A 57,671-nucleotide genomic window follows, 5' to 3' on the forward strand; every position below is an offset into this window, starting at 1 on the left:
GCACAAGCCCGTCCTTTCGACAAGCTCAAGGACCGGTGGGGGCAAGCTCAAGGACCGGTGGGGACAAGCTCAAGGACCGGTGGGGGCAGGCTCAAGCATCCGGCGGGGGCGGGCTCTACGAGCGGTCGCGGCCGGCATCCCCCGTGGACAATGCGGCGACGAAGGCCTCCTGGGGCACCTCGACCCGGCCGACGACCTTCATCCGCTTCTTGCCCTCTTTCTGCTTCTCCAGCAGCTTCCGCTTGCGTGTGATGTCGCCGCCGTAACACTTGGCGAGGACATCCTTGCGGAGGGCACGGACGGTCTCGCGGGCGATGACCCGCGATCCGATGGCGGCCTGGATGGGGATCTCGAACTGCTGCCGCGGGATGAGTTCCTTCAGCTTGGCGGCCATCGCCAGCCCGTAGCTGTAGGCCTTGTCCTTGTGGACGATCGCGCTGAACGCGTCCACGGGGTCGCCGTGGAGCAGGATGTCGACCTTCACCAGCTCGCCGGGCTGCTCCTCGAACGGTTCGTAGTCGAGGCTCGCGTACCCCTTGGTGCGGGACTTCAACTGGTCGAAGAAGTCGAACACGATCTCGGCGAGCGGCAGGATGTAGCGGATCTCGACCCGGTCCTCCGAGAGATAGTCGAGACCCTGCTGGGTGCCGCGACGCGCCTGGCACAGTTCGAGGATCGTCCCGATGTACTCGGCGGGGCTGAGGATCGTCGCCTTCACCACCGGTTCGTAGACCGTGGCCACCTTGCCGTCGGGAAACTCCGACGGATTGGTGACCTGGACCTCGGTGCCGTCTTCCATGATGACGCGGTAGACGACGTTCGGCGCGGTGGAGATGAGGTCGAGGCCGAACTCGCGCTCCAGCCGCTCGCGGACGATCTCCATGTGCAGCAGACCGAGGAACCCGACGCGAAAGCCGAAGCCGAGGGCCCCGGATGTCTCGGGCTCGTAGACCAGCGCGGCGTCGTTGAGCTGCAGCTTGTCCAGGGCCTCGCGAAGCTCGGGGAAGTCGGCGCCGTCGATCGGGTACAGGCCGGCGAAGACCATCGGGTTCGGGTGCCGGTAGCCGCCGAGCGGTTCGGTCGCCGGGCGCGACACCGCGGTGACGGTGTCGCCGACCCGGGACTGGCGGACATCCTTCACGCCGGTGATGAGGTAGCCGACCTCTCCTGCACCCAGGCCGCCGGACTTCAGGGGTTCGGGGGAGATGACGCCGACCTCCAGCGTCTCGTGCGTCGCCTTCGTGGACATCATCAGCACGCGTTCGCGGTGCGACAGCTCGCCGTCCACGACCCGCACGTAGGTGACGACCCCGCGGTAGGTGTCGTACACGGAGTCGAAGATGAGGGCGCGAGCCGGGCCTGCGGGATCGCCGGCCGGGGCCGGCACCTGCGCGACGATCGCGTCGAGCAGGTCGGCCACGCCCTCTCCGGTCTTGGCGGACACCTGGAACACCTCGCTGGGGTCGCACCCGACGAGGTGGGAGATCTCGGCCGCGAACTTCTCGGGCTGCGCGCTCGGCAGGTCGATCTTGTTGAGCACCGGAATGATGTGCAGGTCGGCGTCGAGTGCCAGGTACAGGTTCGCCAGTGTCTGCGCCTCGATGCCCTGCGCGGCGTCCACGAGCAGCAGCGCGCCCTCGCACGCCGCCAGCGACCGGGACACCTCGTAGGTGAAGTCCACGTGGCCGGGGGTGTCGATCATGTTGAGGACGTAGGTCGTGCCGTCGACCCGCCACGGCATCCGGACGGCCTGGGACTTGATCGTGATGCCCCGCTCGCGTTCGATGTCCATGCGGTCGAGGTATTGCGCACGCATGGAACGCTCGTCGACGACGCCGGTCAACTGGAGCATCCGGTCAGCCAGGGTCGACTTCCCGTGGTCGATGTGCGCGATGATCGAGAAGTTCCTGATCACGGCCTGATCGGTGCGGCCCGGTTGCGGTGTTCCCATTACTCCCACTTGTCGCGCTGTGCTGGACGGCCTATCTTCTCACGGCGGGCGCGACGCTCCGCATCCGGCACAACGCCGTCCGCCACGGGTTTGGCTCGGCGCCGACGCCGATGGTAACGTGGCACACCGCGTCCAGCGTGGCGCGTCAAACCCTTGAGCTCGAACCGAAGGTAGCCGTGGCGAACATCAAGTCCCAGATGAAGCGGATCAAGACGAACGAGAAGGCCCGCCTGCGCAACAAGGCCGTCAAGTCCGCCCTGCGCACCGACGTGCGCAAGTTCCGCGAGGCCGCCGAGGCCGGCGACGCCGAGAAGGCGCAGGAGCTGGCTCGCGTCGCGTGCCGCCAGCTCGACAAGGCCGTCTCGAAGGGCGTCATCCACGCCAACCAGGCCGCGAACCGCAAGTCCGCGATCGCTTCGGCAGCCGCCCAGCTCTGATCGCACGCGCCGCCCTCGCGGGCGGCCGTCGAGGACTGTGAACGCCGCTCCGCCCGGGGCGGCGTTTTGGCGTGCCCGGAGCACGACCGGTCCATCCCGGCGTCCGGCAGGGTTCGCGGCCCCTGTCAGGCGGACCGCTGCGCGATCACGGTGAGCACGAGCTGTTCGAGCGCATAGTCGGGGTCGCTCTCGGCCCCCTTGATCGCCGCGTCGGCGACGGCGACGGCCCGGATGGACGCGGCCACCCCTTCGGGGGTCCATGCGCGCGACTGCTTCGCGAGATCCTTGATCTTCCAGGGCGGCACGCCGATCTCTCGGGCGAGGTCGGCGTCGCGGCCGCCACCGCGGGCCCCGAAATACTTGCCCAGACTGCGCAGCCCCGCGGCGAGCGCGCTGCTGACGAGAACCGGGGCGACACCTGTGGCCAGCGCCCACCGGAGCCGTTCCAGCGCCGTGACGGTCTGCCCGGCCATCACGGCATCGGCGACGGCGAACGAGGTCACCTCGGCCCTCCCGGCGAAGTACCGCCGCACGTTGGACTCGCGGATCGTCCCGTCGTCGGCATCGCTCAGCAACTGGGCCACGGCCGAGCTCAGCGCCCGCAGGTCGGAGCCCACGGCGTCCACGACGATCGCGGCGGCCTCGTGATCGATCCGGCCGCCGGCGCGACGCGCCTCGCCGGCGACGAACTGGGGCAGTTCCCACGCCTTCACCGGCGTGCAGTCGACCACCTCGTCGGCAGCCTTGCGGACCTTGTCGACCAGTGAGCGCCCCGCCTGGCCGCCCGTGTGGACGAGGATGAGCGCGGTCTCTCCGGGCGGGTTGCGCACCAGGCTCAGCAGCGGCTCGTGCAGATCGGCCGGCAGGGAGCCGATCCCCCAGACGACGGTCGCCGTGGTCTCGGCGAGGAGCGATCCGCCCGTCAGCTCGACGAGACGACCCGCGTCGGCGATCTCGGCGGCCTCGACGACGTTGGCGTTCAGCGCCGGCGCGGCGGCCGCGAGGTCTTTCACCATTCCGTCGACCGCCCTCGACGCGAGGAACGACTCGGCGCCGTTGACGAAGACGACACGACCGAGAAGGGACTGTGCAGGCACGAGCCCAAGCATGCCATCCACCACCGACGCACCGCCGCCCGCGACGGGAACGGAGCCGTCATCCCGCCGAGGCGACGGTCAGCCGATCGACCGGACCGGACACCGCGACGGTGCCGCCCAGATCGGTGCGGAAGACCCGCATGCCGGCGTTCTCCAAGGTCGCGACGGTGGATCGCGCGGGATGCCCGTACGGGTTGTCCTCCCCCACCGAGATGAGGGCGACCCTGGCGCCGGTCGTCGCGAGGTAGGGCGCGTGCTGGCGCCGCGATCCGTGGTGCGGCACCGCCAGGACATCCACCTTCGGCACGCCTCGGGCCAGCAGCCGCGCCTGCCCGGCGGGCTCCCGGTCGCCCGCGCACAGCATGGCCAGCGTCGTGCCCGTGCCGTCGGTCTGCCGGATGAGCACCGCGAGGCTCGCGTCGTTCTCGTCGGCCGACTCCTCGTCGTCGGAGCCCGACGCCGTGAGCGCCGGCGACGGGGCATCGACGACCTGCACGGTCACCGCGCCCACGCTCAGCACGTCGCCGGTCGCGGCCGTCCGGCGTTCGACGCCGGCGTCGTCGAGGGTCGCCGCGATGGCTCGTCGCGCGGCGCCGCCGGAGCCGACCTCGTTGACGAGGACGATTCCCGCGACCGTGCGGCTCAGGACTCCGTCGAGCCCGCCGATGTGATCGGCGTGGTCGTGGGTGAGCACGAGGACGGGCACCTCCGCGATGCCCAGCGACCGGAGGCAGGCGTCCACGAGCGCGGGCTCCGGGCCCGTGTCGACCATCACCGCGGCCCGGGGCCCTGCCCGGATCAGGAAGGCGTCCCCCTGCCCGACGTCGCAGGCCGCGACCCGCCAGTCCCCCGGCGGCCATCCCGGGTGCACGGGCCCGACGAGGGCGACCACGGCCAGCGCGAGGAGGATCGTGACGGCGCGGCGGCCGGTCGCCAACAGGCGCGGGAGTGCGACGGCCATCCACACGCACGCCAGGGTGAGGACGGCCAGCGAGCCGCCGCCGGCCGGCCACGACATCTGTGCACCGGGGGCAGCGGCCAGGATCCGGGCCACGTGGACGATGCCGAGCGCGCACCAGCCGGCCGCCCAGCCGAACACGGCGGCGAGGGCGGGCATCGGCACCGCGAGCCCGGCGGCCAGGAACCCGAGCACGGTGGCGGGCCCCACCAGCGGACCGGCCACCAGATTCGCCGGCAGCGACACCAGCGACACCTGTCCCGACAGCGCCGCGATCGCGGGCTGCGTGGCGAGCTGCGCGGCCATCGTGATCGTCAGCGCCTCGGCGGCAGGTCGCCACAGCCAGGCCGCGAGCCGGTCGGCCCACCGCCCCGACCACCACACGATGCCGCCGGTGGCGAGCACCGACAGCGCGAATCCCCAGGACCGGCTCATCCACGGATCGGTCACGACGAGCATCGTGACCGCCACGGACAGGGGTCTCATCCCCGCCCTGCCGCGGGCGCGGCCGAGCGACGCGAGCGCGACGAGCCCCATCGCCGCCGCCCGGACGACGCTCGGCTCGCCCCGGCACAGCGCGACGAAGGCCACGATCCCAGCCGCCGACGCGCCGCGCAGCCACCAGCCGCGCAGCCCCACCCACCGCGACGCGACCCCCAGGAACGCCAGGAGGAGCGTGAGGTTCGCACCGGACACGGCCGTCAGATGCGTCAGGCCCGTCGCACGGAACGCGGCCGACAGATCGTCGTCGAGACCACGCGTGTCCCCCACGACCAGCGCCGGGACGAGGGCGCGTGCCTCGGGAGCGAGCTCCGCCACCGACTGTCTGAGGCCGGCCCGGACTCGCTCGATGACGGCCAGCGGCGGGCTGGGGCCGGCGAGGATCTCGGGATCACCCCTCGCCCGCGCCACGGCGACGAGCTCGTCCGACCGTTGAGGCGGGGCGAGTCGGACGGTCACCCGCAGGCGCATTCCGACGACGATGGCCGACCAGCGTTCCCCTCCGCCCGACGAGAGCAGCGCCTCCTGGCCGGTCTTCCACTGCTGCCCCCGGGCCTGCAGCGTCTCCAGCCGGACCCGGGCCGACCAGGTCGTGCCCCACGCGCCGACACGCTCGGCCGGCTCGCCTGTGACGACCCCCTCGACCACGGCGACGGAGCCCGCCTCGGCGAGTCCGGTGACCGGGCTCGCGGCGAGTTGCCAGGCACGCGCGCCGCCGAGCAGGACTCCGCCGAGCACAGCGACACCGACTGCCCCCCACAGCCAGGAGCGCCGGGCCCATCCCGCGACCATCGCCGCCGCGCCCAGCACCGCGCCGGCTCCGGCCGGCCAGCCCCACCCCGTTCCCAGCCAGGCGCCCGCCCATGCGCCCAGCGCCACCGGAACCAGGCGGACGTCGCCCCCTCCGCCCTGCGGAGGCCACCGCGGCGGCTCCTGTGCCGTGCCGCGCATCAGACGCGGACGTGGGGAGCCAGTTGCGCGTAGGTCTTCTCGCCGACGCCGGTGATCTCCTGCAGCTCCTCGACCCGGGAGAACCGTCCGTGGCTCTGCCGCCATTCGAGGATCCGCCCCGCCGTCACAGGCCCGATCCCGGGCAGGTCCTCCAGTTGCGCCTGCGTCGCCGTGTTGAGGTCCACGAGGGACTGTCCTCCGCTCACGCTCGCGGCTGCGCCGTCGCCGGAGCCGGACTTCACCTCGCCGCGCGGCGTGCGTCTCGTGCCGATCACGATCTGCGACCCGTCGGACACGACCGCGGCCAGGTTGAGCTCGGCCGCGTCGGCCTCGGAGGTGAGCCCTCCCGCCGCCGCGATGGCGTCGGCGACGCGCGACCCGGCCGCCAGCCGGACCACCCCGGGCCGGGCAACCGCTCCCAGGACGTGGATCTGGATCTGAGCAGGCGCTTCACCGCCCGATGCCGTCGCCGATCCCGTGACCGACGCCTCCGGCGTGGTGGCGGACGCCCCCGCCGATCCCGTGACGGTCGGGCTCACCCCCACGGCGACCGAGTACGTCCGGTGCTGCGTCAGGACGTAGCCGGTCACCACGATGCCGAGCCCGACCACCGCGAGAACGACGACGAGGTGCGCCCGCACGAAGGCCGGCGCCCGCACAGCGGCCGCGGTGAACCGCCCGCGCATGCCGCTCGGAGGCGAGTCGTCCTCCGTCGGCAGCGCAGCAGGGTCGGGCGGCGGCTCCCCCGGGACGACCCTCGAGTCGGAGGTGCCGGGAAGCAGGGTGTCCAGCCGTGCCCGGACGTACTCGTCCAGAACCGGATCTCGTCTGTGCCCTCGCGGTGACATGTCTCGGTTGTGCGACGCCGATCGACGTGCCTGTCGGCACAGCGGCGAGCCTGTGGAGGACGCGTCGTGTCACGGCGCACTGTGGACGATGTCGACGTCCGCGACGTCCCGCCGCCCGTACACCCAGCACATCAGTTCGCCGGGCTCGCCGATCACGAGGACCCCGGGCCCGCCGGCGGACACCCGGTGCCGGCGACCATCGGGCACGGCGATGACCAGCCCGGGCGGGAGCCGCCTCCGCAGCGTCGTCGCGGCGCGGCAGACGCGCCGCCACAGCGCCTCGGCCAGCGGCGGATCGACCAGACCCTGGACGATCGCGTTGGGCCGCGCGACGTCCTGGGTATGCATCCACAACTCACCCAGCGAGTGCCGGTGGTCCTCCAGCCCGTCGAACGGCATACACCGGAAGCCACCGTGTTCGGCGCGCAGCCGAGCGACGAGATCGAGGTAGGACCAGCGGTCCCGCAGGAGCGACGCCCTGCGCAGGCCGAGGCCCCCGAGGCCCGGGACCATCCCGGCCCAGCTCAGCGGATCGTGGGACAACGCCCACAGGTGCACCGCCAGATCATGCGCATCCCACCCGTCGCACAGCGTCGGAGAGGTCGGGGCCACCGAGGCAAGCACATCGCAGCACCGGGCTCGTTGCCGGTCGCGCAACTCCGCCGTGCGCACGCCGGGCGAGGGTCAGTCGGCGGAACCGTCGCTGACCGTGAACTGGAGCCGGGGCGGGTCGCCCAGTTCGAGCACGCAGTGCCGCCCCTCGAAATCGGGGGTCAGGCGCACGTCGCGGGCGAGCCCGGTGTGCGACGCGTACTCCATGAACGCACCGGCATGCAACGAGCACACGATCGACGGAAACTGACGGGCGCTCTCGACGATGGGGCACCGGCCGATGACGATCTCACGATCGTCGCCGCCGATCGCCACGCAGCCGTGCTGGCCCATCCACGATCGGATCCCCTCCGACACAGCCTCGGGATCGGCCTGGATGAGGCGGGCCCCCCAGGCCCGGCCGGCTTGGAGAGCGACCTGCTCCGGTGCGTCGCAGAGCCCGTCGATGATGCGGGCGAGTTCGTTGGCGAGATCGATGTACGCCCGTTCGCGCGCCCCGCGGGACGGGTTCGCGCGGTACTTGATCGCCGGACGGCCCCGTCCGTTCGGTTTCGCTGACGTCGCCAGAACATAATCGGCGTCGACGAGCGCGTCGAGGTGCTCGCGCACCGTGTTCGGATGCTGCCCGAGCTCGAGTGCGAGCTCCTTCACCGTCCGAGCGCCCCCCAGCTCGCGCAGGGCGCGCAACACGGACGCCCGTGCACTCGAGAGCTCGATTCTGGGTTGCGTTGCAGTGGCCACGACGCCAGTCTAGGTAGCCGCCCGGCACCTCGACGGCGACCAGCACAATTTCTCTGGGTAATGCATATGTATGACCCGTCACTTCTCCGGGACGATACTCACCAGCTTCGGGAGGCGCGCGATGACCTGCCGGACGGCCCGCCCGTCGAGCGCACGGACCACGCCGGGATCCGCGAGGGCGAGGGCCACCGCGTCGTCCTCGGACAGGGTCGTCGGAATCTCGATCTTGGCGCGCACCTTGCCTTGCACCTGGACGACCATCGTCGTCGACTCGGACACCAGCAACGCCGGATCGGCCTCGGGCCAGGTGCTGTTCGCGACCGACGGGGCATGCCCGAGCAACGCCCACATCTCCTCGGCGACGTAGGGAGCGACGACGCTCAGCATCACCGCCAGGGCCTCGACGGCCTCGCGCACGGCGGGATCGGCCGGGCCGCAGCCGGAGTCGATCGCCTTGCGGGTGGCGTTCACCAGTTCCATGTCACGTGCGACCTCGACGTTGAACCGGCCCGACTCCAGCGCCTCGGTGACCCCGTGGATCGTCTTGTGCGTCTGGCGGCGCAGCGCCAGATCGCCGGTCGCCGGGTCCGCACCGAACGCGCTGGTGACCTCGGTCGCGAGCCGGTAGGCACGCTGCAGGAACCGCAGGGTGGAGGCCGGCGAGACATCCGCCCAGTCGATGTCGTCCTCGGGCGGCCCGGCGAACACGACGGTCGTGCGAACGGCGTCCACTCCGAACCGGTCGATCTGCTCCCCGAGGTCCACGCCGTTGTTCAGCGACTTGCTCATCGCCTTGCCCTGGTTGATGACCTGGCCCTGATTCAGCAACCGGGAGAACGGCTCGGTGAAGTCGACCATTCCCAGGTCGTGCAGCACCTTGGTGAAGAAACGCGAATACAGCAGATGGAGGATCGCATGCTCCACGCCGCCCACGTACTGAGCGACGGGCATCCACCGCGCGACGTCGGCCGGGTCGAACGGGCCCTCGGTGTAGCCCGGGGAGCAGTAGCGGAAGAAGTACCACGACGAGTCGACGAAGGTGTCCATCGTGTCGGCGTCCCGTTTCGCCGGGCCGCCGCAGTGCGGGCAGGCCACATTCACCCAGTCCTCGGCTGCCGCGAGCGGGGACACGCCCTTCGGCGCCAGGGCCGCGCCGCGCAGGTCGGGGAGCTCGACGGGCAGTTGCTCGTCGGGCACCGGCACCTCGCCGCACGCCGGGCAATGGATGATCGGGATCGGGCAGCCCCAGAAGCGCTGACGGCTCAGCAGCCAGTCGCGCAGCCGGTAGGTGACCGCGGCGCGGCCGAGGCCGTCGGCCTCGAGCTGCGCGCAGATCGCGGCGATCCCTGCCGACGTGTCGGGCAGTCCGTCCAGGGGGCCGGAGTTGACGTAGGTCCCGTCGCCGGGGGTGGCCGCGCCGCTGCTGCCCGGGTCGGGCAGCCCCGTCTCGATGACCACCCGCACCGGCAGCCCGAACGTCAGCGCGAAATCGAGATCGCGCTGGTCGTGGGCGGGAACCGCCATGATCGCGCCCGTGCCGTACTCGCTGAGCACGTAGTCGGCCGCCCACACCGGCAGCCTCTCCCCGTTCACGGGGTTGGTCGCATACCGCCCGAGGAAGACGCCGGTCTTCTCGCGCTCGGTCGACTGCCGTTCGATCTCGGACGTCTGCTTCACCCGCGCCAGATACGCCTCGAACTCCTCGCGGTGCTCGTCGTCGACGAGTTCGGACGCCAGCTCCGCGTCGGGGGCGACGACGAAGAAGGTCGCTCCGAACAAGGTGTCGGGACGCGTCGTGAACACCGTCACGGGCTCGTCGCGGCCCTCGATCCGGAAGTCGACGTAGGCGCCGTCGGAACGGCCGATCCAGTTGCGCTGCATGGCCAGCACACGATCGGGCCATTTCCCTTCGAGCTGGGACATGTCGTCCAGCAGCCGCTGCGCGTAGTCGGTGATCTTGAAGTACCACTGCGTCAGCTTGCGCTTCGTGACCGTGGCGCCGCAGCGCTCACAGGCGCCTTGCACGACCTGCTCGTTGGCGAGCACCGTCTGATCGACCGGGCACCAGTTGACGTAGGACGCACGGCGGTAGGCGAGTCCCTTCTCGTAGAAGCGCAGGAACAGCCACTGGGTCCACCGGTAGTACTCCGGATCGGAGGTGTGCAGCCGCCGCGTCCAGTCCAGGCTCAGCCCGTAGCGCCGGAACGAACGCGCCTGCGTCTCGATATTGGCGTACGTCCACTCGGCCGGGTGGGCGTTCCGGGCGATCGCCGCGTTCTCCGCGGGCAGGCCGAAGGAATCCCAGCCGATGGGGTGCATGACGTCGTACCCCTTGAGCCGCCAGTAGCGCGCGATGATGTCGCCCATGACGAAAGCCTCGGCGTGGCCCATGTGCAGGTCCCCCGACGGGTAGGGGAACATGTCGAGGACGTAGCGCCGCTCGCGACGACCGTCGTCCCGAGGGGCGAAGGTGTCGTCCTTCGCCCAGAACTCCTGCCACCGCTGCTGCGCGGCCGCAGCGTCGTAGGAGGCCCGGCCCTCTGGTTCGCTCGTCATCTGTCTCCTCGGTCATCAGCAGGCATGAAAAAACCCCTCCGCCCTGGGGCACAAGGGGTCGCCGCGTCCGGTTCGGCGCCGGCGCGGCTAGCGACGAAGCAGGCCTGCAGCGTGCACGCGTGCGAGTCTAGCGCATCGCTTCGGCGGCCCCCGCCCCGCCCAACGCTCCGAAACTGCCGGAATTCGGTCGGAATCCGGCAGCTTCGGAGCGCTCGGCGGGGACGGGTGCCAGGAACGGAGCGTTCGGTCAAGGACCCCAGGACCGGCGGAGCTCCCCGTAGCGATCGGGCGGGACGGCCGCGTCGATCATGAGGTCGAGCAGATCCAGCCCGCAGCCGCCGCCCGGCCGCAGAAGCCGGCCCTTCTCGAGGCAGATCGCCGCCGACGCGCCGTCCCCGGTCAGCCAGGACGCGATGCCGAGCAGCGCGTACACGGGTGGGGCGTCGGCGGGCATCGTGCGCACCAGGACGGCGTGCCACAACTCCTGCCGGGCGGAGGCATCGTCGAGGGTCAGACTCCGCCAGGCGTGGATCCACGGGCGCTCCGTCCCGAGGATGATCCCGGCCCGAACGAGCTCGTCCTCGTCCGCCGACGGCCCACGTCGCGCCAGGTCGTCGAGCGCGGCGTACCGGTTCGCCAGGGAACGACGCCGCAGCATCCGGCGCAGCCGCGCCCGCTCGACCGCGACGATCTCGGCCGTCGCCGGCGGCAGCGGCTCGTAGGACGCGGCCAGTCGCTCGCGCGTGGGGAGGGCCGACATCCCGCGCAGGACAGCCGACGCCGCGATCACCGACGATTCGGCGGGGACGGGGCGTCCGGGGCCGGCCAGGTCGTCCGACGACCACCACAGGCTTTCGTCCGAGGCGATGCCGAACAGCACGTCGTGACCGTAGGCGGACCCGAGGGCGGCCAGCAGGTAGCGCGCCAGCCCGCCGTCGGCCGAGAACACGAGCAGCCCCAGGGACGACCCGTCGAACTGCGCCTGCAGCGCGTTGAGCCGCTGGTGCAGCGACCGCCACTCCTGTTCGCCGGCGGGGAGATCCCATCGCGCCGACACGGCGACGACGCCGCGGACCATGACGAGGGCCACGACCGACTCGTGCGGATGGAATCCGATCAGATACGGGACGACGGACAGCACGTCCTCCAGCCGCGTCACCTTCAGCGGGGGTTCGCAGGTTTCCTTCATGCCGTGGATATGCGCCCGTCGCGCTCGCCCTGCCCCTGCGCTCCCGAGCCTGTGGGCAACGCGGCGCGGGCCCCCGACTGTGGACGACGCCGCGCCGGTATTCTGGGGGCCACCATGTCTCAGCAACCGCCACCGGGTCACCCCAGCGGGTCCCCGCAACAGCCGCAGGGACCGTGGCCGACCGGTGGCCGGCCCGCGTCCGGGCAGCCCCCCTGGGCCGCAGCCCCGCCGCCGGGCAACGCACAGGGCGGGCAATGGGCTGCGGGATCGGCAGGTCCGCAGGGCTATCCCTACGGCCCGCCCCCGGCGTCTCCCCCGGCCCAGCCGGGCCCGTGGAACGTCGATTCGCCCTGGTACCGGCCGCAAGCACCTCAGCCTCAGCCCGGCCCCGCCGGGCCGGCGAACGCCTGGCCCGCGAACGACCCGGCCGCCCCGCTCGGTCGTCAGGCACCGAGCGCGAACAGCATCGCCAACTACCAGCCGCCACGCCGCCGCTGGCCATGGTGGCTGGCGGGCGGCGCCGCCGCGGCCGTCGTCGTCGTCCTGGCGGTGAACGTCGCGGTCCCCGGCGGCCTGCTGCCGGTCCCCACGTCGCCCACGCCCACCATCGCCACGGCGACGACGAGCCCCATGGCGGGGGGAACCGCGTTCGAATCGTCCACCGAGGACGCCACCGGCTACTGGCGCGTCGCACGGACCGAGTGGGGCGCGGGGTACGCCGATGTCCTGATCGAGATCACCTGCCGCTCCGGCTCGATGACCTACAGCTTCTTCGCGTTCGAGAACTCGGCGTCCCAAGGCGTCGACAGCGAGATCAGCGACCGCGCCCCGAGCATCCTGACCGGAGCGCTCGACGAGGGTGAGTCGGTTCAGGGGTGGGTGCGTTTCCCCCTCGCCCAGGAGACATCGACCATCGTCCTCGCGACACGCTCCGGGCGGCAGATCTCGGCGCTGGAGATCAAGCCCTGAGCCGAACCGCCCAGCTCAGACGTGCCGGACGCCCTCGATCGCGTCTTGGTAGAGCGCCAGGAACTTGTCGACCGTCACACCCATCGCATGCTGAGCGACGATCCGCCTGCTGGCCGCGCCCATCCGGTCGCGCAGCCCGGGATCGGCCAGCAGCAGGCCCAGCCGCGAGGCGAGATCGTCGGAATCGCCGGGAGTGAACAGGTACCCGTTGACCTCGGGCTTCACCAGGTGAGGCAGGGCCATCGCATTCGCCGCCACGACGGGCTTGCCCGCGGCCATCGCCTCCATCGTCACGATCGACTGCAACTCGGCCACGCCCGGCATCACGAAGATGTCGGCGCGCCCGAAGGCGTCGACGAGCTCGTCCTCCTCGACGAAGCCGCGGAAGACGACCCGGTCGGCGACATCCAGCGATTCGGCGAGCCGCTCCCACGCCCCGCGCAGCGACCCGTTGCCGACGATCTCGAGCCGCGCCCCGAGGGACGCCGGAAGCTGCGAGAACGCCGTGATGAGCTCGTTGACGCGTTTCTCCTGATCGAGGCGGCCCACGAACAGGATCGTCGGGTCGGACGAGTAGCGTCCGACCCCGAGATGGTGCCGGGCCGCCGCCTCCTCGTACCGTGCGACGTCGATCCCGTTGGAGATGGGGATCGCGCCGCGGAAGGCCGTCGCCCGCTCGAGCAGTTCGACGGCCTTCGGCGTCGGAGAGGTGATCGCCGACGCGCCCGCGAACACGCGGTCGAGCTCGCCCCACACCCACTTCGAGCCGACACCACGCAGCACCTTGGGCACGGGCACGTGGTCGAAGAAGTTCTCGGGCATGAGGTGGTTGGTGGCGACGAACGGCACATCCAGCGCTCGCGCCGCCCGGGTGACCGATGCGCACAGCCAGAAATGGTCCTGCACGTGGATGACATCGGGGCCGACGTCCTCCACGACCGGTCGGCACCGCGCGGCACCGATCGGGCTGAGCCGGAAGTTCTCGTAGAACGGGTACGGCACCGATCGGCGGCGGTGAACGGTCACCCCCTTGGAATCGGTGATCGTCTCTGCGACGCCCGTCGGCGACGGGCAGACCAGATGCACCTCGTGGCTGCGCTCCACCAGAGCGTGCGCGAAGCGCTCGGTGAACATGGCTGCACCGTTGACCGTCGGCGGATAGGTATCAGTCCCTATGAGAACCTTCACCTGTTCATCCTCTCCAAGGTGGTCCGCCCGCAGCATCCCACGCTGGAGGGGGCTAGGGACGACCATAGTCTAGTGAGGGCGACCGGCTCGTCCGATCAGGGTTGCTAGGGTCGTGACTACCGGAGCGGTGATCGAAGTGGAGGGCCGTGGGCCGTGAAGATCCTGTTGGCGAGCGACACCTTCGCCCCCGACGTGAACGGGGCTGCGCGCTTCACCGAACGACTCGGGGCCGCCCTCGCCGCTCGCGGCCATGACGTGCATGCGGTCGTCCCGTCCCCCACGGGCACGGCGTACACCGAGGTGTTCGAGGGCATCGTCGTCCACCGCATCGCATCGCACGAGTACCCGTTCGCCAAGGGCTTCTTCGTGTGCATGCCGTGGACGGTGCGCCGCGCGCTGACACGGCTGTTCGCCGAGTTCCGCCCCGATGTCGTCCACGCGCAGAACCACTACGTGATCGGACGCTACGCGTGCACCCTCGCCCGAAAGCTCGACATCGGGCTGGTCGCGACCAACCACTTCATGCCCGAGAACCTCGTCGAGCACGCGAAGATCCCGCAGGCGCTGCGCGACCTCGTGTGCAACCTCGCCTACAAGGACGTCGGTCGCGTCTTCCGCTCCGCCGGGATCCTCACCGCCCCCACGCCCCGCGCCGTGGAGCTGTACAGCGCGAAGACCGGCGCGACGAACATGGTGGCCGTATCGAACGGCATCGACCCGGCCCCGTACGAGGCGGCCGCCCGGGAGGCCGCGCCGAACGAGGTGCCCGTTATCCTCTTCGCCGGACGCCTCGACCAGGAGAAGCGCGTCAACGAGCTCATCGCCGCGGTCGCGAAACTGCCGGCGAGCATTCCCTACCGCCTCGACGTCATCGGCAACGGATCCCACCGCGAGGTGTGGACCCGGCAGGCGACGGACCTGGGGCTGGTGCCCGACAAGGTGCGCTTCCTCGGGTTCGTCGACGAGTCCGAGCTCATCGCCGCCTACGGGCACTGTGACCTGTTCTGTATTCCGGGCGTCGCCGAACTGCAGTCGCTGGTGACCCTGGAGGCCATGGCGGCCAGCAAGCCGATCGTGGGCGCGCGTGCGATGGCGCTGCCCCATCTCATCCATCCCGGCGAGAACGGCTGGCTCTACGAGCCCGGCGACGTCGACGAGCTGCGGGACCGGCTGGCCGACCTGCTGCGCGACCCCGCGAAGCGACTGCGGTTCGGCGAGCGGAGCCACGAGATCGTCACCACGCAGCACAGTTGGGACGCCACGCTGCGCGCGTTCGAGCGGTTCTACACGACCGTGGCCCACTGATCCGCCGCCCGGACCGTGGGTCCGCGCGGCGCAGGCGGGAGAGGCTCAGGGCTCGATGGAGTGGGTCTTGCCCGCCGGCCCGGCCTCCTGCAACGCCAGGTACTCCCGCTGCGCCACCGCCTCGGGGTGGTCGTGGGACAGCAGGACGACCCCGAGGATCGAGGCAATGCCCAGGGCGGCCATCCCGAGCCCGATGCCGAGCGACAGCCCGACGCTCTCACCCAGCACGAACAGACCGATCATCACGGCCACGAACGGATCGGTCGTCGTCATGGACCCGACGACCGTCTCGGCCGGACCGTTCGCGTAGCCCTGCTGGATCATCCAGCCGCCGCCCGCGTAGCAGGCGAGCAACGCGGCGACGCAGATCCAGAACGCCGGGTTCCCCGACCACTCGTGGCGCGTGATCCACTCGGCCACCACGCGGATGAGCGACGACGCGAGCCCGTAGCACACCGATCCGGCCGACGCCCAGGCCAGGCAGCGCAGCGCCTTCGGGCCGGAGTGACCGGCGAAACCCAGGACCACGGCCGCGGCGGCCACCGCGGCGATCGCGACCAGCAGCGCCGTCTCGTGGAGCTGGACGTCGACGGCCGTGTAGAGCGAGGACAGCCAGGTGAACAGGCCGAGCGACACGAGCGTCACCGCCACCCACAGCCAGACCCGCGGCGGGATCCTGTGCTTGTGGATGCGGGCCGCGAGCAGGATCGACCACGGCACGGCGAGGATCCCGACGGGCTGGACGACCGTCACGGGGCCGAGGATCAGCGCGACCACGTGCAACGCGGCCCCGACGCCGAGGACGCACAGGCCGAGCAGCCAGCGCGGCGTCCGGATGAGGCGCCACATCGCGGCGAGCCCCATCGTCTTCTGGTCGCGCTTGGCGACGGTCTCGCCCACCGCATAGTGCTGGATCGCGGCGCCGCCGGCGAATCCGATGGTGGCGATGAGCGCGAGGACGATCGCGAGCGGGATGTTCTGTTCCATGACCTGCCTTCGTGAGGGCCCAGACAAGTATGCCCCGGCTCCTGCCGCGCGGCGGTACGACCACGGCCTCGTGAGGGTCGGTTCAGGGTCGTCCCCTGAGCCGGTGCCCGGTGGCCGGACGGGCCGCGACCGCGTGCCCGTCCACCCGCGACCCGTCCGACGGGGGCCAGGGGCGGCCGGGCGCGATCAGTGCCCGAGGCTCGTGAGCGACGCCTGCAACGCCTGCGCCGAGCGGCGCAGCATCGTGATCTCGGACGCCTCCATCGGGATGTCCAGAACCCGCTCGATCCCGCGCCCGGACACGACGCTCGGCACCGACAGCGCGATCCCCGAGATGCCGTGGTAGTCGTCCAGCACGCTCGACAGGGGCAGGATGGTCCGCTCGCGTCCGAGCAGCGCCTCCACGAGCCGGGCACCGGTGAGGCCGATCGCGTAGTTGGTCGCGCCCTTTCCCTCGATGATCCGGTACGCGGCGTGCATCGCCTCGTCACCGAGGGCGGCCAGAACCCGCTCGGTGAACACGGGCTCGCCCTCGTGGTCGCGCCACTCGCGGATCGGGATCGTGCCGATCGTCGCCGTGGACCACACGGGGAACTCGGTGTCGCCGTGCTCGCCCATGATCGTGGCGTGCACGTTGCTCTGCGCGATGCTGATCTTGTCGGCGATCATGCGGCGGAGCCGGGAGGTGTCCAGCATCGTTCCGGTGGAGAACACCTGGGACGTCGGCAGGCCGCTGATCTTCTGCGCGACGACGGTGAGGACGTCGCACGGGTTCGTCACGAGGACGTAGATGGCGTTGGGGGCCTGCTCCAGGAGCTTGGGAAGCAGGTTCGACAGGATGTTGACGTTGGTCGCCGCGAGCTCCAGGCGGGTCTGGCCCGGCCTCTGCTTCGCGCCCGCGGTGATGATGACGACCGAGGAGTTCTTCACGATCTCGATATCGGAACTGCCCGCGACCAGGTGCGACGGGGTGTACTGGGTGCCGTGGGAGAGATCGGCCGCCTCGGCGGAGACCTTGCTCTCGTCGATGTCGTACAGGACGACTTCGTGGGCCGAGCCGCGGATCAGCGCCGCATAGGCGAGGGAGGAACCGACCGAACCGGCCCCGATCACGGCCAGTTTGGAATGACTGAGGTCAGGAAGTGAGTCTGTCACGACCACATCCTAGGGGGGCGTCCGGTCGTGTCCCCCGGCGCGTGGCGGACGGCCTCCAGGGGTGGTTCTGCCCGGTGCCGTCGTTCTTCGCGGCACGCCGCGTGATGAACGGCGGGGGTCGATAGGCTCGGCCATATGAGTACCCGCACCGAAACCGACAGCATGGGAGCCGTCGAGGTTCCCGCCGAACGCCATTGGGGCGCGCAGACCCAGCGCAGCATCCAGAACTTCCCGATCGGACGCGACACCTTCGTCTGGGGGCGGTCCATGATCCGCGCCCTCGGCATCCTGAAGAAGGGGGCGGCCCAGGCCAACGCCGAACTGGGCCAGCTCAAGCTGGAGCCCGCGCAGATCGACGCGATGATCCAGGCCGCGTCCGAGGTCGTCGAGGGAAAGCTCGATGAGGACTTCCCGCTCGTCGTGTTCCAGACCGGGTCCGGCACCCAGTCCAACATGAACTCCAACGAGGTGATCTCCAATCGCGCCATCGAGATCCTGGGCGGCGAGATGGGCACGAAGACGCCGATCCACCCCAACGACCACGTGAACCGCGGCCAGTCGAGCAACGACACGTTCCCGACCGCCATGCACATCGCGATCGTCCTCGACCTGCACGAATACCTGTACGACCAGGTCACCAAGCTCCGCGGGACGCTCGCCGCCAAGGCGGCCGAGTTCGCCGACATCGTCAAGGTCGGCCGCACGCACCTGCAGGATGCGACGCCGATCACGCTCGGACAGGAGATCTCGGCCTGGGTGGCGCAGATCGACTTCGCGCTCGACGGCGTCCGGTATGCCGAACTCGGCCTGCAAGACCTTGCCATCGGCGGCACGGCCGTCGGCACCGGCCTCAACGCACACCCCGAGTTCGGAGCCCTCGCGGCGAAGAAGATCAGCGAGATCACCGGCCACGAGTTCCGCCAGGCGCCCAACCTGTTCGCGTCCCTGTCGGCGCACGATGCCCTCGTCGCCGTGTCGAGCTCGCTGCGGACGCTCGCGATGGCGCTCATGAAGATCGCCAACGACGTCCGCTGGCTGGCGTCCGGGCCCCGCAACGGCATCGGCGAGATCACCATTCCCGAGAACGAGCCGGGCTCGTCCATCATGCCGGGCAAGGTGAACCCGACCCAGTGCGAGGCGATGACGATGGTCGCGACGCGTGTGTTCGGCAACGACGCGACGGTCGGTTTCGCGGGCAGCCAGGGCAACTTCCAGCTCAACGTGTACAAGCCGGTCATGTCCCATGCGGTGCTGGAGAGCATCCGGCTCCTCGGCGACTCCTGCTCGGCGTTCAACGACCACTGCGCCGTCGGCATCGCGCCGAACCTGGACCGGATCAACGACAACCTGAGCCGCAATCTCATGCAGGTCACCGCGCTGAACAGGCATATCGGCTACGACAAGGCGGCCAAGATCGCCAAGCTGGCGCACAAGAACGGCACCTCGCTGAAGGAGGCGGCTCTCGAGCTCGGCTTCCTCACCGCCGAGGAGTTCGACCAGTGGGTCGTCCCGCTCGACATGACGCATCCGAGCGCCTGACCGCGCCTGGAGCCGACACGGCCCTCCCCGCCGCGGGGAGGGCCGTGTTCGCGTTCGGGCCGGTCGGGACCGTCGCCGTGGCGGGCCCTTCGCCCACGACGGGACGGGGCTGATCCGCCGGAACCATTGACGCTCGCTGACGGCTGCGAGTTGACTGGGTGGACCACGAAAGGATGGTCGAATGAGTACAGAGTTGTACACACAGGTCGATCCCGAAGAGGTCGGACTCTCCAGCGCCTACCTGGCGAACATCGATCGCCTCGAAGAGAAACACCTCACGGAGAACGCCTACCAGGGGGCCGTCGTCCTCGTCGCGCGGCATGGCAAGGTCTGCTACTTCAAGTCGTTCGGGAAGGCCGACGAGGGCGTCCCGATGCAGACCGACAGCGTCTTCCGCCTCGCCTCGATGTCGAAGGTCATCGCCGCCGTCGCCGTCATGCAGTTGTTCGAGCAGGGCCTCATCGCGCTGCACGAGCCGATCTCGGCGTACCTGCCGGAGTTCGCCAACCCGAAGGTCGCGGTCGTGAAGGACTGGGAGGTCACCCAGTTGGTCACGGCGAAGCGCGAGATCACGATCCACGACCTGCTCACGATGACGGCGGGCATGACGAACTCCTGGTGGTACCGGGTCTTCGAGCCGTCGATCTACGGTGTCGTCCCCAAGCTGTACGCCGATGGCGGGCTGATGGACGACCTCAACGCGCCTCCGATCACGCTGGAGGAGAACGTCAAGATCCTCGCCGAGATGCCGCTCATCGCCCATCCCGGTGAGATGTTCGACTACTCCAACAACTCCGTCGAGGTGCTGTGCAGACTGGTCGAGGTCGTGTCGGGACTCGACTTCAACACGTACCTCAATCAGCGGATCTTCGCGCCGCTCAAGATGAACGAGACCTGGTTCTTCCCGCCCGAGGATCAGCTTCACCGCGTCGCCGCCGTCTACTGGGCCGGCCGTGACGAGAAGCAGACCGAGCCCGGTCAGCTCGGCCTCGGCAACCTCGGCCCGCAGTACACGTTCAGCCCGCACAAGACCTACTTCAGCGGCGCCGGCGGCCTGCACGGGACGACGCTGGACTACTTCCGATTCGCGCAGATGCTGCTGAACATGGGCGAGCTCGATGGCGTCCGCGTGCTCAGTCCCGCGTCGGTGAAGCTGATGACGACGAACCAGATCGGCGACCTCGTCAACTGGCAGCTCACACAGAACAAGTGGGGCTACATGGTCGACATCCAGCAGGGCCCGAACGCCCCGTCCGGATCGATCCACTATCTGGGCGGCGCGGGCGCCTACAGTTGGCAGGGCTTCTTCAGCACCAAGTTCGTCAACAACCCCGCCCTCGACACCGTCATCCTGTCCATGAGCACCCCCGGCTTCGACGGGGCGCTCCCCCACAACCTGCGCGTCATCGCCGCGGCGACCGCCGCCGTGACGGACTGACGAGCACTCCCTTCGCCGGGTGGCACCCGCCTCCGGCAACCACGTGGCCGACGGCTGTCTCCGTCGGCCACGTGGCGCGTCCGGCGACGGCTACTCGCACGTGAGCCTCTGGGCACGCCGTCCGGACCCGGGCACCCGGCCGACGGACGCGTCCTGCCCGGTCGACGCATCAGCCCCGGAACCGCGCCTCGTGCGCCTGAAGGGCACGCTTGACGTCGAGACCGTAGAAGAAGCCGCCGAGGCCGCCGTCGCGACGCACGATGCGGTGGCAGGGCACGACGAGTGCGACGAGGTTGCGGGCGCAGGCGCTCGCTGCGGCACGGACGGCGGCCGGACGTCCCGCTGCAGCGGCCAGGTCCGAGTACGTCACCGGGCGCCCGGGGGCCACCTGGCGCATCGCCGCCCAGGCGGCCTGGAAGAACTCACCGCCCGGCTGGTCGACGGTCAGAGATCCCAAGGCGTCCAGGTCGCCGTCCCCGTACCGCGCCACGGCGTCGCGCAGCGCCGCCGGACCGCGTCCGGTCCGGATGCCGCGGGACGCGTGCTCCGCCGGCAGACGCACGAGGTTGTCCTGCGGATCGAGCCAACCGAAGAGCCGGACGACGCCGTCCTCCGGCGTGACGGCGGCATGGGCCCGTCCGCCGGGCGTGGGCAGCGTCACGAGTGTCAGAGGGGTCGGAGTCCGTGTCGTTGTCATGCGTAAACCTCCTGGGTCCACAGGTGTTGCAGGGCGTAGGAGCGCCACGGGCGCCACGGCTGGGAGAGCCGTTCGGCGTCGGCCGGGCGCAGTCGTCGGGTCTCGACTCCGAACGCCGCCGCGAGCGCACGACGAGCGACGAGGTCACCGGCCATGAACGCGTCGGGGTCGTGCAGCGCGCGCACCGCGATGTAGTCGGCCGTCCACGGGCCGATCCCCGGCAGCGCCAGCAGTGCGTGCCGAGCGGAGGCAGCATCCGTGCCGGGTGCGAGCGTCAGGCCACCGGCAAGCGCCTCGGCGAGAGCATGGACGGCGTGCGCCCGCGCCTGCGTGAGGTTCGCCGCGTCGCGGATCCGCTGCGGACCCGCCTCGGCGAGCGTCTCCGGCCGGGGGAACACGACCCGCTCCACCCCACCGGCGGCGGCCGCCGATCCCAGCGAACGACCGAGGGCCATGGCCAACCGCCCCTGAAGCGTGCGCGCGACCCGCACCGAGACCTGCTGGCCGAGGACTGCGCACACGGCCAACTCGGCGCCGTCCACAGCGCCCGGCACCCGCAGGCCCGGCCGCGCCGCGACGAGCGGCCCGAGGACCCCGTCGACGGCGAGATGCGCCGTCACCTGCTCGGGATCGGCGTCGAGATCGAGCCACCGGCGCAGGGCGACCACGACGGGCATGAGATCCGGCAATCGGGACACCTGCAGCCGCACCGGCAGTGAGGGGTGCGCCGCTCCGGACGCCCTCTCCCCCGCACCGGACAGGTCCAGCCGCGCGACCGCCGGCCCGCCGGGCGCATCCAGGATCCGCTCGTGGACGGGCCCCTCGACGTCCTCCACGCCGGGGATCGCGTGGGCCGCCAGCGTCGCCGCCAGCACCCCCAGCGCCAGAGGCGGCCGGTAGGCGAGGTGCAGCGTGAGCGTCGGCGCCTCGGCCGACGTCCGGCCGTCCGCCTCCTCCGGCCGCGGCCGGTTCGATGGCCGGGGAAACGTCCCCGGAGCCGCGCCGAACTCCTGCCGCATGACGTCGTTGAACTGCCGGATCGACCCGAACCCGGCCGCGAACGCGATGTCCGACAGCGGCAGAGATGTCTGTTCGATGAGGGTTCTGGCCGTGTGCGCCCGCCGCGTGCGGCCCAGTTGCTGCGGGCTCGCACCGACCTCCGTGACCAGGAGCCGGTGAAGCTGGCGAACGCTCACGGCCAGGCGCGCGGCCAGTTCGGCCACCGACCCGTCGTCGAGCGCGCCGTCGGCGATGAGCCGCACCGCGCGTGCCGTGAGGTCGGCTCGCGTGTCCCAGCCGCGCGAGCCGGGCAGGATGTCGGGGCGGCATCGGCGACATGCCCGAAACCCCGCCGCGACCGCCGCGGCGGCGGTCGGGAAGTAGCGGCAGTTCTCGGGACGCGGGGTGCGCGCCGGGCACGAGGGGCGGCAGTAGATGCCGGTCGTGACGACTCCCAGGTAGATCCGCCCGTCCCAGCGCGCGTCACGGCCGGCCACCGCGCGATGGGCCGCGCCGGGATCCAGCGGAAGTCTCATGTCCACCAGTCTGGGGCACCGTCGCGGGACGCACTAGCGGGAATCGGACGTCGCGGTGCTCGGGAGATTCCCGCCGCGGCGGACCTCAGGCGCGTGCCGGCTCCGAGTGCGACCACTGGCTGCGCGCCGACCGCCGCCGGCCTCGCGCGACGTACCTCGACTGCGCCGCAACGCCCAGCACCGCCACCGCCGCGCCCACACCCCACCACAGCAGAGGCGATCCGGTCGTGAGCTCTCCGGTGCCGGTCAGGATCTGACCGGTCGTGAGGTCGCCGGCGACAAGGCGGACGCCCCGCACGACGATGTCGGCGCCTGTGAGAGCGGTCAGCACGACGATGAGTACGGCGGGCAGGTCGGTCGCCAGCGCCAGCACGACGAGCAGCAGCCCCGCCCCGGCGCCGGCGGCGAACACGGCCCACGACTGCGTGACCCCCAGCAGCGCCATGGCCGACGTCGCGAGCGTGAACCCCATGGCACCCATGCCGAGCACGATGGCCACGCGGTAGAACGTGTAGGAGAGCGCCCCGAGAAGGATCGCGCCGACGACCCCCGCCACCCACCCGGCCGGGCCGGAGAGAAGATCCCCGCTCGTCAGGCTCTGCCCGACGGCGGCACCCGCCACGAATCCGACGAAACCACCGAGCAGACTGATGATGAGCCTCATCGTGGGGTACCCGCGGAAGGCGAGCAGCGCGCCGACCAGCACCGCAATCGCTCCGAGCGTGATCTCGTTCACGGTCCGCCTCCTGTGGCTCGAGTGCTCCGTGGCACCCATGATGCCGCGCGCGGCCAACCGCGGACCGCCCGCCACCGCCGGGGCCCTTCCGCTCCGCTACGCGAGAGCCAGCACCCCGCGGGCCAGCTCCTCGTCCACGACGAGGACGTCCGCGAGCCGACCGCGGAGCATCGCGCGGACCGTCTGCGCCTTGTGGGCGCCCGACGCGGCGACGATCTTGCGCGGGATGTCGCGGTATTGATCGAGCGAGATGCCGAGTGTCCGCTCGCTCAGCGACGTGCGGCATTCCTGCCCCGATTCGTCGAAGAAGCGCAGCACCATGTCGCCGTATGCTCCGGCGGCGCGCACCTCGGCCACCTCGGCCTCGGTGAGGAAGTGCGACCGGACGAGCCGCGAATCCGGCTCGGGGTACAGCGAGCCCACGCCGCTGACCGCAATGGTGATGCGGTCGTAGAGAGCGCTGACACGTGCCGTCTCCGGCTCGGCCAGCAGCACGTCCCGCCCGGCCCGGGACTCGGCGAGCCCGGCGTGATCGATCCTGTGACGTCGGCCGCCGAAGGCCATGGCCATCCGCTCCACGAGCGTCGCCGGGTTGAGCTCCGGCCCGCACGACGAGATCGACCCGTGCAAGGTGACGAACCCGGCAGGAACGCGACGGCAAGGGTTGAGGAAGCCGATGAGATGGGACATCGTGCCGCCCCAGGCGATTCCGAGGATGTCGTCGGGGGTCGTCAGGCGCTGCACGAGCCGTGCCGCCTCCAGCGCCACGGCGCGCGTGGTCGCCTCACGGTCGCCGGTGGCGGACGGGGCGACGAGGACGTCGGCAAGCCCGAAGGCCGCCTTCACGCTGTTCTCGAGATCCAGGCAGGCCGCGTACGGCTCGCTGATGGAGAACTGGACGAGTCCCTCGTTGCGGGCGCGGTTGATCAACCGGGACACGGTCGGCACCGAAATGCCCATCTCGTCAGCGATGTTCCGCTGGCTCGAGTGCTCGATGTAGTACAACTGCGCCGCCCTGATCGCGATGCACGTCGACTGGCTGTAGACCTCGCTATCCATCCCTCTCCCCGCTCGGAGACCCGGGCCCACGCGCCCCGGATCCGCCTCGTACCGGTGGACCGGGCGCGATCCGCCCAGTCGGGGTGCTGCTGGTCGGCCACGGTGTCGATCCGTCCCCCAGAATAGGTTTCGCCCGCCCCGGCCGCGCCGGGTTCTGGGGGTTTGCTCATCTGTGCCTCCGCGGAGCGGTCATTCGCACGACCGCGAAGCGAGCGTTTTTCACGGCCACGCCCGCCTCCTGCACGACACCGGAACGCCGCACCAGCTCCGTCATCGCTGGGATCTCCCCTTCCCTCTGGAACAGGGCACGACAAGATATTCCGGATCTCGCGCTCTAAATGGGTGCCTCCCGCAAACGACGGATTGCCGCAGACGCGGCGGACAGGACGCCGCCTATGGAGTCGGTGAATTCGTGGACTTCGGAGAAACCGGTCTCACCTGAGAACCACCCAATCGTTCTTGTAATGTCCGCACCAGGTTCATATCCCGCGGCGGGGGCCGCGGAGGGGAGATGGATGTCCACTCATCGATGCACGGTCGCAAAGCCGTTGAAGAGAATACTGGCGACCGTGGTCGTCATCGGCGTGGGGACATCGCCCATCGCGGTTGCCGACGAGACCGGACAGGAGTCCGTCTCGCCCAGCTCCGGGCCGACGACGAGCAGTACACCGTCGGTGACCAGCGCTCCGGATCCGACCGCCGGGCGCACCGTGACGGAGCCCGCCGCCCCTGTGAGGAGAGCGGCTAGGGCGGCAGCGGCCGCGACGGCGACGGATATCTCCGACCGCTCCGCCGCAGCGCTCGTCGATGCGCTGGCGGGGACGGGTATCACGGTCTCGAACGTCAGCTACACCGGCTCTCCCTACGCCGCCGGCACCTTCTCCGGTATCGACGTCGGTATCGATTCAGGGGTCGTCCTGACCACCGGGAGCGTGGAGACCGAGGGCGGCCGGTACAGCTCCGTCCTCGGGCCGAACGCGAGGTCGAACACATCCTCGCAGTGGGGCACGGGCGGAGACACCGCACTCGACGAGATCGTCGCACCGTCCAGCACTCACGACGCAGCCGTCCTGGAGTTCGACTTCGTCCCGACCGGCGACCAGGTCACGTTCTCCTACGTGTTCGGCTCGGAGGAGTACCCGGAGTACGTCGGCGGCTTCAACGACGTGTTCGCGTTCTGGGTCAACGGCGTGAACCACGCGACGTTCACCGATCAGGCAGGCCAGACCCAGCCGGTCTCCGTCAGCACGATCAACGCGGGCCGTAACGCCGATCTGTACATCGACAACGATGTCACGCACGCCACTCGCGACACCGAACTGGACGGGTTCACCACCGTGATGACCTTCGTGGCGCCAGTGCGGAAAGGCCAGACGAACCACGTCCGGCTCGCCATCGCCGACGCGGGCGACACCCTCTACGACTCCGCCGTCCTGCTGGGCGCCGGCACGTTCGCGGCGAACACGATCCCCGTCGCCCAGGACGTCTCCGGCGTGGGCGTCCGGGCCGGCGGACGTGCCGACATCCCGCTGCGCGGCTCCGACGCCGACGGCGACGCGATCACCTATCGCCTGGCCCAGGCACCCGATCCGAGCACGGGCACGGTCACCGTCGATCCGGATTCGGGTGCGGCGGTCTTCACGGCGGCTCCTGGATTCGCGGGCACGGCCACCTTCACCTACATCGTCAGCGACGGTCTCGCCGACTCCGCTCCCGCGACAGTGACCGTCGAGGTGGCCCGGACCCCGTCGCCGCGTGCAGCCACGGCGTCCCCCTCCACGGCGTCCCCCACCACGGTCTCCCCGACCACCGACTCCCTGGCCGCGACGGGCACGGGCTCAGCCGCTCTCGGCGCGATCGGCGCAGGTCTCGCCCTCGCCGGAGCTGTCCTGGTCGCCGCGTCGCGCCGCTCCGGACGACGAGGATGAGACGGCCTGCGCCACCCGCGCGCCGGGAAGCACCTGGCGCGTAGGCCGCGCGGCGCGGGGGCGACAAGGCGTTCCGTCGTCCAGCCGCCCGGGCCTTCGGGCGAGAGTGACGCGGGTTCCGGGGTCACGGTCGTCCGTCACGCTGCGACCCGGAGACGTGCCGACGGGCCACGGGCTCGACGATGCCGTGAGAGTCATCCGCTGCTGCGAGGAGTAGCGGACCGGGCGAATCATGGGGCAGGCCGCGAGGCCCGTGCCGTTCGTCCTGGCGCATCCGCTCGCCGTCCCGGTCGTATCTTTTCCATGGGCGCGGCGATGAGCCGGTACGGACGGACCCACCCTCCCTCCCGGCAGGCCATGAGATCTGCCCCTGGACAAACGCGGGCCGGGCCCAGCGCGCCCGTAGCGCTGGACCCGGCCTCCGTGGGTGCGTTGTCAGTAAACGTCAGTTGCGGAGGTCGTACACGCCTTCCTTCTTCACGTTCGGCAGGCCCCACGCGTCGACGGCCGCCTGCAGTTCGGGGTAGCCGCTGATGTCGCCGTAGAGGCTGCCGCCACCGAGGACGATGTCGAAGGCCTGGCGGAACGCCTTCGCTCCCGCGGCCGGGCCCATCGGGTGACCGTGGATCGCGCCACCGGCCGCGACCATGACGTCGATGCCGAAGGTCTGGATGAGCTCCTGCACGTGGCCCTGCGTGGTGCCGCCGCCCGGCATCGGCATCATCGGCTTGATGTGGCCCCACGGGGCGAGCATCTGCAGACCGCCCTGCATGAAGACGTCCGACATGACGGGGAACTTGCCGAACGGCGTGAGGGCGATCATCATGTCGAGCCCGCAGAGCCGCGGGATCTTCGCGCCGACGAGCGACATGCTGAGGCCGGACCACGGCGACTCGTAGGCCGCACCGGTGAAGTCGGAGTGGCCCAGGATCGGCACGTTGATGTCGGGATCCTCGGTGACGATACGGGTGGCGTCGAAGCCGAGCGGGAAGTAGTTGAGCATGAGGGCTTCGGCGCCCGCCTCGATGGCCCGCAGGGCGTTCTCACGGATCCGGTCGGGGCGATCGGTGATGTTGTAGACGAACAGGGTCTTCTCACCCTTCTCGTCGTCGGCCCGCTTCACAGCCTCCTGGACCGCCTTGATCCGGTCGATGAGCGGGCAGAAGTCGGGGTTGCCGACCAGTTCGTCGTCCTTGATGATGTCGACGCCGCCGCGGGCTGCCTCGTAGGCGAGCTTCGCCGTCTCCTGCGGGTCGAGGCCGATGCACGGCTTGATCATGTTGTTGAGCAGCGGCCGGTCGTGGACGTTGAGCAGGTCGCGGAGGCCGGGGACGCCGAACTTGGGGCCCTTGAACTGCTTGGTGAAGGACTCGGGGAACTCCAGGTCGAGCAGCTTCAGCTTGCCGGACGACGCGATGTTGCCGATGACGGTCGACAGCATCATCGTGATCTGCGGCCCGAAGTTCTTCCACGGGTAGGCGATGCGGATGATGAAGTGCCGCTCATCGATGTCGGAGGGCACGAAGGCCTGGTAGGCCGGGGCCTCGTAGACGCCGATCACACGGCCGATGGCCCGCTCGCGGACCTCGGGGGTCTCACCGGGAACGGTCAGCCAGGTGCCGGTGGTCTGCTCGACCGCGAGCGCGGCGCCGAACTTCACCATGTTGGTGCCGGGCCTGCCCGCCGCGTAGTACGTGGCGATGATGAACCGCTCGGGATCGAGCGTCTCGGGAAGAGGGGTGGTAATCGGATCGACGAACATGAAGACCGCCTCACTGAGGTCGAAGTGTCAGGAACGATCTCAGGATAGGAATTCGCACGAACCCGAAGAAATATGGAAAGTTCTTTCAATAGCCGTTCTCCTATGGAAAATAGTTTCAATAGGGCATCGGCCTATCAAAAGTATTTTCAATAGCGCATTCGTGCAGGGCTGGGCGCGGCCGGCGGTCGGGCTCCCAGCCGAGCCGACGCGCAGACACGGCAGGCGCGCACAGACACGGCAGGCGCGCGCCCGGACAGTGGCCGCGGGAGACGAATCCGTTCACCCGCGCGTCGGGAAAACCGGGTACGGACGTCACCGTCGCGCCGACGGCGCCTGCGCCCCGCCCGGCGAGACGGCCCGGATGCGTGGATCCCTTCCAGGAAAGGCCGATGTCCAGTGAATTGCTGACAGCCGCATCCTGGCTTCCGCGCCCTCGACAGGCATGGATCGCGGTATCGTCCTATTCGGGTTCCATCCTCTGATGTCGACATCATCCCCCCGATGCCGACCCCGGAGTGGCTCCCGTGCCGTTCCCCCCGGACGGCACGGGAGCCTTACCCCCGGCCGCCGCGGACACCCGACTCAGATCTCTGCTCTGTCCACGCAGGAGCACCTGCGTGAGGAACCGACGCACAATCGATGGCCCCGCCCCGGAGGCCGGCGTCATGTCGGCCACTCGGTCGGTGTGAGTTCCACGATGACGTTGTCGCGGTAGCGGCCGTCGATCACCGGTCCGCCGCAGGTCACGATCACGGCGCGAAGCGGACCGCTGTCGGTGAAGATGTCCTGCGGGAGTTCCGCCTTGGTCGTCAAGCGCACCGCTTCGACCTTCCAGGCGGTGAGCGTGCCGTCGCCGCAGGTCATGAACACCGCCGCGTTGGGCCCGATGTCGCTCAGCGGCCACAGGGCGCCGTAGACGCCCTTGGAGGAGACGTGCCCTGCGACGAGCACCGTGCCCGCGCCGGCGCACACGTCCGCGCCCTCGTCGTAGACGGTGACCCGGCTCGGATCCGCGGGAATGGTCAGCTCCCTCCCGGTGCCGCTGCCGATCACCGCGCCCGGCGTCAACGGCGCCTCCACCCCCAGGGACGGGATCAGCAGTCGACCCGCTCCGAGCTCGGCGGGGCGCGATGTCGTCCCGTCCGGGTCGCTGGTTCCGACGACCGGTCCGGGGTCGGCGGTGAACGGCACGGGCACGGGGGCGTCCTGCGACTCCGGCACGAAGGCCCGGAACGTCAGCCACCCACCGGCCGCGACCAGCACGACGATGATTGCGCCGATGGCGGCGTCGATCAGGCGGCGGCGCCTGCGGCTGCCGCCTCCCGTCCGTGCGGATGCTGTCACGGGGGCCTTTCGATAGTCGTCGAGTGGAGGATCCTGCCTGTCTTCTCTCCGGAACCGCCACGGCAGCGGCACCGCGATGATCGCGATGCCGCTGCCTGGCGTGGCCTCAGCGAGAGGCCGGGTTCAGCCGATCAGTCGTCCGTCGGCGTGGTCCCACCCGGGCTCTGGCTCACCGCCGTACGCATCCCCCATCGCCGGTAGCCGATTCCGCCGGCGGCGAGGAGAAGTGCGATCCCGAGGCCACCGACCCACCACGGAATCGTGGTTCCGGGGATGCCGGTGTCGATCCCGATGCTCGGAGGCGCCGGGTTCTGCGGCTCCGGGGAGGTCCCCGGGGTGCTCGGAGGCTCCGTGCCCGGTGTGCTCGGAGGCACCGGGTCGGTCGTCACGGTCTCGTCATCGGTATCGGTCACCGGCTCACCCGACGGCGGATTCCCCGTCACCGTGGCCGTGTTCAACACCTCACCAGCCGTCACATCAGCATCGGTGATCGTATAGGTCGCCGTCGCCGACACAGACTGCCCCGGCTCCAACACACCATCAGCCCCCGGCCACGACCCATAGGTCAACGCCGACAACCCCGGCAACGGATCCGTGATCGACACACCCGTCAACGTCACATTCCCGGTATTCGTCGCCGTGAACGTATACGTCACCACATCACCAGCAACCAGACCCGACGTCCGATCCGCCGCCTTCACCAAGGAAATCCCCGGCACCGGATCCGGACCCGGATCCGTCGTCGTCACGGTCTCGTCATCGGTATCGGTCACCGGCTCACCCGACGGCGGATTCCCCGTCACCGTGGCCGTGTTCAACACCTCACCAGCCGTCACATCAGCATCGGTGATCGTATAGGTCGCCGTCGCCGACACAGACTGCCCCGGCTCCAACACACCATCAGCCCCCGGCCACGACCCATAGGTCAACGCCGACAACCCCGGCAACGGATCCGTGATCGACACACCCGTCAACGTCACATTCCCGGTATTCGTCGCCGTGAACGTATACGTCACCACATCACCAGCAACCAGACCCGACGTCCGATCCGCCGCCTTCACCAAGGAAATCCCCGGCACCGGATCCTCCGGTGCAGGCTCTGCTGTCGCGGAGGTCGTCGTGACCAGCCGGGTCCCCTCGGCGCGCGCCACGGCGCTGTTCGCCAGGAGATCTCCCTGCTGCAGGCCGTCCGGCGTGTAGTGGATGATCGCGGCGAGCGTGCCGCCGGCGGGCACCGGGCCGATCACGCGGATCGCGGTGGCGTCCGCCGTGAAGGTCGTGGTCCAGCCGACGGTGTTCCCGGTGGTCGTGCCGGCCGCGCCGTTCGACGGGTCGGCCGGGTCGAGATTGATCGATCCCGGGGACGCCGTCGTGTAGTACACGGTGGATCCGGACGCGTTCACGCTGGTGAGCGCGTAGTCCGCGCCCGCGGACAGGGTGGTTCCCCGACCGTCGCCGTTGTAGGGCAGCAGGTCGATGACGTCGACATAGTTCTGGTCCGCCGGGAAGTCGGAGTCAACCGTCAAGGACCAGGACGCCGGCTCGCCATTGACGAGCTCATCCGGACTGGACGTCTTCGTGACGCTCGTCAACCCGCTGAGAACCGTGTACACCATCGCGGTCGCGGGATCGCTCGACACGTCGTTCACGGTTGCCACCGCGGTGTTGGTGAACGTCTCGTTCAGCGGAGCATCCGCGGGCACCTCGGCGGTGTAGCTCAGGGTCTGCGCCGAGTTCACGGGCACATCGTTGAGCGTCCACACGAGCTGCTGGCGACCGTCGCCCAAGGTCGTGATCGCCGGTTCGGACGGAGCAGAGCCCGCCTCGTAGGTGAAGCCCGCCGGCAGGATGTCCGTGAGCGTGTAGGCGGACACCGGCGTGCTGCCGCTGGAGGTCGCCTGGTAGGTCAGCGTGTAGTTCGCCTCGCCTCCCGGGACGACACCCGCACGGTCGACGGACTTCTCAATCTCCGGCTGGACGTCGGAGATGTAGAGAACGTCGCGGTGAACATCGGCGTAGGCATATCGAGCTCCGTCGAGAGCGGTGCCCGCGGCGGAGACGTCACTGGCGACGTTGGTCCGCGACCCCGCGCACCACCGGTTGTTCGTCGCCTCGGTCAGCAGCGGGAACGGCTGCTCCTTCGCGACACCGGTCGCGCACGGAACCCCGAAGAAGAAGTACGAGGGGCTCGGCACACCGGTCGGGTTCGTGCTTCCCCGCCCGAGGTAGGCGCTGACCGCCCAGACGTCCTGGCCGGACGGAGCGTCGTCCTTGATCCGCTGGTCGACCTCAAGCATCAAGAGGTCGTCCTGGTACGGGTTATTCGTCGTGGTGTTGTTCGTGGGAGTCATGTTGAACGTGACCCGCACCGCGCCGATCGTCGACAGGTCGGCAGGCTTCGTGGCCGTCCAGCCCGCCGTCCCCGCGCAGGTGAACGAGTTCGGGTCTGCGACGCTGCCGATGTAGTAGCGAGTCACCGCGCCGCTGGGCGTGAACACGGTGCCCTCACGCGTCATGCGGTGATCGACGTAGGTCGCGTAGGCGGTGTCGATCACCTGGCAGTAGCCCGTATCGCTCCAGTTCCTGGTCTGAGCCGGAAGCTGCCGGTCGAAGTCCCAGCCCACGATGGAGCGGACCTGCTGGCCCGGGGAGACCGTGTACTCGCCCGTCCACGCACCCGCCGTCGACGTGAGCCACTGGCCGTACGCCATTCCTCGTTGCCACATCGTGGTGGAGCTGTTGTTCGTCGGGTCGTCGAACGCCGTCGCGCCGCTCGCTGCGACGTAGGTGGGGGCGTCTGCCTTCAACTGCACCTGGTTTCCGGCCGCCGTGGTCGCGAGCCGGAGCCGGATCTCGCCCGCGGCGATCGCCGCGTAGCCGGAGGGAATCGCTGCACCGGTCGAGTCAAGGGTGACACCAGAGGTGTAGTCGAGCCCGGTGAGTGTGAGCTGGTACTGCCCGCCACCGAGGGAGGTCAGGGTGCAGCCTGGGAAGTCGGTGGTCTGATCTGCCGGGGTCGAGCCGGAGCCGGACCACGGGTGTCCGCTGACCGCGCCACCGCTGTCGAAGGCCACGCACGAGGTCGCGGTGATGCTCGCGTCAAGGCTGTTCGTGGCGTCCAGCGTGTACGTCACGCTGGAGGGGCCCGTCGCCCCGCCGATCAGATGGCGCACGCTCCACTGGAAGCGGACATCGTTGTAGCTGCTTCCCGCAACGACAGTGCCATTGTTCTGGTCGAGCACGAAGTCCATGCCGAAGCCCTGCGTGACCGAGCGCGTCAGCTCCTTGGTCAGGCCGTTGTAGCTGGCCGTGAGCTTCAGGTTGTCGGTCCCGATCGGCGTGGTCGCCTCGACCGGCGTGACCACGGAGATCGCGCTGCCCTGAGCCAGGTCACCGAGGTTGCAGGTGAGCGTGGTGCCGTCGCTGGAGATCGCCGACGCCGGGGTCACATCGGTCCGGCACACGTCCGGGACAGAGGTGAAGACACCGTTCTCGACGGTGAACGTCGCGGTGACGTCCTCGACCGTCCCGTTGCCGGGTGTGGCCGAGTCGTCGTTGATGTTCAGATACCACTCGGCGAGAGCGATGTCCCCCACCGCCACCGACTCCGCGGTTCCCGAGACCCAGTCGCCCTCGAGTTCGTAGACCGGCGCGGCCGCCACCGGCTGGACGGACAGGAGCCCGAGCACCAGCCCGAGCGTCACGACCGCCGAGGTGATGCCCATGGCCTTGCGCTTCGTCGTCGCGCGTCGCGGAGCCGTCAGCCTTGCCGCGAAGCGACCGACCGCCCCGCGAACACCGCTCAGCATGCTCCCCGCCACCCGCCTGGGCGCCTCTGCTGCCTCCGGAGTGCCTCGTGTCGGCACCACCGCGTCACGAACACTCCGCCACCAACGGCGGATACCCCCGGCTGGGCCGGGCCTAGCCCGCGATGCCCCGGACTTCTCCTCGCTGAACATGGACGCACCTTCCTGATCCCGGATATCTCGCGCGGCGGCATCGGAAAGACTCTCGCCCCCATGCCCACGCGATCCCTTCTGCGTCGCGACACGCGACCCAATCGCCGTCATGCTCGCAGTGCCCATGAATCCCGCACAAACCACACATCAACGGCGATCAACGGGGTGCGGTCGGGCTTGACCAGAATCAAGAGGTATGTCCGATGGGCGAAACTACCTGACCGCCCATGACAATTACTTTCACCGCAAAACGAAGCCCGAAGAACCGGTCTCCACAGGGATCAGAGCCGGAGCTCCGCTCTTGCCACTGGCCGGCGGCCAGTTACCGTGGCGGATACCTTTCACCCGCTGGCGCCACCGGGGACACCGTCGAAACCGTTCCGGCACGAACTCCTGCTACAACACCTCGGGTCGCTTCATATCGGGGCCCGGATCAGGCCGCGCCAATTCGAAAGCTCCGCCGGAGAGTCCGGTTTCTCGTCATCATCGACACGGAAGACAAACACGCCCAGGCCTGAGGTCTGCGCGGCGGAGTCTCGCACCGGCACATGGTTGCGAACCAAAATGGGGGAGGTCCAGAGTATCCAGACGACCGAAAATAGGGGAGGTTCGAAGCACCACAGCGAACCAAAACAGGGAGGCGATGCACGCAGTCGTCGCCAGACGCGATACAGGCCGAGCCCGGTCAGCCAGGCCCCGCCGTCGACACCGAGACGCGAAGAAGGGGCGGTCCAGATGGACCGCCCCTCTTCTGTGACAACCTCGTGGGCTTCGTGCCTGGGCCGCCTTTCGGCGGTCCAGGGTTCTACTAAGCCCTCCATGGTGGAGCTAACGGGATTCGAACCCGTGGCCTCTTCCATGCCATGGAAGCGCGCTACCAACTGCGCCATAGCCCCGAACGAACTTGATCGAGTTTAGCGGATCTTCGCGGGCAACGCGAAACGACGAGTTGACTCGTCGTGAATGCCCGCGTGGTTGGGGTCGTTGACTCATCTGAAGGTGCCCGCGTGGGTCAGGCTGCGTGGATGGGGTTGACGATGAGGCAGCGGAAGGCCGTGCTGGCCAGCCAGGTGAAGGCGTGGGGGAAGGCGACCAAGCAGGAGAAGTCGGTGATCCTGGATCATCTGGTCGCGGTCAATGGCTGGCATCGTGATCATGCCCGCAAGATGATGCGGGCTGCGGTCGCCGGTCAGGACGTGAACCGGCCCCGCAAGGCCCGCGTGCCGGTGTTCCGCTACGGCCCTGAGGTGATCGACGCGCTGGTGATGTGCTGGGCGGTGCTGGACGGGCCGTCCGGAAAGATCCTGCGGCCGGCGCTGCCGGCTCTGGTCGCGAGCCTGGTCGCCTGCGGCGAGCTGGACGCGTCGCCACAGGTCATCGACGGGCTGCTGGCGATGTCCGCGGCCACGATCGACCGCAGATTGCGGCCCTACCGGATCGGGCTGGTCGGCGACCTCAAGGGCAGATCGCTGACCCGGCCCGGGTCGCTGTTGAAGTCGTCGATTCCGTTGAAGACCTGGCACGAGTGGGACGACACCCTGCCCGGGTTCATCGAGATCGACCTGGTCGGCCACGACGGCGGCGACAACAACGGCGCGTTCCACTACAGCCTGGACGCCGTCGACGTGGCGACCGGCTGGACCGAGACCATCACCGTGAGGTCGAAAGGCGAACGCGTTGTCGCGACCGCGCTGGAACAACTCGTGCTGCGGTTCCCCTTCGCCGTCCTGGGCATCCACTCCGACAACGGCAGCGAGTTCATCAACCACCACCTGCTGCGCTGGTGCACCCTGCGCGAGATCACGTTCACCCGTGGCCGGCCGAACCACTCCAACGACCAGGCCCACATCGAGCAGAAGAACTGGACCCGCGTCCGCCGCAACGTCGGCTACTACCGCTACGACACCGCCCGGAAACTCGACCTGACCAACCAGCTGTGGCCGATCACCGCCGAGCTGACCAACCTGTTCACCCCGCAACAGAAACTCGTCTCCAAGACCCGCGTCGGCGCCAAGGTCACCAAGAGACACGACACCGCGACCACCCCGGCCGGCCGACTCCTCCGCGACCACCCCGACATCCTCGACAACGTCGACCGGCGACTCATCCAGGAACGTCTCGCGCAGGCCAACCCCGCCCAGCTTCGCCGCGACATCGACCTCATCCAACGCAACCTGCTCGAACTCGCCCGCCGCCGCGGCACCATCCTCAAAGCCGCCAAACGCAACCACGTCTACCTATCCAGAACCAAAATGACACGGGCAAAACAAGACGAGTCAACGACTCAACCCAAGCGGGCATCTTGACATGAGTCATCAGGAACGACCATCGCCCGCCGTGGCTGTCTTCGCCGACAGCGAAATCGTCCTTCACCTGGGCGTCGACCTGTCGGTGCGGACACCGTGCGGAGACGCCCGCGACCGGATCACGGTACGCGCCCCCGGGCCGGAGCATGATGGCTGCGATCATGGCCGGGTGCTGCGATCCGACGACCTGCTCGACCTGACCGCCACCGACCTGGCCGCGCGGCTGCGGTCCGGCGCCGTCCCCGTGGCCGAACTCACCGCGGCGGCGGTGCGCCGTATCGCTGCCAGGGACGTCCGGCTGGCGGCCTTCGCCGAGGTCCGCGACGAGGCCGCACGCGAAGCCGCCGCGCTCGACGCCCTCCCGGCCGAGGAGAAGGCATCCCTCCCCCTGTTCGGCGTTCCCGTGGCCGTCACGCAGGACATGGACGTGGCGGGCAGCGTCACGACCTTCGGCGGCCGGACCATGACGACCCCGGCCGCCGCCGACGCCGAGGTCGTGCGCCGGCTGCGCGCCGCCGGCGCCGTCATCGTCGGCAAGACGCACATGGCCGAGTTCGGACACGGGCCCCACACCGAAGGCCCCTGGGGGTGGACGTCCAACCCGCGCGACCTCGGCCGCAGCGCCGGCGGGTCGTCGGGCGGCTCGGCCGTCGCCGTCGCGAGCGGCCTGGTCCCGGTCGCGCTCGGAACGGACGCGGACGGCTCCATCCGCATCCCCGCCGCCTGGACCGGCGTGTACGGGCTCAAGCCCAGCCGCGGCCTGGTCTCCACGTCGCCGCACCGCACCATCTGGCACGCCCTCGGCCAGCACGGACCCCTGGCCCGATCGGTGGCCGACCTCCGTGCGGTGGTCGACGTCATCGCGGGCAACGTCGACACCGACGAATACCGGCTGGTCACGGAACCGGCGGAGTACGAGTCGGCCCGGCTGCGCGTCGGCTGGACGATCAGCGCGCCCGTCCCGGGGGTGACGGCCGATCATGCATCGGCGCTCACCGTGGCACGGGCGGCGCACGCGCTGCAGCGGGCGGGGCATCAGGTCACGGCGAAACCGTTCACCGCCCACGGAACGCCGCTGACCTCTCTCGTCCAGGCCGACGCGGGCATCCGCGACACCCTCCGGACGGTGGACCACCCCGACCGCGCCGAAACGCGCAACCGGCAGGCCGCGGCGATCGCCGACCGGACGCCTCGGGCCGTGCTCCGCCGGGCACTCGCCGAAACCGACCGGATCGCGTTCGCCTCCGCCCTCGCGTTCAAGCGGCTGGACGTCCTGCTGACGCCCGTCACACCCGCGCCGCCTGGCCCGGTCCGCCGACAGGCGCACGCGGGACTGGCCGCGACCCGGATCGGATCGACACGGACGATCGCATACACCTCGTACTGGAACATCGCCGGCAACCCGGCGCTCAGCGTCCCCGCCGGGACGGCGGACAGCGGACTGCCGCGAGCCGTCCAGATCGTCGGCGGCACCGGTCGCGACGACGTCGTCCTCGCCTGTGCCGAGGCGCTCGCGGAGATCTACGGCCCCGCGACCATCGCCTGGCCGCCGCACGGCCGGTGATTGCCGGACACGAGGTTGCCGGCGCGCAGGGTTTGACGTAGAGCGCGCTCCAACTTCTAGCCTGCTGGTGTGGCAGAGGACGAGGCAGGTCTCACGATCGCGCAGATGAGCGCGGCGACCGGGGTGACGGCGCACACGCTGCGCTACTACGAGCGCGCGGAACTGATCCGCCCGGTGGCCCGGGACTCCGGCGGCCGGCGCCGGTACTCGGCGGCAGACGTGGAGTGGGTGGCGTTCCTGCTGCGTCTTCGGGAGACGGGTATGCCGATCGCGCAGATGCGCGACTACGCGGTTCTCCGAGAGCAGGGTCCCGTCACGACGGAGCCCCGCTTGCGACTGCTGGAAGCACACCAGGCGGGCCTGCGCGAGCAGATCGCCCGCCTGCGCACCCATGAGCAGGCGCTGACGAAGAAGATCACGACCTACCGAGACGACCTCGCCGCACTCCGAGCACATCAACAGAACGGAATGGACGATGACTGAGACGACGGAGCGACAGCAGCGCTTCGAGCACGGCAGGAAGGTGCTCGATGCCATCGACGGGACGGCCGGAGCGAACGTCATCGACGCGCTCGGCGACATCTCCCCGGAACTCGGCCATCAGGTGGTCGCGTGGGGCTTCGGCGAGATCTACTCGCGGCCCGGCCTGGAGCCCCGCGATCGCCAGCTCGTGACGCTCGGGATGCTCACCGCACTCGGCGGCTGCGAGCCGCAGCTCGACGTGCACATCAACGCGGCTCTCAACGTCGGGCTCACCCCGCAGCAGATCATCGAGGCGTTCCTGCACTCCGCCGTCTACTGCGGGTTCCCCCGCGCCCTGAACGCCACGTTCACCGCGAAGAAGGTCTTCGCCGAGCGCGGACTGCTGCCGGTCGGATAGCCGCCGCGTCGTTCAGGCGGCGCTGCGGTTGTACGAGATCACGCGCCAGCGGTGACCGCGCTTGCGCATGACCGCCCAGTTCGCGTTGCCCATCACGGCCAGGCCGCCGAGGACGCTCCACTCCCAGCCGACGACGTGGGCCATGCCGACGCGCAGCCCGTTTCCGTGTCCGGCGATGACGATGCGGTGCCCTTCATGACGCGCGGCGATGTCCAGCAGGGCCTCGCCCACCCGCACCCCGACCTGCCCGAGCGTCTCGCCCTCGGGCGAGCGGGGGAAGTCGACGTGCTCGTCGACGAGCCGCTGATAGTCGGGGAACATGACCTTGACCTCGTCCATCGTGCGGCCGGCCCACGAGCCCACGTCGATCTCGCGGAGCCGCTCGTCCACCTCGACAGGCAGGCCGGTGCGCTGCGCGAGCGCCTCGGCCGTCCGCCGCGCCCTGCCGAGGTCGGAGCTGTAGATGATCTCAGGCTTGGCCTGGGCGAGCTTCACGGCAGCCGCCTTCGCCTGCAACTCCCCGAGCTCGTTCAGCGGGACGTCCGTCTGCCCCTGGAAGCGGGTCTCCCGGTTCCATTCCGTCTCGCCGTGGCGCCACAGGATCAACTCGGTGGTCACGGCCTCGATCCCATCGTCGCGGGAGGAAGTGCGATCTGCGGGGCGTCGCGCCACAGCCGCTCCAACGAGTACGTCTCGCGCTCCTCGGCGTGCATGACGTGCACCACGACATCGAGGTAGTCCAGCAGGACCCACCGGTTCTCACGGTCCCCCTCCCGCCGGGCGCGCTTGACGCCCTCGCGGAGCAGGCGTTCCTCGATCGCGTCCACGACGGCACCGACCTGCCGCTCGTTCGACGCGCTCACGACGAGGAAGACGTCGGTGATCGCAAGATGCTCCGACACGTCGAAGGCGACAGGATCCGCGGCGAGCTTGTCGCGGGCGGCATCGGCGGCGATGCGGGTGAGCTCCAGCGCGCGTGGGCTGGCTGTCATGAGGCGACTCCGGGTTCGCGGTACAGACCGCGCTTGGCGATGTACTGAACGATACCGTCGGGGACGAGGTACCAGATCGGGAGTCCGGCGGCGACGCGGGCGCGGCAGTCGGTCGACGAGATCGACAGCGCGGGCACCTCCAGCAGCGTCACCTTGTCGGCCGGCAGATGCGAGATGTCCGACTCGTGCAGGCGCACCCCGGGCCTCGACACCCCGACGAAATGGGCAAGGTCGAACAGCTCGTCCGCGCCGCGCCAGGTGAGAATCGCGCGCAACGCGTCGGCGCCGGTGATGAAGAGCAACTCCACGTCGGGACCGCGCTCGGCCTGCAGGTCACGCAACGTGTCGACGGTGTAGGTCTCCCCCGGTCGGTCGATGTCGACCCGGCTCACCGAGAATCGCGGATTGGACGCCGTCGCGATGACCGTCATCAGGTAGCGATCCTCGCCGGAGGACACCTTCTGGTTCTTCTTCTGCCACGGCACGCCGGTCGGGACGAACACGACCTCGTGGAGGTCGAAGCGGGCGGCGGCCTCGCTGGCCGCGACGAGGTGGCCGTGATGAATGGGGTCGAAGGTGCCGCCCATCACGCCCAGGCGATGAGGCGTGCGCTCGTCGGACGGCAGCGCGAGCCCGGTTGCAGTGGACTCCATCAGCTATGCGGGCGGCCCTGCCCGACGTGCATCACGACGCCGAGGGCTGTGGCCAGGATCAGGAAGACGATGACGCCCACGGCGACCGACCCCCAACTGACTGCTGCGATCATGCGCCGGAGTCTAGCCGAGACCGCCCCGCGGAAGGCTTCTTCGCGGGACGTTTGCGGAGCTTGCGCGTCATGAGGAAGTCGCGGTGGACGACCTCTCGCTCGTAGGCCGGCCCGCGCGTGGCGACGAGCTCGCGGGTGCTGAAGCCGATCATCGAATGCAGCTCGGCGGCGTCGTAGTTGACGATCCCCCGACCCACGAGGCGCCCGTCGAGAGCGACGAGCTTGATCGGGTCGCCGGCGGTGAACTCGCCGGCGACCTCGACGATCCCGGCGGGCAGCAGGGACGCGTGCCGCTCGGTGAGCGCCTTCACCGCTCCGTCGTCGAGGACGACCGTGCCCCGGGACTGCGACGCGAACGCGAGCCACAGCAACCGCTTCGGCCGCCGCTTGCCCGTGGGGTGGAACAGGGTGCCGACATGTCCCCCCTGGATCACCGCGGCGGCCTCCTCGGCGCAGCCGAGGACCACGGGGATCCCGGCCGCCGTGGCGATCCGGGCCGCCTCCAGCTTCGTGGTCATCCCGCCGGTGCCGACGGCCGCGCCGCGACGGGTCGTGTCGACGTCCAGGTCGTCCACGCTCTCGACCTCGGCGATCCTCTCCGCCCCCGGCCGGCTCGGCGCAGTCGTGTACAACGCGTCCACGTCGCTCAGCAGGAACAGGGCGTCGGCGGTGACGAGGTGGGCGACCAGGGCGGCGAGACGGTCGTTGTCGCCGAAGCGGATCTCGTGCGTCGCGACCGTGTCGTTCTCGTTGACGATCGGCAGCACGCCGATCTCCAGCAGCCGCGACAGGGTGCGGACGGCGTTGCGGTAGCTCGCCTGCCGCGTCACGTCGTCGACGGTCAGGAGCACCTGCCCGACCGTGATGCCGTGCGCGGCGAACGCATCTCCGTAGCGCCGCATGAGGAGTCCCTGCCCGACGGACGCCGCGGCCTGCTGGCTGGCGAGATCCTGCGGGCGGGTCTGCAGGCCGAGCGGGGGCAGCCCCGCCGCGACGGCCCCGGAGGTCACCAGCACGACCTCACGCCCGTCCTTCCGCGCGGCGGCAAGGGCGTCTGCGAGAGCAGTCAGGCGCGCACCGTCCAGCGCGCCTCCGTTCGCCGTCAGCGACGACGAGCCCACCTTCACGACGATCCGCCGCGCGCCGACGATCTCGGCCCGGACGAGCCGCGAGGTGAGCGATTCCTCAGGCATCGTCGTCCTCGGCGCCGTCGTCGTCCGACAGGCCCTCCAACGCCGCCCGGGTGATGTCCTCGGCGTGCTTCGCGGCATGGTAGGCCGCGTCGAGCTCGCGCCTCCGGGTCGCCGACGGGCGTTCGGTGGCCAGCCGCTGGTCCTCGCCGCGACGGCTGAGGATCTCCGCCCCGGACTCCACCTGCGGCGCGAAGTCGAACACAACGGCGTTCTCGCCGCCGATCGCGACGGCGTCCCCGGCACGCGCCCCCTGGGCGAGGAGTTCGTCCTCGATGCCGATGCGGGAGAGCCGGTCGGCGAGATAGCCGACGGCCTCGCCGTTCGCGAAGTCGGTCTGTGCCACCCAGCGCTCGGGCTTCTCGCCTCGGACCCGCCACAGGAAGCCGCCGTCGCCGTCGCCGATCCTGCGGATGGTGAACTCCGCCCCACCCGCGACCGGTTTCGGGGTGAGGACGATGCGCCGCGGGGCCGGCGCCGGAGCCGCGGCACGGCGCGCGGCGACCAGCTCCGCGAGCGCGAACGTGAGGGACTGAAGCCCCGTCGACGTCTTCGTGGAGATCTCGAACACCGGCAGGCCACGCGCCTCCAGCTCGGGCCGGGCCATCGCGGCGAGGTCGGCGGCGTCCGGCACGTCGACCTTGTTCAGCGCGACGAGCCGCGGCCGGTCCTCCAGGCCGCCGTGCTCGGCAAGTTCGGCCTCGATCACGTCGAGGTCGGTGATCGGGTCGCGACCCGGCTCGTAGGTGGCGCAGTCGATGACGTGGACGATCGCCTGACAGCGCTCGATGTGCCGCAGGAACTCGTGTCCGAGCCCACGCCCCTCGGACGCCCCCTCGATGAGCCCGGGGACGTCGGCGACGGTGAACGTCGTGTCCCCGGCGACGACGACGCCGAGGTTGGGCACGAGCGTCGTGAACGGGTAGTCGGCGATCTTCGGCCGTGCCCGCGAGATCGCCGCGATGAGGGACGACTTGCCGGCGCTCGGGAACCCGACCAGACCCACATCGGCCAGGACCTTCAGCTCGAGCCGGACGCCGCGCGCCTGTCCCTCTTCGCCCAGCAGCGCGAAACCGGGCGCCTTGCGCGCCGGCGAGGCGAGGGCCGCGTTGCCGAGGCCCCCGCGGCCACCGGCGGCGATGACGAACTCCGTGCCCGCCCCGACGAGATCGGCGAGTTCCTCGCCCGTCTCGACGTCCGACACGACGGTTCCATCCGGCACGGGCAGGACGATGTCGGACCCGTTCGCGCCGTTGGCGTGGCCGCCCCTGCCGGGCTGGCCGTTCTCGGCCCGCCGCTGCGACTGCCTGTGGTACTCGACCAGGGTCGTGAGATCGGGGTCGACGCGCAGGATCACCGATCCGCCGTCACCGCCGTTGCCGCCGTCGGGGCCGCCGAGCGGTTTGAACTTCTCGCGGTGCACCGAGGCGCAGCCGTGCCCGCCGTTGCCACCGGAGACCCGCAGGGTCACCTGGTCGACGAAGGAGGGAATCGCCATGAGCCGTCCGTTCGCGTCCGGAAACTCGTCAGGCGACCCCGTGAGGGGCCGCCTGCGACATGGAAAGCCTGACGACGCGTCAGGACGCGTCGGCGGTCTCGGAAACCTGCACCGACACGACGCGGCGTCCGCGTGCGGTCCCGAACTGCACGTTGCCGGCGCGCAGCGCGAACAACGTGTCGTCTCCGCCGCGTCCCACGCCGTCACCGGGATGGAAGTGGGTGCCGCGCTGCCGGACGATGATCTCGCCGGTGCTCACGTACTCGCCGCCGAACCGCTTGACGCCCAGCCGCTGGGCGTTGGAATCGCGCCCGTTGCGCGAAGAGGAAGCGCCCTTCTTGTGTGCCATCTCAGCCTCAGCTCTCGATCCCGGTCACCTTGACCTGGGTGTACCGCTGACGGTGCCCCTGGCGCTTCTTGTACCCGGTCTTGTTCTTGTACTTGACGATCTTGATCTTCGGGCCCTTGACCTCGCCGAGAACCTCGGCCGTCACGCTCACCTTGCCGAGTGCCTCGGCCTCGGAGGTGACGTCGGCACCGTCGACCACGAGAAGCGGGGTCAGCTCGACAGAACCACCGACCTCGGTCTCGACCTTGTCGATCTCCAGCACGTCGCCGACCGCAACCTTGTGCTGGCGTCCGCCGCTGCGCACGATCGCGTACACGCCTGCCCCACTCTCTATGTTCACCTTCGGTCTCGGGCTGAACCTGTCAGCCTGGACGGAGCCGGGGACGAGGAACCGTCACCACTGGGCACCGAGGGTCAAGGCTACGCGGCGACCCTCACCCTGGTCAAACGCACGACCTCTCGGCGTCGCCCCACGGACGCCGACCGACGGATTCCGCGACCGGGACGGCCCGCGGCCGGACGCCGCGGATCGCGAACGGCCGCCCGGCGCGGGACACTAAGGTCACGGCGAGGGCCGCCCCGCGTGTGGGGGGACAGCCGCCGGCGCGGACGACTCTGGAGGTTCAACGGTGGAATTCTACAACCTGTACGCCCACGGCTTCGCACGGGTCGCGGCCTGTACCGGCCCCGTCGTCCTGGCCGATCCCGTCGCCAACGCGCGGACCATCGCCGCTCACGTGCAGGCCTGCGCGGACGACGGCATCGCCCTCGCCGTGTTCCCCGAGTTGAGCCTGTCCGGCTACTCGCTGGACGACCTCGTCCTCCAGGATGTGCTCCTGGACGCCGTCGACCAGGCCATCGCCGACCTCGCCGCCGCCACCGCCGACGCCTCGGTCGTGGTCGTCGTCGGCGCACCCCTGCGCAGCCTCAACAGGATCTACAACTGTGCGGTCGTCCTGTGCCACGGCGAGGTGCTCGGCGTGGTGCCGAAGTCGTACCTGCCGACATATCGCGAGTTCTACGAGCGGCGCCAGCTCGCTCCGGGGGACGACGTCACCGGCGAGATCCGCGTCGGCGGAGTCGATGCCCCGTTCGGGACCGACCTCCTGTTCAGCGCCGCGGACCTGCCCCACTTCATCCTCGCCGTGGAGATCTGCGAGGACATGTGGGTGCCGATCCCCCCGAGCAGCGAGGCCGCGCTCGCCGGCGCGACCGTCATCGCGAATCTGTCCGGATCCCCCATCACCGTCGCCCGCGCCGAGGATCGGAAACTGCTGGTCACCTCGGCCTCGGCCCGGTGCCTGTCCGCGTACCTGTATGCGGCCGCCGGGGAGGGCGAGTCGTCCACCGACCTGTCGTGGGACGGCCAGACGATGATCGCCGAGAACGGCGCGCTCGTCGCACGGGGCGAGCGTTTCGCCACCGGGCCGCAGACGACCGTGTACGACGTCGACCTCTCCACGCTGGCCGCCGAGCGCTACCGCCAGGGGACGTTCGACGACAATCGCCGCGCCACCCAGCGCACCGACTTCCGGTGGGTCGAGTTCGCCCTCCGGCCGCCGACCGGGGATCTGGGACTGCGGCGGGACGTCGCCCGCTTCCCGTTCGTCCCCGCCGACGCGCGGCGCCTCGCGCAGGACTGCTACGAGGCGTACAACATCCAGGTGGCGGGCCTCGTGCAGCGCCTGCGGTCGATCGGGAACCCGAAGATCGTCATCGGGGTCTCGGGCGGTCTCGACTCGACCCAGGCGCTGATCGTCGCGGCCCGCGCCATGGACCGCCTCGGACGGCCGCGCACCGACATCCTCGCCTTCACGATGCCGGGGTTCGCGACGAGCGGCCACACGCGCGCCAACGCCGAGGCTCTGGCGACCTCGCTCGGCGTCACGTTCGAGACGCTCGACATCACCCCGGCGGCCCGGCAGTTGCTCGCCGACATGAGGCACCCGTTCGCGGCCGGTGAGGCGGTGTACGACGTGACGTTCGAAAACGTCCAGGCGGGCCTGCGCACCGACTACCTGTTCCGCCTCGCCAACCAGCGCGGCGGCATCGTGCTCGGCACCGGCGACCTGTCGGAGCTCGCGCTCGGCTGGTGCACCTACGGCGTCGGCGATCACATGTCCCACTACAACGTGAACGGCGGCGTGCCCAAGACGCTCATGCAGCACCTCATCCGGTGGGTCGTCGCGACCGAGCAGTTCGGGCAGGAGACGTCCGACGTCCTGCAGTCCATCCTCGACACCGAGATCACCCCCGAACTGGTGCCGGTCGCCGAGGGCCAGACGCCGCAGTCGACCCAGGCGTCGGTCGGGCCGTACGCGCTGCAGGACTTCACCCTGTTCCACGTGCTGCGCCGCGGCATGCCGCCGTCGAAGATCGCGTTCCTCGCCTGGCACGCCTGGCACGACGCCGCCGCCGGGGCCTGGCCTGCCAACTTCCCCGACGACGAGCGCGTCGCCTACGATCTGGCCGCGATCCGCCACTGGCTGGAGGTGTTCTGCCGCCGCTTCTTCGGCTTCGCCCAGTTCAAGCGGTCGGCGCTGCCGAACGGACCGAAGGTCGTCCACGGCGGCTCGCTGTCCCCCCGCGGGGACTGGCGGGCGCCGTCCGACACGTCGGCCGCCCTGTGGCTCGCCGAACTCGAGCGAAACATCCCCGTGCGGTGACGGACAGGCAGCGGCCTCAGACCGGCAGCGCGGCCGCCTCGGCCGTCTTCACGCCCGAGCCGTTCCCCTGTTGCTCCTTGCGGCCCTTGCCATCCTTGCGGCCGCCGTCCTTGTGACCCTTGCCCTGCTTGCCCTGTCCCTTGTGGCCCTTGTGCCGCTCCCCGCCGTCGGCCGGCGTCTGATCGGCGATCGGCTGGTCGTGGCGATGGTAGCCACGCCCGTGGCACGTCTCGCACTGGACGGTGAACGCCTCGGCGAGACCGGTGCCGATCCGCTTACGCGTCATCTGGACCAGCCCGAGCGACGTCACCTCGGACACCTGGTGCCGGGTCCGGTCGCGACCCAGGCATTCGACGAGCCGCCGCAGCAGGAGCTCGCGGTTGCTGGGCAGCACCATGTCGATGAAGTCGATGACGATGATCCCGCCGACGTCACGCAGCCGCAGTTGCCGGACGATCTCTTCGGCCGCTTCGAGGTTGTTGCTCGTGACCGTCGCCTCGAGGTTTCCGCCGCTGCCGGTGAACTTGCCCGTGTTGACGTCGATGACCGTCATCGCCTCGGTCCGGTCGATGATGAGCGACCCGCCCGACGGCAGGAAGACCTTGCGCTCCAGCGCCTTGGCGATCTGCTCGTCCACCCGGTTCTTCGCGAAGATCGCACCGTTCTCGCCGTCCCACCGGCGCACCCGGTCCGCGAGGTTCGGCGCGACGTGCCGCACATAGGCGTCGACCGCGTCGAACGCGTCGTCGGCGTCTCCGGTCCCGTCGATCACGACCTCGGAGAAGTCCTCGGTGAACAGGTCGCGGACGATCCGCAGCGTCAGGTCGGGCTCGGCGTACAGCAACTGCGGCGCCGGGCCGCGGGATGCCTTCTTCTCGATGATCTCCCACTGCGCCTGCAACCGGTGGACGTCGCGGACCAGGTCGTCCTCGCCCGCGCCCTCGGCCGCCGTGCGGACGATGAAGCTCGCCTCATCGCTGATGTGCTGGCCGAGCAGTGACTTCAGCCGCTCCCGCTCGGCGACGGGCAGCTTGCGGGAGATGCCGGACAGATGGCCGCCCGGCGAGTACACGATGAAGCGGCCCGGCAAGGAGATATGGCTCGTCAGCCGGGCGCCCTTCGCCCCGATCGGGTCCTTCGTCGCCTGGACGAGGACGGACTGTCCCGACTTGAAGACCTTCTCGATCTTCTTCGACTCGCCCTCGGCGCCGAACGAATCCCAGTCGACCTCGCCCGCGTACAGGACGGCATTGCGGGCACGGCCGATGTCGATGAACGCCGCCTCCATCGACGGAAGCACGTTCTGCACACGACCGAGGTAGATGTTGCCGATGAGCGACGTGGCGCTCGGCCGGTCGACGTAGTGCTCGACCAGCATGTCGTCCTCGAGCACGGCGAGCTGCGTGTACTCGGGACGTTGCCGGATCAGCATCTGCCGCTTCACGGACTCACGGCGTGCCAGGAACTCGGCCTCGCTCAGCATCGGGCTGCGGCGGCGACCGGCGGCGCGGCCCTCCTTGCGACGCTGCCGCTTCGCCTCCATCCGGGTGGACCCGGAGATGCCGGTGACCTCGTCGGCCGCCTCGGCGGTCGTGCGGACACGGCCCCCGTCGGGCCCGGAATCCCCAGCCTCGCTGCGGCGGCGACGCCGACGCCGACGCCGGGTGCCCGACGTCTCCTCGCTCTCGTCGGAATCGGTCTCGTCGGAATCGGTCCCGCCTGCGGCGCTGTCGGTCTCGGTCGCCCCGTCCTCGGAGGCCGCGGGCTCCTCGTCCTCGGCCGCCGCGGCATCGCCGCCTCCCCGACGACGGCGACGACCTCCCCGGCGCCGCCGGCGACGGCCCGTCGTGCCGGTCGCCGGCTCCTGGTCCGCATCCTCGTCGTCGCTGTGGGCCTCGTCGTCGTCCACGTCGTGGGCGTCCAGCGAGATCGCATCGGCGAGGCTCTCCAGAACCTCGTCGGCAGACGGCCCGGAGGGCCGCTCACCGTCCTCGTCGTCCTCCGACGATTCCGTCTTCCGGTCGCGGCGCTCCAGGGCGGCCGCGGCCAGGGCCGCGGCGACCTCGTCCAGGTCGGTGACGCCCGCCTCGCCGGCGATCTCGTCGTCGGTGTCTTCGTCGGTCTCCTCGTCCGCGTCCGCGACGGCGGCCACCTGGTCGGCGGCCACCTGGTCGTCGGCCGTCTCGTCCTCGACCGCCGGTGCGGCGGTGGGCACGGTCTCCTCGACATCTGTCGCTGCCGGGGCGACGGCGGCCGTCAACTCGGCCAGCGCCTGCGCGACCTCGTCGCCGGTCTCGGCGGTCGCGTCGCTCACGGCGGCCGCACGGGAGCGGGAACGCTTCCGCGGCTGCCTCTCGGCGATCGTGGCCTTCAGCGCGGCGCCCACCGGGTCGAGGCCATCGTCCGCCGCGTCGCCGGACGCGGCCGGGTCCTCGGGTGCGGGCGTGGCGTCGGCGGGCGACGGATCGGGCGCGGCGACAGGACGCGTGGAACGTGCACGGGCGCGCCGACGGGGAGCCGCGGGCTCGGCCGGGGAATCGGGGACGGTGGCCTCGGCGGGCGCCTCGACCGCCGCCGGCTCCGCGGCAGGCTCGGTGGCGGCCTCGAGCGGCGCCTCCGCGCCGGACGCGGCGGTCTTGCGGGTGCGACGCCGCGGTGCCGACGCAGGCTTGGTCTCCTCGGCGACCGGCGCCGGCGGTTCGGCCGTCTCCGCCTCGGGCGCGGCGGCCTTCGGGGTGCGCGTCCGGGTGCGGCGCGGAGCCTTCGCCGGCGGTTCGGCGGCCGGAGGCTCCGGATCACCCGCGGTCTCGGCGGGCGGCTGCGTCGCCTCCGCGGTGGAATCCGACCCGGTCAAGGGTGCCGGCGGCCCGGCCGGCCGGGCCGCCCGACGCCGCCGCGGAGCCGGTGAGGCCGGGGCGTCGGAGGATTCGGGGGTCGTGGAAGAAGCGGATTCTGTGGCATCCGGGTCGAGCATTGCTCTCCTTCAAAGCGGCATGCGCCGCGGTGTCGGCCGCGCGAAGCGGCGAAGCCTGTCGCTCGACACGATCAGCCGCCGCGGTCGACTTCTCGTCGCGGTACAGCAAGCGGTAACCACCGCCGATCGTGCCTGCACGCACCCAGGGGCTGGGTACAAGGCCCAGTATCGCACAGCCTTCCGTGAACGTCGCTCAGGCCAGCGGGTCGGCCAGTTCGCCATCGCGCAACGTCCCTTGCCGAAGCCGGGTAGCACGCGCGGAAAGACCCTCGGGCACACCCGGCCGCACCCGACCGAGAGCCTGGACGACGTCGTCGGGACGGACCAGGGGCGTCCCGTGCTCGACGAGCAGATCGAGAACCCCGTCACGCACCTCCAGGGCGACGACCGGCCCACGCGCGTCGAACCGGCGGAGCCCGCTCTTCATCATCCGCTCCACGGCGACCTCGTCGGCGGCGAGGAAGGCCGTGACCGCGTCACGCAGCGTCTCCTCGTCCACCCCGGACACCTCGATGCGCCAGCGCGACCCCGTCAGACGGTCGGCAAGGGCACCGGCACGGGCGGGAACCGCGTCCAGCACGTCGAGGCCGGCGGGCAGAGACGCGTCGAGCGCATCCCGCACGGCAGCCGGGTCGCACTCCCGGACGAGGGCGATCTCGAGATACTCCGCCTCGCTGGCCGCGCCGGTCGGAGCCGCGTTCGCATACGAGATCCGCGGATGCGGCGAGAAGCCCGACGAATAGGCCATGGGCACGCCCGCCCGCCGCAGCGCACGCTCGAACGCCCGCGCGAAGTCGCGGTGGCTGGCGAACCGGAGCCGGCCCCGCTTCGCATAGCGGATGCGCAGCCGCTGGACGGGCGGCGCCTGCTGCGCCGGTTGCTGGCGGGCCATCCTCACCCCTGCCGCACGGCCACGATGGGCAGCAACGACTGGCCCGTCGGGCCGATCTGCGTCTCGGTCCCCATGGTCGGGCACACGCCGCAGTCGTAGCACGGCGTCCAGCGGCAGTCGTCCACCTCGACCTCCCCGACCGAATCCTGCCAGTCCTCCCACAGCCAGTCCCGGTCGAGCCCGGCGTCGAGATGGTCCCACGGCAGCACCTCGTCGCCGTCACGCTCGCGCGTCGTGTACCAGTCGACATCGACGCCGGTGCCGGCCAGAGCCTCGGCGGCACACGCCGCCCACCGCTCGTAGCTGAAGTGCTCGCTCCAGCCGTCGAAGATCCCGCCCGCCCGCCACACGGCCTCGATGACCCGGCCGACTCGCCGATCGCCGCGCGACAGCAGTCCCTCGACGATGCCGGGCTTGCCGTCGTGGTAGCGCATGCCGATCGCCCGCCCATGACGACGGTCGGCCCTGATCCGGTCCCGCAGCTTGCCCAGCCGGTCGTCGATCGTCTCGGCGGAGGCCTGCGCCGCCCACTGGAAGGGCGTGTGCGGCTTCGGGACGAACCCCCCGATGCTGACGGTGCAGCGGATGTCGCGGGTCCCCGACACCTCGCGTCCGGTCTCGATGACGCGGGCGGCCAGGTCGGCGATCGCGAGCACGTCCTCGTCGGTCTCGGTCGGCAGCCCGCACATGAAGTACAGCTTCACCTGCCGCCAGCCACTGGCGAATGCCGCGGCGACCGTACGGATGAGGTCGTCCTCGGTGACCATCTTGTTGATGACCCTGCGCATCCGCTCGCTGCCGCCCTCCGGCGCGAACGTGAGGCCGCTGCGGCGCCCGTTGCGGGACAGCTCGTTCGCGAGGTCGATGTTGAACGCGTCGACCCGGGTGCTCGGCAGCGACAAGGAGACGTTCGTCCCCTCGTAGCGGTCGGCGAGCTGGGTGGTGATCTCGGCGATCTCGGAGTGGTCGGCGCTGGACAGGCTCAGCAGACCGACCTCTTCGAGCCCCGTCGCCCGCAGTCCGCCCTCGACCATCGTCCCGATGGTCGTGATACCGCGCTCGCGCACGGGGCGGGTGATCATGCCCGCCTGGCAGAACCGGCAGCCGCGGGTGCAGCCGCGGAACACCTCGACCGAGTACCGCTCGTGGACGGTCTCGGCGACCGGCACCAGCGGCGCCTTCGGATAGGGCCAGTCGTCCAGATCCATCAGGGTGTGCTTGTGCACGCGGGACGGGACGCCGGGCCGGTTGGGGACGACCTCCGCGATCCGCCCGTCGGGCAGGTAGCCGACATCGTAGAAACGCGGCACGTAGGCGACCCCGGACGTGGCCAGCCGCACCAGCAGTTCGTCGCGTCCGCCCGGGCGTCCCTCCCGCTTCCAGGAGCGGATCAGCTCGGACACCTGAAGGGACGCGACCTCGCCGTCCCCGAGGATGGCGCCGTCGATGAAGTCCGCGATCGGCTCCGGGTTGAACGCCGCATGCCCGCCGGCCAGGACGATCGGATCGGCCGCCGTGCGATCGGCGGCGTGCAGCGGCATCCCCGCCAGATCGATCGCGTTGAGCAGGTTGGTGTAGCCGAGCTCGGTCGAGAAGCTCACGCCGAGGACGTCGAATGCGCGCACAGGACGATGGGCGTCCAGCGTGAACTGACCGATGCCCTCCTCGCGCATCAGCGCCTCGAGATCAGGCCAGATCGAGAAGGTCCGCTCGGCACAGATCCAGTCGCGCTCGTTGAGGATCTCGTACAGGATCGCGATCCCCTGGTTGGGCTGTCCCACCTCGTACGCGTCGGGGTACATGAGCGCCCACCGGACCTCGGTGCGCTCCCAGTCCTTGACGACCGAGTTGACCTCGCCGCCGATGTACTGGATGGGCTTGTTCACCCTGGCCAGCAGCGGTTCGAGCCGGTCGAACAGCGACGCAGGCGCCAATTCCACGACAGTCACCCAAAAACCCTAGCTCAGCCCGCATCCCCCCGGCCCCACGCGGGACCCGCCGATCGCCCCGTTCCGGTATGCCTCCGACCTGACGGCCGGCCCCTGCGCGTCCGGCACGGCGGGCGCCCGGTCAGGATCCCGAAGACGGCTTGCGCCCCTCCTCGGGAGGCATGACGGCGGTTCCGTCGAGCAGAGCGGCCCGCAGGTTCTCCTCGCTGACTCCCGTCGCGAGCACCTCGTCGCGGAGCTCGTCGACGACGACCGTCTCATGCGCCCACTCGGTGGCGCGATAGGCCGTCCGCGCAACCATGTGGGACGAGATCGGTGCGGTGACGAGCTGCAGAGCGGAGACGAGCGTGAGGAAGAAGAACGTCGGCCAGCTCGGCATGATGAGGAAGACGCCCGCGAGCACCAGCAGGACGCCCAGCACCTGCGGCTTCGTGGCGGCGTGCATCCGGGCCAGGACATCGGGGAACCGCACCTGCGCCACCGCGGCGGACAGGGCGAAGAACGCGCCGACGGCGATGAACAGGGCGCCGACGATGTCGAGGATCTCGGTCAGGGTCGTCATCGGTCGTCCTCTCCGGGCGTGCGGCCCTCCAGTCGCCGTTGGTACAGGGTGCTGTCCATGCGCGAACCGCTGATGAGCCGCGACATCGCGACCGCCCCCGAGAAGCCGAGCAGCGACAGCACCAGCATCATGGGCAGACCGGTGTCGAAGCCGGAGACGGCGATGCTGATGCCGATGGCGGCGATGACGATCGCGATCACGACGTCGGCGGCGACGATCCGGTCCAGGGCCGTCGGACCGATCACGATCCGCCACAGTGTGAGCGCGGCGGCGACCGTCAGCATCGCGCCGGCGATGAACAGGAGGACGATCTCGACGACGTTCACGGTGTCCCTCCACCTTCCTGCATCCGTGCGGACCCGGCCTCGTCGTCGGCGACCTTCGCTCGGTAGGCGACCAACTCGGCGGTGGACGCGAACGCCTCCATGACCCGCTTCTCGACGTCCAAGCCGGACCGACGTGTGCTTTCGATCTCCTCGGGCGTGGACACGTTGAACACGTGCAGGTACAGCACCCGGCGGAACCGGTCCGACTCCACGACCAGCGTGCCGGGGATGATGGCGATCATCTCGGCGGTCTGCGCCTGGTAGAGGTCGGAGTTCGAACGCAACTGCAGCTTCACGACGGCCGGCGTGATGTGCAGCCGCGGCTCGAACGCCTGCACCGCCAGCGCGAACGACGCGATGATGAGGTCGCGCAACTGCAGCACGATGAGCTTGCACAACCCCCACGAGCGGATGCGGCCCCGGAAACGGGTCGGCGGCATCGGGAACGCGACCGTCACGAGCCAGCCGACCAGCAGCCCCGTGAGAATGCCGAGCAGCGTGACCTCGCGCCACAGCGTCAGCCACACGACGCACAGCGCCGCGATGACCTTCCACTGGATCCGGAACCGCAGCCGGGTGCGCATCTTCATCGCACACCCCCCGGCAGGACGATGGTCACGTACGACCCGTCGAGAAGGCTCGCCGCGGCGCGCCCGCAGAAGTCGTACAGGGGGCCCGCCGCGATCGTCATGGCGATCCCGACCGCCAGCAGCAGCGTCGTCCCGACGATCATCGCCGGCGGCATCGCCGAACCGCCCTCGCCCTCGTCGTCCGGCTCGGCCGGGGTGTGGATCTGCGGCGGTCCCCAGAACGCCCTGCCCCACACCTTCGCCATCGCGTACAAGGTGAGCAGGCTCGTCACGAGCGACCCCGCGACCAGCACCCATGCCAGCGGCGTCCCGACCTCGATGCCGGCCGTCAGCAGGCCGAGCTTGCCGATGAAGCCCGACAGCGGCGGGATGCCGGACAGATTCATCGCCGGGATGAAGAACATGACCCCCAGCGCCGGAGACAGTCGCGCGAGTCCGCCGAGCCGGTCCAGCGAGGACGACCCGCCACGGCGGGCGATGAGGCCCGTGACGAGGAACAGCGTGGCCTGCACGGTGATGTGGTGGGCCGCGTAGAACACCGCGCCGGACAGGCCGGCCGGGGTCGCGAGGGCGACGCCGAACAGCATGTACCCGATGTGCGAGACCAGCGTGAAGGACAGCATCCGCTTGATCCCCACCTGCGCGATCGCGCCCAGGATGCCGACGATCATGGTGACCAGGGCGAACACGAGCAGCAGGTCGGTGAGGGGGCGTGTGGGGAACAGCAGGGTCTGCGTGCGGATGATCGCGTACACGCCGACCTTCGTCAGCAGCCCTGCGAACACGGCGGTGACCGGAGCCGGCGCGGTCGGGTACGAGTCGGGCAGCCAGGCGTGCATGGGGAACACGGCCGCCTTGATGCCGAACACGACCAGCAGCAGCAACTGGATCGGCAGTTGGACGTCGGCGGGGAGGTCGGCCAGCCGCAGCGACAACTGCGCCAGGTTGACCGTGCCGGTCGCGGCGTACACGGTCGCCAGCGCGATGAGGAAGAGCGTGGACGACACGAGGCTGACCACCACGTACGTCGCCCCCGCCTCCAGGCGCGGACCGGTGCCGCCGAGGGTCATGAGCACATAGCTGGCGAACAGGAAGATCTCGAACCCGACGTACAGGTTGAACAGGTCACCGGCGAGGAACGCGTTGGAGACCCCCGCCGCCAGCAGCAGGAACGTCGGGTGGAAGATCGACACCGGCGCCTCGCGTCGCGCCTCGTGCACGTCCATGCCGAGCGAGAACAGGAGAACCCCGAGCGCCGCGATGGCCGACATCAGCAGCATCAGCGCGGCAAGGCGGTCGGCCACGAGGACGATGCCCAGCGGCGGCGTCCACGCGCCCACCCACAGCACCTGCGTCCCGTACCGGTCGGTGAGGAACACGAGCACACCCGCGACGACGACGAGCGCGGACAGGGCGCTGATCGACACCACCCGCTGGGCGCGCGGCCGGCGGCCGAGGATGAGTGCGACCGCAGCCGCGGCGATGCACAGCAGGACGGGGACGGGCAGGATGTTGTTCATTCGCTCACCACGTCCTCGCCGGTGTCGGAGAACGTGACGTCCTCGAAGGACTCCGACTCGGAGTCGCGCTCGGCCAGCATCCGGATCCGCGCGTCCTCGACGTCGTCGACGACCTCGTCGTTGCCGTCGATCTGGAACTTGCGGTACGCCATCGTCATCACGTACGCGGCGACGGCCAACGTGATGACGATGGCGGTCAGCACCATCGCCTGCGGCAGCGGGTCGCTCATCTCCTCCGCCGTGGCGAGCCCGATGATCGGCGGCGCCCCCGCGGGGCCGCCCGCCACGAGGAAGAGCAGGTTCACGCCGTTCGAGGCCAGCAGGACGCCGACGAGGATGCGGCTCAGGCTGCGCTCCAGGATGAGGTACACCCCGGCGGCGATGAGGGAGCCGGCGACGATGCACAGGACCAGATTGGGCGTCACGACGGCCTCCTCGCCGACGGCAACGCCCGGAACGAGTCGGGTTCGGGGGCGGGCGCCTGCTCGGACTCCTCGTGCATGTCGATGCCCGATCCCACGCTGCGGACCAGGTCGAGGATCACGCCGAGGACGACGAGGAACACTCCGATGTCGAACAGCGTGGACGAGACGATGTGCACGTCGCCGAGAAGGGTGAACGGCCCGAACGGAGTGTTCAGCGTGTCCAACCCCGGGATCGAGAGGCGGAGGTCGTAGCTCTGCAGCACCCTGCCGCCGAACGCGACGGGAGAGACCGCCGCCAGCGCCGCGACCGACAGGCCGCTGCCGAGCAGGGCACCGGCCGGGAACGGCGCCGCCTCGTTCAGCTCCTCCCGACCCGCAGCCAGGTATCGCAGCATCAGTCCCATGCCGGCGACCAGACCGGCGGCGAAGCCGCCTCCCGGATAGTTGTGACCGGCGAACAGCAGGTACACGGCGACGACCATGATCACGCCGAACAGCAGGCGCGTCCCGACCTCGAAGATCAGCGATCGGTCCGCCTTCGGGCGGCGCAGCGAGCCGAGCAGCCACGGCACCGCCCGCTTGTCGACGCGCGCCACGTCCACCCGCTGCAGGTCGAGCGGCCGGTTGCGGAGGAAGATCAGCGACGCCACACCGGTCGCCGCGAGGACGAGGACGCTGATCTCGCCGAACGTGTCCCACGCCCGGGTGTCGACGAGGATGACGTTCACGATGTTCTTGCCGTATCCGAACTGGTACGCGGCCTCCGGGAAGGCGGTGGACACGGGCGTGGCCGTGCGTGCACCCGCCGCGAGATACACCAGGCCCGCGGCAAGGGCGCCCACCGGGACGGAGACGGCGATGCGCAGCCACCGCGACGACTGCAGAGGACGTTCGGTGAAGTACTTCGGCAGCTTGCGCACGATGAGCAGGAAGACGACGAGCGTCACGGTCTCGACCAGCACCTGCGTGAGGCCGAGGTCCGGCGCCCCGTGCATGAGGAACAGCAGCGCCGTCCCGTAGCCGGTCACGCCGACGAGCAGGATCGCCCGCACGCGGCCTCGCGCCGTCGCGGTGAGGAAGGCCGCGGCGATGACCACGACACCGACGGCGACCTGTCCCCAGCCGTCGGCGAAGGTGCCGGCCGGCCAGTGATCGCTCACGAGCAGGGAGCCACCGACCGAGGTGAGCAAGGTGATGAGGATGAGCGCGATGTACGAGGCGAGGGAGCCGCGCTGGATCCTCGCGGTGACCTCGACGGCGGACCGGTCCACGACGCGCATCAGACCCCGGTACAGGTCCTCGGCGCCGATCAGCGACGGGAACGTCTCCTGGACCGCGGTGATCCGGTCGCGCTGCCAGAACAGCACCGCACCGAGCGCGAGCGCGAGCACCGACAGTCCCAGCGGGAGGGTGAACCCGTGCCACAACGCGAGCCCGTGGCTCTCCTCCCCGGCGAACGGCGCGGCATACGGAGCGAAGACGTCGGTGACGGGATGCCCGAGGAAACCGAGGACGAGACCCGCGGTGGCGAGCACGGCGGGCGCGGTCAGGAAGCCCGCCCGCGCCGGCGCCACCTCGCTGTCGGCGATCCTCGGCTTGCGGGCGAAGGCACCCCACCAGAACCGCAGCGCGTAGGCGACCGTGAGGGTCGACCCGAGGACGACGGCGGCCACGAGCAGGGCGCCGATCGCCGGCGGCAGGCCGATGTCCCCGCCTCCGAGGAGGTTCGTGAACGCTCCGAGCGCCGCTTCCTTGGCAAGGAACCCGAACAGCGGCGGGAGGCCGGCCATCGATGCGGCAGCCAGGCCCGCCACGGTCGCGAGCACCGGAAGCCGGCGCCCGACCCCCGACAGCTCGCGCAGGTCGCGCGTGCCGGCGTTGTGGTCGATGATGCCGACGACGAGGAACAGCGTCGACTTGTACAGCGCGTGGGCGACCACCACCGCCAGCGCCGCGAGGGCGGCCGAGCGGGTCCCGAGCCCCGCGAGCAGCACCATGAAGCCGAGTTGGCTCACGGTCCCGTACGCGAGGACGAGCTTGAGGTCGGTCTGCCGCAGCGAACGCCACCCGCCGTTCACCATCGTGAGCACGCCGAGGACGATGACCGTCACGCGCCAGGCGGGGTTCTCTGCGAACAGGGGCGCCATCACGAGGACGAGGTACACGCCCGCCTTCACCATCGCCGCGGCGTGCAGGTACGCCGAGATCGGGGTGGGTGCGGCCATGGCGCCCGGCAGCCAGAACTGGAACGGGATCAAGGCGGACTTCGACAACGCGCCGATCAGGATCAGGATGCCCGCGATGCCGACGATCGGACCCGTGGGCGGCGCCGCGACGATCTCCGACAGGAGCAGGGTGCCGGCCTGGAAGCCGAGGGACAGCAGCCCGGCGAGCATGCTGAGCCCGCCTGCGGTGGTCACCAGCAGTGCGGTGAGCGCGGCCGACCGGTTGGCCCGCCGCGTGTTGTCATGACCGATGAGCAGGTAGGAGAAGACCGTCGTCAGTTCCCAGCACACGTACAGCAGGACCAGGTCGTCGGCCACGACCAGGCCCAGCATCGCCCCGGCGAACGCCGTCAGGACCGAGGCGGAACGGGGATGGGCCCCCTTCACCCAGTACCAGCGGCAGTAGATCAGGATCAGCGTCCCGACCCCTGTCACGATCAGCGCCAGGATCCACTGCACGAGGCCCATGCGCACCACGACCGAGACGCCCAGTGCGCCGATCCACTCGAATCCCTCGCTCACCGCGCCGCCTGCGAGGATCGTCGGCGACTGCGC

Annotated in this window: 45 protein-coding genes and 1 tRNA gene (1 of these 46 running past the window's edge); 11 read left to right on the forward strand and 35 right to left on the reverse strand. The window is 70.2% G+C overall.

Features of this window, described 5'->3' with window-relative positions:
* Nucleotides 1–115: 115 nt before the first annotated feature.
* Entirely contained in the window at nt 116–1,951 is a 1,836-nt protein-coding gene (lepA, locus tag G555_RS0114865; protein WP_028709482.1) for a translation elongation factor 4, read from the reverse strand.
* Between the two features lie 176 nt (nt 1,952–2,127).
* Here lepA and rpsT point away from each other — a divergent pair, with 176 nt between their 5' ends.
* Nucleotides 2,128–2,388, forward strand: a complete 261-nt coding sequence (gene rpsT, locus G555_RS0114870) for a 30S ribosomal protein S20 (protein ID WP_028709483.1) — start codon at nt 2,128–2,130, stop codon at nt 2,386–2,388.
* A 125-nt stretch (nt 2,389–2,513) separates the two neighbouring features.
* Here rpsT and holA read toward each other — a convergent pair whose 3' ends face one another.
* The 7 genes from holA to G555_RS21475 form a co-directional block, all read right to left on the reverse strand.
* The gene (holA, locus tag G555_RS0114875; RefSeq protein WP_245581292.1) at nt 2,514–3,485 is read right to left on the reverse strand and encodes a DNA polymerase III subunit delta; all 972 of its coding nucleotides are present in this window, start codon (nt 3,483–3,485) and stop codon (nt 2,514–2,516) included.
* A 58-nt stretch (nt 3,486–3,543) separates the two neighbouring features.
* The gene (locus G555_RS20335) at nt 3,544–5,823 is read right to left on the reverse strand and encodes a ComEC/Rec2 family competence protein (protein WP_169337933.1); all 2,280 of its coding nucleotides are present in this window, start codon (nt 5,821–5,823) and stop codon (nt 3,544–3,546) included.
* A gap of 71 nt (nt 5,824–5,894) precedes the next feature.
* A complete protein-coding gene (locus tag G555_RS20340) occupies nt 5,895–6,743 on the reverse strand; it encodes a helix-hairpin-helix domain-containing protein (protein WP_051209346.1) in 849 nt (282 codons plus the stop codon).
* A gap of 69 nt (nt 6,744–6,812) precedes the next feature.
* The gene (locus G555_RS0114890; protein WP_084635304.1) at nt 6,813–7,415 is read right to left on the reverse strand and encodes a maleylpyruvate isomerase family mycothiol-dependent enzyme; all 603 of its coding nucleotides are present in this window, start codon (nt 7,413–7,415) and stop codon (nt 6,813–6,815) included.
* A 12-nt stretch (nt 7,416–7,427) separates the two neighbouring features.
* Nucleotides 7,428–8,096 (reverse strand): helix-turn-helix transcriptional regulator, encoded by a 669-nt coding sequence (locus tag G555_RS20345; protein ID WP_084635305.1) that lies wholly within the window; start codon nt 8,094–8,096, stop codon nt 7,428–7,430.
* Nucleotides 8,097–8,174: 78 nt separating this feature from the next.
* On the reverse strand, nt 8,175–10,652 hold the full coding sequence (leuS, locus tag G555_RS0114900; protein WP_028709486.1) for a leucine--tRNA ligase: 2,478 nt from the start codon (nt 10,650–10,652) through the stop codon (nt 8,175–8,177).
* 247 nt (nt 10,653–10,899) lie between these two features.
* Nucleotides 10,900–11,841 carry a DUF4192 domain-containing protein gene (locus tag G555_RS21475; protein WP_084635306.1) on the reverse strand — a complete coding sequence of 314 codons (942 nt, stop codon included), beginning with the start codon at nt 11,839–11,841 and terminating at the stop codon, nt 10,900–10,902.
* Between the two features lie 114 nt (nt 11,842–11,955).
* Between G555_RS21475 and G555_RS22025 the strand changes: the two genes are divergently transcribed.
* The gene (locus tag G555_RS22025) at nt 11,956–12,810 is read left to right on the forward strand and encodes a hypothetical protein (RefSeq protein ID WP_084635307.1); all 855 of its coding nucleotides are present in this window, start codon (nt 11,956–11,958) and stop codon (nt 12,808–12,810) included.
* Nucleotides 12,811–12,825: 15 nt separating this feature from the next.
* Here G555_RS22025 and G555_RS20360 read toward each other — a convergent pair whose 3' ends face one another.
* Complete coding sequence (locus G555_RS20360) at nt 12,826–13,998, reverse strand: glycosyltransferase (RefSeq protein ID WP_036923208.1); 1,173 nt, start codon at nt 13,996–13,998, stop codon at nt 12,826–12,828.
* A gap of 153 nt (nt 13,999–14,151) precedes the next feature.
* Here G555_RS20360 and G555_RS0114925 point away from each other — a divergent pair, with 153 nt between their 5' ends.
* Nucleotides 14,152–15,303, forward strand: coding sequence for a glycosyltransferase (locus G555_RS0114925; RefSeq protein ID WP_028709489.1), 1,152 nt, complete (start codon nt 14,152–14,154; stop codon nt 15,301–15,303).
* Between the two features lie 45 nt (nt 15,304–15,348).
* Here the strand turns inward: G555_RS0114925 and G555_RS20365 are convergent, their stop codons facing one another.
* Both G555_RS20365 and G555_RS0114935 read right to left on the reverse strand, forming a co-directional pair.
* Nucleotides 15,349–16,290, reverse strand: a complete 942-nt coding sequence (locus G555_RS20365; RefSeq protein ID WP_051209351.1) for a DMT family protein — start codon at nt 16,288–16,290, stop codon at nt 15,349–15,351.
* A gap of 186 nt (nt 16,291–16,476) precedes the next feature.
* Nucleotides 16,477–17,445 (reverse strand): L-lactate dehydrogenase, encoded by a 969-nt coding sequence (locus G555_RS0114935; protein WP_028709490.1) that lies wholly within the window; start codon nt 17,443–17,445, stop codon nt 16,477–16,479.
* A gap of 135 nt (nt 17,446–17,580) precedes the next feature.
* Between G555_RS0114935 and fumC the strand changes: the two genes are divergently transcribed.
* Complete coding sequence (gene fumC, locus G555_RS0114940) at nt 17,581–18,984, forward strand: class II fumarate hydratase (RefSeq protein ID WP_028709491.1); 1,404 nt, start codon at nt 17,581–17,583, stop codon at nt 18,982–18,984.
* 181 nt (nt 18,985–19,165) lie between these two features.
* The gene (locus G555_RS0114945) at nt 19,166–20,422 is read left to right on the forward strand and encodes a serine hydrolase domain-containing protein (RefSeq protein ID WP_028709492.1); all 1,257 of its coding nucleotides are present in this window, start codon (nt 19,166–19,168) and stop codon (nt 20,420–20,422) included.
* 169 nt (nt 20,423–20,591) lie between these two features.
* Here G555_RS0114945 and G555_RS20370 read toward each other — a convergent pair whose 3' ends face one another.
* From G555_RS20370 to G555_RS21485, 4 genes are all read right to left on the reverse strand, one after another.
* Nucleotides 20,592–21,119 (reverse strand): methylated-DNA--[protein]-cysteine S-methyltransferase, encoded by a 528-nt coding sequence (locus tag G555_RS20370; protein WP_051209353.1) that lies wholly within the window; start codon nt 21,117–21,119, stop codon nt 20,592–20,594.
* Nucleotides 21,116–22,654 carry an Ada metal-binding domain-containing protein gene (locus G555_RS0114955; protein ID WP_028709493.1) on the reverse strand — a complete coding sequence of 513 codons (1,539 nt, stop codon included), beginning with the start codon at nt 22,652–22,654 and terminating at the stop codon, nt 21,116–21,118. Before G555_RS0114955 ends, G555_RS20370 begins: the two co-directional genes overlap by 4 nt.
* An 85-nt stretch (nt 22,655–22,739) precedes the next feature.
* Complete coding sequence (locus G555_RS0114960) at nt 22,740–23,390, reverse strand: TM7S3/TM198-like domain-containing protein (protein ID WP_028709494.1); 651 nt, start codon at nt 23,388–23,390, stop codon at nt 22,740–22,742.
* Between the two features lie 96 nt (nt 23,391–23,486).
* On the reverse strand, nt 23,487–24,449 hold the full coding sequence (locus G555_RS21485; RefSeq protein ID WP_051209355.1) for a sugar-binding transcriptional regulator: 963 nt from the start codon (nt 24,447–24,449) through the stop codon (nt 23,487–23,489).
* Between the two features lie 548 nt (nt 24,450–24,997).
* Here G555_RS21485 and G555_RS22415 point away from each other — a divergent pair.
* Complete coding sequence (locus G555_RS22415) at nt 24,998–26,377, forward strand: choice-of-anchor L domain-containing protein (RefSeq protein ID WP_156887584.1); 1,380 nt, start codon at nt 24,998–25,000, stop codon at nt 26,375–26,377.
* A 445-nt stretch (nt 26,378–26,822) separates the two neighbouring features.
* Here the strand turns inward: G555_RS22415 and G555_RS0114975 are convergent, their stop codons facing one another.
* From G555_RS0114975 to G555_RS0114990, 4 genes are all read right to left on the reverse strand, one after another.
* Nucleotides 26,823–28,139 carry a RuBisCO large subunit C-terminal-like domain-containing protein gene (locus tag G555_RS0114975; protein WP_028709495.1) on the reverse strand — a complete coding sequence of 439 codons (1,317 nt, stop codon included), beginning with the start codon at nt 28,137–28,139 and terminating at the stop codon, nt 26,823–26,825.
* A gap of 663 nt (nt 28,140–28,802) precedes the next feature.
* Nucleotides 28,803–29,483 (reverse strand): class F sortase, encoded by a 681-nt coding sequence (locus G555_RS21495; RefSeq protein ID WP_051209360.1) that lies wholly within the window; start codon nt 29,481–29,483, stop codon nt 28,803–28,805.
* A 131-nt stretch (nt 29,484–29,614) separates the two neighbouring features.
* Nucleotides 29,615–33,292, reverse strand: a complete 3,678-nt coding sequence (locus tag G555_RS0114985) for a DUF7507 domain-containing protein (RefSeq protein WP_169337934.1) — start codon at nt 33,290–33,292, stop codon at nt 29,615–29,617.
* A gap of 970 nt (nt 33,293–34,262) precedes the next feature.
* Nucleotides 34,263–34,338: transfer RNA gene (locus tag G555_RS0114990), tRNA-Ala, on the reverse strand.
* A 111-nt stretch (nt 34,339–34,449) separates the two neighbouring features.
* On the opposite strand from G555_RS0114990, the gene G555_RS0114995 reads away from it, so the two are divergent.
* From G555_RS0114995 to G555_RS0115010, 4 genes are all read left to right on the forward strand, one after another.
* The gene (locus G555_RS0114995) at nt 34,450–35,748 is read left to right on the forward strand and encodes an integrase catalytic domain-containing protein (RefSeq protein WP_211223276.1); all 1,299 of its coding nucleotides are present in this window, start codon (nt 34,450–34,452) and stop codon (nt 35,746–35,748) included.
* Between the two features lie 31 nt (nt 35,749–35,779).
* Nucleotides 35,780–37,312: an amidase family protein gene (locus G555_RS20390; protein ID WP_051209362.1), complete on the forward strand. Its 1,533-nt coding sequence runs from the start codon at nt 35,780–35,782 to the stop codon at nt 37,310–37,312.
* A 69-nt stretch (nt 37,313–37,381) separates the two neighbouring features.
* Nucleotides 37,382–37,795 carry a MerR family transcriptional regulator gene (locus G555_RS0115005; protein ID WP_028709498.1) on the forward strand — a complete coding sequence of 138 codons (414 nt, stop codon included), beginning with the start codon at nt 37,382–37,384 and terminating at the stop codon, nt 37,793–37,795.
* Entirely contained in the window at nt 37,788–38,192 is a 405-nt protein-coding gene (locus tag G555_RS0115010; RefSeq protein ID WP_028709499.1) for a carboxymuconolactone decarboxylase family protein, read from the forward strand. Before G555_RS0115005 ends, G555_RS0115010 begins: the two co-directional genes overlap by 8 nt.
* A 12-nt stretch (nt 38,193–38,204) precedes the next feature.
* Here the strand turns inward: G555_RS0115010 and G555_RS0115015 are convergent, their stop codons facing one another.
* The 7 genes from G555_RS0115015 to rplU form a co-directional block, all read right to left on the reverse strand.
* Nucleotides 38,205–38,810 (reverse strand): histidine phosphatase family protein, encoded by a 606-nt coding sequence (locus G555_RS0115015; RefSeq protein ID WP_028709500.1) that lies wholly within the window; start codon nt 38,808–38,810, stop codon nt 38,205–38,207.
* Complete coding sequence (rsfS, locus tag G555_RS0115020; protein ID WP_028709501.1) at nt 38,807–39,184, reverse strand: ribosome silencing factor; 378 nt, start codon at nt 39,182–39,184, stop codon at nt 38,807–38,809. Before rsfS ends, G555_RS0115015 begins: the two co-directional genes overlap by 4 nt.
* On the reverse strand, nt 39,181–39,837 hold the full coding sequence (nadD, locus tag G555_RS0115025) for a nicotinate-nucleotide adenylyltransferase (RefSeq protein ID WP_028709502.1): 657 nt from the start codon (nt 39,835–39,837) through the stop codon (nt 39,181–39,183). Before nadD ends, rsfS begins: the two co-directional genes overlap by 4 nt.
* A gap of 109 nt (nt 39,838–39,946) precedes the next feature.
* Complete coding sequence (gene proB / locus G555_RS20395; protein WP_051209364.1) at nt 39,947–41,143, reverse strand: glutamate 5-kinase; 1,197 nt, start codon at nt 41,141–41,143, stop codon at nt 39,947–39,949.
* Nucleotides 41,136–42,638 (reverse strand): GTPase ObgE, encoded by a 1,503-nt coding sequence (obgE, locus tag G555_RS0115040; RefSeq protein WP_028709503.1) that lies wholly within the window; start codon nt 42,636–42,638, stop codon nt 41,136–41,138. Before obgE ends, proB begins: the two co-directional genes overlap by 8 nt.
* A 79-nt stretch (nt 42,639–42,717) precedes the next feature.
* Nucleotides 42,718–42,987, reverse strand: coding sequence for a 50S ribosomal protein L27 (gene rpmA, locus G555_RS0115045; RefSeq protein ID WP_028709504.1), 270 nt, complete (start codon nt 42,985–42,987; stop codon nt 42,718–42,720).
* Nucleotides 42,988–42,994: 7 nt separating this feature from the next.
* Nucleotides 42,995–43,303, reverse strand: a complete 309-nt coding sequence (rplU, locus tag G555_RS0115050; protein ID WP_028709505.1) for a 50S ribosomal protein L21 — start codon at nt 43,301–43,303, stop codon at nt 42,995–42,997.
* Between the two features lie 313 nt (nt 43,304–43,616).
* Between rplU and G555_RS0115055 the strand changes: the two genes are divergently transcribed.
* Nucleotides 43,617–45,653 carry an NAD(+) synthase gene (locus G555_RS0115055; RefSeq protein ID WP_028709506.1) on the forward strand — a complete coding sequence of 679 codons (2,037 nt, stop codon included), beginning with the start codon at nt 43,617–43,619 and terminating at the stop codon, nt 45,651–45,653.
* A gap of 16 nt (nt 45,654–45,669) precedes the next feature.
* Here G555_RS0115055 and G555_RS20400 read toward each other — a convergent pair whose 3' ends face one another.
* The 9 genes from G555_RS20400 to G555_RS0115100 form a co-directional block, all read right to left on the reverse strand.
* Complete coding sequence (locus G555_RS20400) at nt 45,670–48,627, reverse strand: Rne/Rng family ribonuclease (protein WP_084635313.1); 2,958 nt, start codon at nt 48,625–48,627, stop codon at nt 45,670–45,672.
* A 193-nt stretch (nt 48,628–48,820) separates the two neighbouring features.
* On the reverse strand, nt 48,821–49,519 hold the full coding sequence (locus G555_RS20405) for a TIGR03936 family radical SAM-associated protein (protein ID WP_051209367.1): 699 nt from the start codon (nt 49,517–49,519) through the stop codon (nt 48,821–48,823).
* A gap of 2 nt (nt 49,520–49,521) precedes the next feature.
* Nucleotides 49,522–51,453, reverse strand: coding sequence for a TIGR03960 family B12-binding radical SAM protein (locus G555_RS0115070; protein ID WP_028709507.1), 1,932 nt, complete (start codon nt 51,451–51,453; stop codon nt 49,522–49,524).
* A gap of 136 nt (nt 51,454–51,589) precedes the next feature.
* The gene (gene mnhG, locus G555_RS20410) at nt 51,590–52,030 is read right to left on the reverse strand and encodes a monovalent cation/H(+) antiporter subunit G (protein ID WP_084635314.1); all 441 of its coding nucleotides are present in this window, start codon (nt 52,028–52,030) and stop codon (nt 51,590–51,592) included.
* Nucleotides 52,027–52,356: a monovalent cation/H+ antiporter complex subunit F gene (locus G555_RS20415; RefSeq protein ID WP_028709508.1), complete on the reverse strand. Its 330-nt coding sequence runs from the start codon at nt 52,354–52,356 to the stop codon at nt 52,027–52,029. Before G555_RS20415 ends, mnhG begins: the two co-directional genes overlap by 4 nt.
* Complete coding sequence (locus tag G555_RS20420; RefSeq protein WP_084635315.1) at nt 52,353–52,946, reverse strand: Na+/H+ antiporter subunit E; 594 nt, start codon at nt 52,944–52,946, stop codon at nt 52,353–52,355. The genes G555_RS20415 and G555_RS20420 overlap by 4 nt, the downstream gene beginning before the upstream one ends.
* Nucleotides 52,943–54,466, reverse strand: coding sequence for a Na+/H+ antiporter subunit D (locus G555_RS0115090; protein ID WP_028709509.1), 1,524 nt, complete (start codon nt 54,464–54,466; stop codon nt 52,943–52,945). Before G555_RS0115090 ends, G555_RS20420 begins: the two co-directional genes overlap by 4 nt.
* On the reverse strand, nt 54,463–54,891 hold the full coding sequence (locus G555_RS0115095; protein ID WP_028709510.1) for a Na(+)/H(+) antiporter subunit C: 429 nt from the start codon (nt 54,889–54,891) through the stop codon (nt 54,463–54,465). The genes G555_RS0115090 and G555_RS0115095 overlap by 4 nt, the downstream gene beginning before the upstream one ends.
* Nucleotides 54,888–57,671: the 3' portion of a Na+/H+ antiporter subunit A gene (locus G555_RS0115100; RefSeq protein ID WP_028709511.1), read on the reverse strand. It continues 126 nt past the right edge of the window; the window shows 2,784 of its 2,910 coding nt (coding positions 127–2,910); the start codon falls outside the window, past its right edge; its stop codon occupies nt 54,888–54,890. Before G555_RS0115100 ends, G555_RS0115095 begins: the two co-directional genes overlap by 4 nt.

It is taken from the genome of Propionicicella superfundia DSM 22317, assembly GCF_000423465.1.
In the GTDB taxonomy this organism is placed as follows: Bacteria; Actinomycetota; Actinomycetes; order Propionibacteriales; family Propionibacteriaceae; genus Propionicicella; species Propionicicella superfundia.

Coding starts and splice junctions, on each gene's coding strand:
- rsfS (WP_028709501.1), bottom strand. CDS start 39,184: ATGACAGCCAGCCCACGCGCGCTGGAGCTCACCCGCATCGCCGCCGAT.
- G555_RS0114955 (WP_028709493.1), bottom strand. CDS start 22,654: ATGAGACTTCCGCTGGATCCCGGCGCGGCCCATCGCGCGGTGGCCGGC.
- G555_RS0114945 (WP_028709492.1), top strand. CDS start 19,166: ATGAGTACAGAGTTGTACACACAGGTCGATCCCGAAGAGGTCGGACTC.
- mnhG (WP_084635314.1), bottom strand. CDS start 52,030: ATGACGACCCTGACCGAGATCCTCGACATCGTCGGCGCCCTGTTCATC.
- rpmA (WP_028709504.1), bottom strand. CDS start 42,987: ATGGCACACAAGAAGGGCGCTTCCTCTTCGCGCAACGGGCGCGATTCC.
- G555_RS0115010 (WP_028709499.1), top strand. CDS start 37,788: ATGACTGAGACGACGGAGCGACAGCAGCGCTTCGAGCACGGCAGGAAG.
- G555_RS20340 (WP_051209346.1), bottom strand. CDS start 6,743: ATGTCACCGCGAGGGCACAGACGAGATCCGGTTCTGGACGAGTACGTC.
- G555_RS0114985 (WP_169337934.1), bottom strand. CDS start 33,292: ATGCTGAGCGGTGTTCGCGGGGCGGTCGGTCGCTTCGCGGCAAGGCTG.
- leuS (WP_028709486.1), bottom strand. CDS start 10,652: ATGACGAGCGAACCAGAGGGCCGGGCCTCCTACGACGCTGCGGCCGCG.
- fumC (WP_028709491.1), top strand. CDS start 17,581: ATGAGTACCCGCACCGAAACCGACAGCATGGGAGCCGTCGAGGTTCCC.
- G555_RS20365 (WP_051209351.1), bottom strand. CDS start 16,290: ATGGAACAGAACATCCCGCTCGCGATCGTCCTCGCGCTCATCGCCACC.
- nadD (WP_028709502.1), bottom strand. CDS start 39,837: ATGGAGTCCACTGCAACCGGGCTCGCGCTGCCGTCCGACGAGCGCACG.
- proB (WP_051209364.1), bottom strand. CDS start 41,143: ATGCCTGAGGAATCGCTCACCTCGCGGCTCGTCCGGGCCGAGATCGTC.
- G555_RS20405 (WP_051209367.1), bottom strand. CDS start 49,519: ATGGCCCGCCAGCAACCGGCGCAGCAGGCGCCGCCCGTCCAGCGGCTG.
- G555_RS20420 (WP_084635315.1), bottom strand. CDS start 52,946: ATGAAGATGCGCACCCGGCTGCGGTTCCGGATCCAGTGGAAGGTCATC.
- G555_RS20370 (WP_051209353.1), bottom strand. CDS start 21,119: ATGACAACGACACGGACTCCGACCCCTCTGACACTCGTGACGCTGCCC.
- obgE (WP_028709503.1), bottom strand. CDS start 42,638: ATGGCGATTCCCTCCTTCGTCGACCAGGTGACCCTGCGGGTCTCCGGT.
- G555_RS22025 (WP_084635307.1), top strand. CDS start 11,956: ATGTCTCAGCAACCGCCACCGGGTCACCCCAGCGGGTCCCCGCAACAG.
- lepA (WP_028709482.1), bottom strand. CDS start 1,951: ATGGGAACACCGCAACCGGGCCGCACCGATCAGGCCGTGATCAGGAAC.
- G555_RS21475 (WP_084635306.1), bottom strand. CDS start 11,841: ATGAAGGAAACCTGCGAACCCCCGCTGAAGGTGACGCGGCTGGAGGAC.
- G555_RS20400 (WP_084635313.1), bottom strand. CDS start 48,627: ATGCTCGACCCGGATGCCACAGAATCCGCTTCTTCCACGACCCCCGAA.
- G555_RS0115090 (WP_028709509.1), bottom strand. CDS start 54,466: ATGAACAACATCCTGCCCGTCCCCGTCCTGCTGTGCATCGCCGCGGCT.
- G555_RS0114975 (WP_028709495.1), bottom strand. CDS start 28,139: ATGTTCGTCGATCCGATTACCACCCCTCTTCCCGAGACGCTCGATCCC.
- G555_RS21485 (WP_051209355.1), bottom strand. CDS start 24,449: ATGGATAGCGAGGTCTACAGCCAGTCGACGTGCATCGCGATCAGGGCG.